The organism is Allobosea sp. R86505 (assembly GCF_042466375.1).
Lineage (GTDB): Bacteria > Pseudomonadota > Alphaproteobacteria > Rhizobiales > Beijerinckiaceae > Allobosea.
Genome location: NZ_JAXHPY010000001.1, coordinates 3,358,766 through 3,414,316, shown reverse-complemented (window position 1 = coordinate 3,414,316; position 55,551 = coordinate 3,358,766). Strand labels below are relative to the sequence as shown.

Annotated in this window: 56 protein-coding genes (2 of these 56 only partly in view); 38 read left to right on the top strand and 18 right to left on the bottom strand. The window is 67.9% G+C overall.

Features of this window, described 5'->3' with window-relative positions; translation table 11 throughout:
• The 3 genes from SJY11_RS16385 to SJY11_RS16375 form a co-directional block, all read right to left on the bottom strand.
• Window positions 1-782 carry the start of an ABC transporter substrate-binding protein gene (locus tag SJY11_RS16385; RefSeq protein WP_376987809.1) on the bottom strand. The gene continues 844 nt to the left of window position 1, outside the view, so 782 of the gene's 1,626 nt are visible here — the first part of the coding sequence; its start codon is at window positions 780-782; its stop codon lies beyond the left edge, outside the window.
• A 124-nt stretch (window positions 783-906) separates the two neighbouring features.
• Entirely contained in the window at window positions 907-1,128 is a 222-nt protein-coding gene (locus SJY11_RS16380) for a hypothetical protein (RefSeq protein ID WP_376987808.1), read from the bottom strand.
• 12 nt (window positions 1,129-1,140) lie between these two features.
• Window positions 1,141-2,559, bottom strand: coding sequence for an amidase (locus tag SJY11_RS16375; protein WP_376987807.1), 1,419 nt, complete (start codon window positions 2,557-2,559; stop codon window positions 1,141-1,143).
• A 481-nt stretch (window positions 2,560-3,040) separates the two neighbouring features.
• Here SJY11_RS16375 and SJY11_RS16370 point away from each other — a divergent pair, with 481 nt between their 5' ends.
• Complete coding sequence (locus SJY11_RS16370; protein ID WP_376987806.1) at window positions 3,041-3,751, top strand: GntR family transcriptional regulator; 711 nt, start codon at window positions 3,041-3,043, stop codon at window positions 3,749-3,751.
• Between the two features lie 157 nt (window positions 3,752-3,908).
• Window positions 3,909-5,111: an amidohydrolase family protein gene (locus SJY11_RS16365; RefSeq protein ID WP_376987805.1), complete on the top strand. Its 1,203-nt coding sequence runs from the start codon at window positions 3,909-3,911 to the stop codon at window positions 5,109-5,111.
• A gap of 9 nt (window positions 5,112-5,120) precedes the next feature.
• Here the strand turns inward: SJY11_RS16365 and SJY11_RS16360 are convergent, their stop codons facing one another.
• From SJY11_RS16360 to SJY11_RS16325, 8 genes are all read right to left on the bottom strand, one after another.
• The gene (locus SJY11_RS16360) at window positions 5,121-6,605 is read right to left on the bottom strand and encodes an amidohydrolase family protein (protein ID WP_376987804.1); all 1,485 of its coding nucleotides are present in this window, start codon (window positions 6,603-6,605) and stop codon (window positions 5,121-5,123) included.
• 46 nt (window positions 6,606-6,651) lie between these two features.
• Window positions 6,652-8,367: a dipeptide ABC transporter ATP-binding protein gene (locus SJY11_RS16355; protein ID WP_376987803.1), complete on the bottom strand. Its 1,716-nt coding sequence runs from the start codon at window positions 8,365-8,367 to the stop codon at window positions 6,652-6,654.
• Window positions 8,364-9,203 (bottom strand): ABC transporter permease, encoded by an 840-nt coding sequence (locus tag SJY11_RS16350; protein WP_376989349.1) that lies wholly within the window; start codon window positions 9,201-9,203, stop codon window positions 8,364-8,366. The genes SJY11_RS16355 and SJY11_RS16350 overlap by 4 nt, the downstream gene beginning before the upstream one ends.
• 65 nt (window positions 9,204-9,268) lie before the next feature.
• Window positions 9,269-10,237, bottom strand: a complete 969-nt coding sequence (locus SJY11_RS16345) for an ABC transporter permease (protein WP_291828311.1) — start codon at window positions 10,235-10,237, stop codon at window positions 9,269-9,271.
• Window positions 10,238-10,265: 28 nt separating this feature from the next.
• Window positions 10,266-11,834, bottom strand: a complete 1,569-nt coding sequence (locus SJY11_RS16340) for an ABC transporter substrate-binding protein (RefSeq protein WP_376987802.1) — start codon at window positions 11,832-11,834, stop codon at window positions 10,266-10,268.
• A gap of 102 nt (window positions 11,835-11,936) precedes the next feature.
• Window positions 11,937-13,334, bottom strand: a complete 1,398-nt coding sequence (locus tag SJY11_RS16335) for an amidohydrolase family protein (RefSeq protein ID WP_376987800.1) — start codon at window positions 13,332-13,334, stop codon at window positions 11,937-11,939.
• On the bottom strand, window positions 13,331-14,821 hold the full coding sequence (locus tag SJY11_RS16330) for an amidohydrolase family protein (protein ID WP_376987798.1): 1,491 nt from the start codon (window positions 14,819-14,821) through the stop codon (window positions 13,331-13,333). The genes SJY11_RS16335 and SJY11_RS16330 overlap by 4 nt, the downstream gene beginning before the upstream one ends.
• The gene (locus tag SJY11_RS16325; protein WP_376987796.1) at window positions 14,818-14,970 is read right to left on the bottom strand and encodes a hypothetical protein; all 153 of its coding nucleotides are present in this window, start codon (window positions 14,968-14,970) and stop codon (window positions 14,818-14,820) included. Before SJY11_RS16325 ends, SJY11_RS16330 begins: the two co-directional genes overlap by 4 nt.
• Before the next feature lie 184 nt (window positions 14,971-15,154).
• On the opposite strand from SJY11_RS16325, the gene SJY11_RS16320 reads away from it, so the two are divergent.
• The 7 genes from SJY11_RS16320 (at window position 15,155) to SJY11_RS16290 (ending at window position 22,082) form a co-directional block, all read left to right on the top strand.
• Window positions 15,155-15,829: a FadR/GntR family transcriptional regulator gene (locus SJY11_RS16320; protein WP_376987794.1), complete on the top strand. Its 675-nt coding sequence runs from the start codon at window positions 15,155-15,157 to the stop codon at window positions 15,827-15,829.
• Between the two features lie 126 nt (window positions 15,830-15,955).
• Window positions 15,956-16,843, top strand: a complete 888-nt coding sequence (locus tag SJY11_RS16315; protein WP_376987792.1) for a fumarylacetoacetate hydrolase family protein — start codon at window positions 15,956-15,958, stop codon at window positions 16,841-16,843.
• Window positions 16,844-16,945: 102 nt separating this feature from the next.
• Entirely contained in the window at window positions 16,946-17,881 is a 936-nt protein-coding gene (locus SJY11_RS16310) for a Bug family tripartite tricarboxylate transporter substrate binding protein (RefSeq protein ID WP_376989348.1), read from the top strand.
• A gap of 4 nt (window positions 17,882-17,885) precedes the next feature.
• Window positions 17,886-18,365 carry a (2Fe-2S)-binding protein gene (locus SJY11_RS16305; protein ID WP_376987790.1) on the top strand — a complete coding sequence of 160 codons (480 nt, stop codon included), beginning with the start codon at window positions 17,886-17,888 and terminating at the stop codon, window positions 18,363-18,365.
• Window positions 18,362-20,476 (top strand): molybdopterin cofactor-binding domain-containing protein, encoded by a 2,115-nt coding sequence (locus SJY11_RS16300; protein ID WP_376987789.1) that lies wholly within the window; start codon window positions 18,362-18,364, stop codon window positions 20,474-20,476. The genes SJY11_RS16305 and SJY11_RS16300 overlap by 4 nt, the downstream gene beginning before the upstream one ends.
• A gap of 3 nt (window positions 20,477-20,479) precedes the next feature.
• Window positions 20,480-21,175, top strand: coding sequence for a molybdate ABC transporter substrate-binding protein (locus tag SJY11_RS16295; RefSeq protein ID WP_376987787.1), 696 nt, complete (start codon window positions 20,480-20,482; stop codon window positions 21,173-21,175).
• Between the two features lie 130 nt (window positions 21,176-21,305).
• Window positions 21,306-22,082, top strand: a complete 777-nt coding sequence (locus SJY11_RS16290; protein ID WP_376987785.1) for an EAL domain-containing protein — start codon at window positions 21,306-21,308, stop codon at window positions 22,080-22,082.
• Between the two features lie 16 nt (window positions 22,083-22,098).
• On the opposite strand, the gene SJY11_RS16285 is transcribed toward SJY11_RS16290, so the two are convergent.
• The gene (locus SJY11_RS16285; protein WP_376987783.1) at window positions 22,099-23,355 is read right to left on the bottom strand and encodes a pilus assembly protein TadG-related protein; all 1,257 of its coding nucleotides are present in this window, start codon (window positions 23,353-23,355) and stop codon (window positions 22,099-22,101) included.
• A 1-nt stretch (window position 23,356) separates the two neighbouring features.
• The gene (locus SJY11_RS16280; RefSeq protein WP_376987781.1) at window positions 23,357-23,794 is read right to left on the bottom strand and encodes a response regulator; all 438 of its coding nucleotides are present in this window, start codon (window positions 23,792-23,794) and stop codon (window positions 23,357-23,359) included.
• 138 nt (window positions 23,795-23,932) lie between these two features.
• On the opposite strand from SJY11_RS16280, the gene SJY11_RS16275 reads away from it, so the two are divergent.
• Complete coding sequence (locus SJY11_RS16275) at window positions 23,933-26,605, top strand: ATP-binding protein (RefSeq protein ID WP_376987779.1); 2,673 nt, start codon at window positions 23,933-23,935, stop codon at window positions 26,603-26,605.
• A 27-nt stretch (window positions 26,606-26,632) separates the two neighbouring features.
• Here the strand turns inward: SJY11_RS16275 and SJY11_RS16270 are convergent, their stop codons facing one another.
• Both SJY11_RS16270 and SJY11_RS16265 read right to left on the bottom strand, forming a co-directional pair.
• Window positions 26,633-27,253 (bottom strand): YcbK family protein, encoded by a 621-nt coding sequence (locus tag SJY11_RS16270; protein WP_376987777.1) that lies wholly within the window; start codon window positions 27,251-27,253, stop codon window positions 26,633-26,635.
• Window positions 27,254-27,258: 5 nt separating this feature from the next.
• On the bottom strand, window positions 27,259-27,582 hold the full coding sequence (locus SJY11_RS16265; RefSeq protein ID WP_326911987.1) for an HdeA/HdeB family chaperone: 324 nt from the start codon (window positions 27,580-27,582) through the stop codon (window positions 27,259-27,261).
• A gap of 298 nt (window positions 27,583-27,880) precedes the next feature.
• On the opposite strand from SJY11_RS16265, the gene SJY11_RS16260 reads away from it, so the two are divergent.
• From SJY11_RS16260 to der, 28 genes are all read left to right on the top strand, one after another.
• Window positions 27,881-28,246 (top strand): NADH-quinone oxidoreductase subunit A, encoded by a 366-nt coding sequence (locus tag SJY11_RS16260; RefSeq protein ID WP_326912241.1) that lies wholly within the window; start codon window positions 27,881-27,883, stop codon window positions 28,244-28,246.
• Window positions 28,247-28,310: 64 nt separating this feature from the next.
• Window positions 28,311-28,895 (top strand): NuoB/complex I 20 kDa subunit family protein, encoded by a 585-nt coding sequence (locus SJY11_RS16255; protein WP_054141301.1) that lies wholly within the window; start codon window positions 28,311-28,313, stop codon window positions 28,893-28,895.
• Window positions 28,896-28,898: 3 nt separating this feature from the next.
• Complete coding sequence (locus SJY11_RS16250) at window positions 28,899-29,150, top strand: hypothetical protein (RefSeq protein WP_376987775.1); 252 nt, start codon at window positions 28,899-28,901, stop codon at window positions 29,148-29,150.
• Window positions 29,147-29,752 (top strand): NADH-quinone oxidoreductase subunit C, encoded by a 606-nt coding sequence (locus SJY11_RS16245; protein ID WP_376987773.1) that lies wholly within the window; start codon window positions 29,147-29,149, stop codon window positions 29,750-29,752. Before SJY11_RS16250 ends, SJY11_RS16245 begins: the two co-directional genes overlap by 4 nt.
• 12 nt (window positions 29,753-29,764) lie before the next feature.
• Window positions 29,765-30,955: an NADH-quinone oxidoreductase subunit D gene (locus tag SJY11_RS16240; RefSeq protein ID WP_376987771.1), complete on the top strand. Its 1,191-nt coding sequence runs from the start codon at window positions 29,765-29,767 to the stop codon at window positions 30,953-30,955.
• Window positions 30,955-31,899 carry an NADH-quinone oxidoreductase subunit NuoE gene (gene nuoE / locus SJY11_RS16235; RefSeq protein WP_376987769.1) on the top strand — a complete coding sequence of 315 codons (945 nt, stop codon included), beginning with the start codon at window positions 30,955-30,957 and terminating at the stop codon, window positions 31,897-31,899. Before SJY11_RS16240 ends, nuoE begins: the two co-directional genes overlap by 1 nt.
• A 10-nt stretch (window positions 31,900-31,909) precedes the next feature.
• Window positions 31,910-32,164, top strand: coding sequence for a hypothetical protein (locus SJY11_RS16230; protein ID WP_376987766.1), 255 nt, complete (start codon window positions 31,910-31,912; stop codon window positions 32,162-32,164).
• A 9-nt stretch (window positions 32,165-32,173) separates the two neighbouring features.
• Window positions 32,174-33,478, top strand: coding sequence for an NADH-quinone oxidoreductase subunit NuoF (nuoF, locus tag SJY11_RS16225; RefSeq protein WP_326911991.1), 1,305 nt, complete (start codon window positions 32,174-32,176; stop codon window positions 33,476-33,478).
• Between the two features lie 4 nt (window positions 33,479-33,482).
• Window positions 33,483-35,546: an NADH-quinone oxidoreductase subunit NuoG gene (gene nuoG / locus SJY11_RS16220; protein ID WP_376987764.1), complete on the top strand. Its 2,064-nt coding sequence runs from the start codon at window positions 33,483-33,485 to the stop codon at window positions 35,544-35,546.
• Between the two features lie 6 nt (window positions 35,547-35,552).
• Window positions 35,553-36,572, top strand: a complete 1,020-nt coding sequence (nuoH, locus tag SJY11_RS16215; protein ID WP_376987762.1) for an NADH-quinone oxidoreductase subunit NuoH — start codon at window positions 35,553-35,555, stop codon at window positions 36,570-36,572.
• Window positions 36,572-36,811: a hypothetical protein gene (locus SJY11_RS16210; RefSeq protein WP_376987760.1), complete on the top strand. Its 240-nt coding sequence runs from the start codon at window positions 36,572-36,574 to the stop codon at window positions 36,809-36,811. The genes nuoH and SJY11_RS16210 overlap by 1 nt, the downstream gene beginning before the upstream one ends.
• 18 nt (window positions 36,812-36,829) lie before the next feature.
• Entirely contained in the window at window positions 36,830-37,318 is a 489-nt protein-coding gene (gene nuoI, locus SJY11_RS16205) for an NADH-quinone oxidoreductase subunit NuoI (RefSeq protein ID WP_069054985.1), read from the top strand.
• Between the two features lie 132 nt (window positions 37,319-37,450).
• A complete protein-coding gene (locus SJY11_RS16200) occupies window positions 37,451-38,074 on the top strand; it encodes an NADH-quinone oxidoreductase subunit J (protein ID WP_069054986.1) in 624 nt (207 codons plus the stop codon).
• Window positions 38,071-38,379 (top strand): NADH-quinone oxidoreductase subunit NuoK, encoded by a 309-nt coding sequence (gene nuoK, locus SJY11_RS16195; protein WP_054141432.1) that lies wholly within the window; start codon window positions 38,071-38,073, stop codon window positions 38,377-38,379. Before SJY11_RS16200 ends, nuoK begins: the two co-directional genes overlap by 4 nt.
• Before the next feature lie 26 nt (window positions 38,380-38,405).
• Complete coding sequence (nuoL, locus tag SJY11_RS16190; RefSeq protein WP_376987758.1) at window positions 38,406-40,430, top strand: NADH-quinone oxidoreductase subunit L; 2,025 nt, start codon at window positions 38,406-38,408, stop codon at window positions 40,428-40,430.
• 4 nt (window positions 40,431-40,434) lie between these two features.
• Entirely contained in the window at window positions 40,435-41,946 is a 1,512-nt protein-coding gene (locus SJY11_RS16185; RefSeq protein WP_376989347.1) for an NADH-quinone oxidoreductase subunit M, read from the top strand.
• 11 nt (window positions 41,947-41,957) lie between these two features.
• A complete protein-coding gene (gene nuoN, locus SJY11_RS16180; protein ID WP_376987756.1) occupies window positions 41,958-43,385 on the top strand; it encodes an NADH-quinone oxidoreductase subunit NuoN in 1,428 nt (475 codons plus the stop codon).
• A 103-nt stretch (window positions 43,386-43,488) separates the two neighbouring features.
• Window positions 43,489-44,265: a biotin--[acetyl-CoA-carboxylase] ligase gene (locus SJY11_RS16175; RefSeq protein ID WP_376987754.1), complete on the top strand. Its 777-nt coding sequence runs from the start codon at window positions 43,489-43,491 to the stop codon at window positions 44,263-44,265.
• A gap of 118 nt (window positions 44,266-44,383) precedes the next feature.
• Window positions 44,384-46,054, top strand: a complete 1,671-nt coding sequence (locus tag SJY11_RS16170; protein WP_376987752.1) for a ribonuclease J — start codon at window positions 44,384-44,386, stop codon at window positions 46,052-46,054.
• A 28-nt stretch (window positions 46,055-46,082) separates the two neighbouring features.
• Window positions 46,083-46,487, top strand: coding sequence for a methylmalonyl-CoA epimerase (gene mce, locus SJY11_RS16165; RefSeq protein WP_376987750.1), 405 nt, complete (start codon window positions 46,083-46,085; stop codon window positions 46,485-46,487).
• A 4-nt stretch (window positions 46,488-46,491) separates the two neighbouring features.
• On the top strand, window positions 46,492-46,905 hold the full coding sequence (locus SJY11_RS16160) for a RidA family protein (RefSeq protein ID WP_376987748.1): 414 nt from the start codon (window positions 46,492-46,494) through the stop codon (window positions 46,903-46,905).
• Window positions 46,902-47,132, top strand: a complete 231-nt coding sequence (locus tag SJY11_RS16155) for a DUF1467 family protein (protein ID WP_305693634.1) — start codon at window positions 46,902-46,904, stop codon at window positions 47,130-47,132. The genes SJY11_RS16160 and SJY11_RS16155 overlap by 4 nt, the downstream gene beginning before the upstream one ends.
• A 444-nt stretch (window positions 47,133-47,576) precedes the next feature.
• Window positions 47,577-48,131 (top strand): peptidylprolyl isomerase, encoded by a 555-nt coding sequence (locus SJY11_RS16150; protein WP_376989346.1) that lies wholly within the window; start codon window positions 47,577-47,579, stop codon window positions 48,129-48,131.
• 4 nt (window positions 48,132-48,135) lie between these two features.
• The gene (locus SJY11_RS16145; RefSeq protein WP_376987746.1) at window positions 48,136-48,801 is read left to right on the top strand and encodes a hypothetical protein; all 666 of its coding nucleotides are present in this window, start codon (window positions 48,136-48,138) and stop codon (window positions 48,799-48,801) included.
• Complete coding sequence (locus SJY11_RS16140) at window positions 48,801-49,271, top strand: peptidylprolyl isomerase (protein WP_376987744.1); 471 nt, start codon at window positions 48,801-48,803, stop codon at window positions 49,269-49,271. Before SJY11_RS16145 ends, SJY11_RS16140 begins: the two co-directional genes overlap by 1 nt.
• A 6-nt stretch (window positions 49,272-49,277) precedes the next feature.
• The gene (gene queA / locus SJY11_RS16135; protein WP_376987742.1) at window positions 49,278-50,369 is read left to right on the top strand and encodes a tRNA preQ1(34) S-adenosylmethionine ribosyltransferase-isomerase QueA; all 1,092 of its coding nucleotides are present in this window, start codon (window positions 49,278-49,280) and stop codon (window positions 50,367-50,369) included.
• 189 nt (window positions 50,370-50,558) lie between these two features.
• Window positions 50,559-51,221 carry a tetratricopeptide repeat protein gene (locus tag SJY11_RS16130; RefSeq protein ID WP_326912008.1) on the top strand — a complete coding sequence of 221 codons (663 nt, stop codon included), beginning with the start codon at window positions 50,559-50,561 and terminating at the stop codon, window positions 51,219-51,221.
• Window positions 51,222-51,378: 157 nt separating this feature from the next.
• A complete protein-coding gene (der, locus tag SJY11_RS16125) occupies window positions 51,379-52,797 on the top strand; it encodes a ribosome biogenesis GTPase Der (protein ID WP_376987740.1) in 1,419 nt (472 codons plus the stop codon).
• Between the two features lie 94 nt (window positions 52,798-52,891).
• Here the strand turns inward: der and SJY11_RS16120 are convergent, their stop codons facing one another.
• From SJY11_RS16120 to SJY11_RS16110, 3 genes are all read right to left on the bottom strand, one after another.
• Window positions 52,892-53,632 (bottom strand): SDR family NAD(P)-dependent oxidoreductase, encoded by a 741-nt coding sequence (locus SJY11_RS16120; protein WP_376987738.1) that lies wholly within the window; start codon window positions 53,630-53,632, stop codon window positions 52,892-52,894.
• A 164-nt stretch (window positions 53,633-53,796) separates the two neighbouring features.
• On the bottom strand, window positions 53,797-55,284 hold the full coding sequence (gene purF / locus SJY11_RS16115; RefSeq protein WP_376987736.1) for an amidophosphoribosyltransferase: 1,488 nt from the start codon (window positions 55,282-55,284) through the stop codon (window positions 53,797-53,799).
• Window positions 55,285-55,316: 32 nt separating this feature from the next.
• Window positions 55,317-55,551: the 3' end of a CvpA family protein gene (locus SJY11_RS16110; protein ID WP_376987734.1), read on the bottom strand. Its footprint extends 461 nt past the window's final position; only the last 235 of its 696 coding nucleotides appear in the window; its start codon lies off the right edge, out of view — the gene reads right to left on this strand; it ends in the stop codon at window positions 55,317-55,319.

Here is a 55,551-nt window from a genome sequence, read left to right as displayed (position 1 = left end):
TGGCCCGAGAGCAGGGCGGCGACGCGGGTGTTGGCGTCGGGCATCGGCAGCAGGATCAGCCGCTCCGACTTGGTGATGCGGGTCTTGTCCCAATGGTTGGGGTTGCGGACGAGTTCGGCGCGCTCGCGCGGCTTGGAGGACTCCAGCATCCAGGGGCCGGTCCCGGACGGTTTCTCGGCGAACTTGCTCCAGTCCTTGCCGAGCTCCTCCCAGCGCTTGGGGCTCGACATGAACAGGCTGGCGAGGTTGTAGGGCAGCACGGCGTCGACCCGCTTGGTCGTGATCTCGACCGTCCAGTCGTCGATCTTTCGCCAGCTCGCGATCGGAGCGAAATAGGACGCCGACTGGTTCGCCTGGCTCTGGTCGAACTGCGCCAATTCCTTCTTCATCAGCTTGTCGAAGTTCCACACCACCGCATCGGCGTTGAACTCCGAGCCGTCATGGAACTTGACGCCCTTGCGCAGGGTGAAGGTCCAGATCTTCTGATCCGCCGGATTGACCACCCAGCTCTCGGCCAGCGCGGGGATGATCTGCGCGGCCTTGTCGGATTTGGAGAGGTCCCATCGCGTCAGCCCGTCATAGAGCGTGATGCCCATGAAGCGGATGCCTTCGCCGCCCTGGCTCGGCTGACCGGTGGTCAGGGGAATGTCGCCTGCGGTCATCGCGACGCGCAGAACACCCGGCTTGCCTTGCGCCCAGGCTCTGTCGTGCTGGGCGGCCATCATGGTCAACGCCGCAAGCGGGGCCGCCGACAGGAGGCGCAGAAACGAACGTCTGGTCATGGATGAAACCCTTCCCCAAAAAGTCCTCGAACTGTCCCCTCGCGTCGTCTCCCGGTGGTCGGCGGCCTTGGTGGCCGCTCTGTGCTCGTCGGTGCCCGACGGCAGATGGCAGATGGCAGCGGGCTCAGGCGCCTTCGGGCGGCATGAACTTCCGCGGGTCGAAGACATGGGCCGGCTCGTCGGCCCGGTCGCGGCCACGACGCAGCCGCATCAGCATCGGCTCGACATTGCCCCAGGCCACGACCAACTCCTCGAAGAGGTCGGGCGGGAGCTGAAGCCCGGCCTGGCGCGCCATCACCGCGATGTCGTCGCGGCTGGCAGGGGCGGGCGGCACGGTCGTGGTCATGGGGCTCTCCCGTCAGGCGAGGTCGGGTGTGGCGAGATGCCAGTCGGTGGCGCGCTGATAGGCGTCGCCGGCGCGCAGCACCGTCGCCTCGTCGAAGGGGCGCCCGCCGAACTGGAGCGACAGCGGCAACCCGCCGGCCGAGAAACCGCAGGGGACATTCAGCGCCGGCATGCCGGTCAGGCTGAAGGGCATCGTGACGAGCTGGCGCTTCTTGAAGAAGTCGACGCCCTCGGGATCGGCGGGGTCGGCGGGAGCGAGCCAGCCGGCGGTGACGAAGAGGTCGAAGCGGCCGAAATGCGCCATCATCCGGCTGGCGAGTTCGGCTCGCCAGCGCATCGCCTGGACATAGTCCTCGGCCCGCACCAGCCCGCCGGCCATGACGCGGCTGCGCAGCAGCTTGCCGAAATCCTGCGGTCGCGTACGCATGTCCTTCTCATGGACGCTGAACAGCTCGGCGATCGAGATCGTCGTCTTCGCGTCGACATAGTCGCGCAGCGGATCGAGCGTGACCGGCTCGACGATGGCCCCGAGGTCGCGCAGCACCGCCACCGCGGCGTCCACGGCGGCGACGACCTCCTCGGTCGCGTCCGCCTCGTACCAGTGGCGCACCAGCCCGATCCGGAGGCCCTTGATCGAGCCGGTCAGCGCGGCGAGATAATCCGGCACCGGCTCGTCGATCGAACCCGGGTCGCGCGGGTCGTAGCCGGCGCAGGCCCCGAGCATGATCGCGCAGTCCTCGGCCGTGCGGGTCATCGGCCCGCAATGGTCGAGCGAATAGGTGTTGGGGTGGACGCCGCGCCGGCTGATGAGGCCATAGGTCGGCTTCAGACCGGTGATCCCGCACATCGCGGCGGGCCAGCGCACCGAGCCGCCGGTGTCGGTGCCGATCGCGGCCGGAACGAAACGGGCGCCGACGGCCGCCCCCGAGCCCGACGAGGAGCCGCCCGGGAGGTAGTCGCGGTTCCACGGATTGCGCGCCGGCGGCCAGGGCAGGTCCCAGGACGGGCCGCCGATGGCGAATTCGAAGGTCGCGGTCTTGCCGATCAGGATGCCGCCCGCCGCCTCGAGCTTGCTGGCGACGGTCGCGCTCTCAGTCGGGAAGCGATCGACGAAGATTTTCGAATGCGAGGAGGACAGGACGCCGGCGGTGTCGACATTGTCCTTCAGCGCGAAGGGAATGCCGTGGAACGGTCCGCGATCGATGCCCTCCGCCAGCTCCCGCGCCGCGGTCTTCGCCTGCGCCAGCGCCGTCTCGGCGCAGACGGTGATGAAGCTGTTGAGACGCCCGTCATAGCGGGCGATCCGGTCGAGGCAGGTCTGGGTCAGCTCGACGGGCGAGAGGTCGCCGGAGCGCATCATCCGTCCCAGTTCGAGAACGCTGAGATCCACCAGATCCGTGGTCGCGACCGGCTCGGCTTCGATGACGGACATGCGCTTCTCCTTCGATCTGCCGGTATTGCATGCAATGTAGGCGTCGATCGGGAGGTCGATTGGCCCCCCGTTGTTTGGGTCTCAGCAAGCCATGTGCCAACCGGATTGCCGGTCGACGGGATCGGTGCAGGACGAGCCGTCTGCCCGAAAAATTCGATTAAGCCTCTGGTTTGATTGCGGTTCGCTTTGATGCGGCCTGGCCGGAGCGTCGGAAGTTCTCGGCTTGGCTCTATCTCGGTCGGGCGGGAGGCCGCTCCATCCGGCTTGGCGCGCAACTGTGCTCAAATCAAAGCCAGCGAAACGATCCGTAGATGGGCAGAGTGTTGTCAAAAAAGTCCAATTAGACAAATGATATAAGATACTTATATGGTATAGGATTCGATATCCGTCCATGCGTAAATTGTGTACAAAACATCGTTTGTGCGAAAATGGTGTTGGTTCGTCGAGGCCGAAAGGCATAAGGCGGGGGGCGGAGGGCGACATGGTCACACGAACGGAATCGGTCACCCGGCGCCTGCGCGAGGCGGTTCTCGGCGGCGCCTACATGCCGGGCGGGCGGTTGAACGAGATGGCGCTGGCGGAGGCCATGCAGGTGTCGCGAACGCCGGTGCGGGCGGCGCTGGGCGCGCTCTTCGCCGAGGGGCTGCTCGATTACGAGCCCAATTGCGGCTATGTCGTCCGCCGCCTCTCGATCGACGAGGCGGTCCACATCTACACGGTGCGGGCGACGCTCGAGGGGCTAGCGGCCCGTCTGGCGGCCGAGATCGGGCTGGCCGATGCCGCGCGCGAGCGCTTTCGCGAGACGCTCGACGAAATGGAGCGGCTGATCGCCGGCGACGACTGGGGCGATGTCGAGCAGCAGCGTTGGGGCGACCTCAACATCGCCTTCCACGGCCAGATCACCGCGGCCTCCGGCAATGGCTACCTGGCCAATTCGATCCAGCGGACGCGCACCCTGCCGCTGCTGACCGAATCCGGTGTCCGGACCTTCCTCGCCGAGCGCGCCGTCGTCTGGTGGGATCGCGCGGCCTATCGCCGTTCGCAGGACGATCACCTCGACCTGGGCGAGGCCATCCTTGCGCGGCAGGGCGGGCGAGCCGAGGCTTTGATGCGCGAGCATGTCGAACGCGCCGGCCGGCTGATCGGGCGCAAGCTCGCCAACCGCACCGAGGCGGCGCTGGCGCTGTCATGAGCCTCGCAGGAAGGCCCGACCGATCCCACCATCTTCGGCACGGGCCGTGCGGTTGCCTCGGCTGGATGCATGCCATAGCTAGGATGAACTGCATGCAATCGAGCGCTCGGCCGCTGGGCCAGGCGCCGGTTGGGACCTGATCCTACACGAGGTCACGATGGCGACGACGGCTTCCCTGCTCCTGCGCGATGTCCGCCCCTATGCCGGGGCGCCCACCGACATCCTGATCGAGAACGGCCGCATCGCGCGGATCGCGGCAGGGATCGAGGCGCCCGGCGTCGCGGTCGAGGAGGGGCGTGGCGAGATCGTCGTGCCCGGCCTCGTCGAGGCGCACACCCATCTCGACAAGAACCTGCTCGGCCTGCCCTGGTATGTGAACGAGGTCGGCCCCAACCTGCTCGACAAGATCGACAACGAGCGGATGAACAAGAAGCGGCTCGACATCGAGCCCGCCCGCCAGTCGGCCCGGCAGGCGGTGCGGGCCTCGGTCTGCGGCGCGACCCAGATCCGCAGCCATGTCGACGTCGACACCGAGCATGGGCTGTGGGGCATCGAGGGCGTGATGGCGACGCGCGATGCCTGGCGCGACATCGTCGACATCGAGTTGGTCGCCTTTCCGCAATCGGGCCTGCTGCGCCGCCCGGGCACGCTCGAGATCATGGACGCGGCGATGAAGGCCGGCTGCGAGGTCGTCGGCGGGCTCGACCCCTGCGGCATCGACCGCGACCCCAAGGGCCATCTCGATGCGATCTTCGGGCTCTGCCAGCGCTACGGGAAGCCGCTCGACATCCATCTGCACGAGCCCGGCGAGATGGGCGCGTTTTCGCTCGACCTGATCATCGAGCGCACGCGGGCGCTCGGCATGAAAGGAAAGGTCGCGATCAGCCACGCCTTCTGCCTGGGCACGCCGGATCCGGCGCTGGTGGATCCCCTCATCGAGGCGATCGCCGAACTCGATATCGCCATCGTCACCACGGCTCCGGCGAGCCGCCCGGTTCCCGCCGTCAAGCGCATGCTCGCCGCCGGCATCCGCATCGCCGCCGGCTCGGACGGCATCCGCGACACCTGGAACCCCTATGGCAATGGCGACATGCTGGAGCGCGCCGTGCTCGTCGGCCTGCGCAACAATCTGCGCCGTGACGACGAGGTCCGGCTCGCGCTCGACACCTGCACCGTGGAGGGCGCGAAGCTGATGGAGGTCGCCGATTACGGGCTGGCCGAGGGCTGCGCCGCCGATCTGCTGATCCTGCCCGGCGAGACGCTGGCCGAGGCGGTCGTCAACCGCTCGCCCAACCGCCGCGTCCTCAAGCGCGGCCGCATCGTCGCCCGCGACGGGGTGCCGCTGCGCCCGGCGCCCTGAGGCCGGAGCTCAGTTCTTCTTGAGTCCCGACAGGCTGCGCGCCTCGACCTGGTCCATGGCACGCACCTGGCCCCAGAAGCTCGCCGGCGTCTCCAGCAGAGGCCTGAAGCCACAGTAGTCGAGCATCCACTCCGTCTGGGCCTGCGCCGTGTCGAGGACCGCGTCCTCGTTGACGAACTGCGCGACGCGGCCGCGAAGCGCGATCTGCCCGTCGACGATGACGGTGTCGACGTCGTTGCCATTGGCGAAATAGACCAGCCGGAACAGCGGCATGTTGGCCGGGTAGAGATGCGGCCGGCGCCAGTCGAGGAGCACGACATCGGCCTTCTTGCCGACCTCCAGCGAGCCGATCTCGTGGGCCATGCCGAGCGCGCGCGCGGCATCGACGGTGCACATCTCCAGCACGCGCCCCGGCGGCAGCCAGCTCGGATCGTGGTGGAAGGTGCGGTGGTAATGCATGCATTGCTGCATGTGCCGGAACATGTCGCCCGAGCGGTCGGGCGCCGTCGCATCCGAGCCGAGGCAGACATTGGCGCCGGCCTCCAGCAATTCCGTCACCGGGCAGCGCGCCAGGATCGAGGCGACGGCGGACGGATTATGGACGATATGCGTGCCGGTATCGGCGACGATGGCGATCTCCTCGTCGGTCAGCGCCGTCGAATGCGAGAGCAGCGCATGAGGCCCGAGAATGCCGAGTTCCTTGGCATAGGCGACGCTGCCCCTGGTGTGCCCGTCCTGCGTGAAGACGAGCCCGGCCTCCCTGGCGAAGTCCGCCATGCGGCGGCCCTGCGCGCGCGCATCGGCCAGATCCGAAGCGCTGAGCCCGGCCTCGTGCTCGGCGCGCAGCGTCGGCGTGATCAGCGCGATGTTGAGCCGCTTCCCGAGCCGGCCATGCTGCGTCTCGACCAGTGACTGGCAGGTTGCGAACATGTCATCGAAGGTCGTGGCGTGTTCCCTGGCCTCGCCGTTCTCGAAGCGCGCATAGGTCCGCGGGAAGGGTGGGCGCGTCGCGCCGACCGCCAGCACCGAGCGCGTGCCGACCTCGGCGACGCCGTCGAGATGCGCCTCGCCATAAACAGGCTCGTCGCAGCGCATGATGGTGTCGCCGCCGCCCAGCAGCGCGACCGCCGTGGTCACGCCGAAGCGAAGTCGCTCCAGCGCCGCGAGTTGCGCCTCGGCGCGCCACCATTCCGGCGTCGAGGCGACGGTGTAAACCCTATGGCAGACCTCGTACCATTCGTCGCTGCGCCCGCCGCCCATGGTCTTGATCAGGCCATGGCCGGCATGGGTGTGCGCGTCGATCAGGCCCGGCATCACGATCTTGCCGGCGGCGTCGATGAGGGTCGCGGCGTTGCCATGGCTGATCGCGAGTTCGGCGCTGGTGCCGACGGCGACGATGCGGTCGCCTTTGATCGCGACGGAACCGTCCTCGATGACGCGGCGGGTGCCGTCCATCGTCACGACGACGCCGTGCTGGATCAGGATGTCGGTCATGGTCGTCTCCTCAGGCTCTATGTGTTCTGTTCGGTGAAGCCGGCTGTCAGACTTCGCCGCGAATGCGCTCGAGCGTCGGCACGAGCGAGAGCAACTGGCGGGTGTAGTCGGCCTGCGGCGTCGTGAAGAGCGTCTCGGCCGCCGCCATCTCGACGATCCGGCCCGCGCGCATCACCGCGACTCGGTCGCACATCTGGCGGATGACCGCGAGATCGTGGCTGATCAGCAGCAGCGTCAGCCCGGTCGCGTCGCGCAGATCCTTGAGCAGGTTGAGGATCTGCGCCTGGACGGAGACGTCGAGCGAGGAGGTCGGCTCGTCGCAGACGATGAGCCTGGGCCTCGCCCCCAGCGCCCGCGCGATCGAGAGCCGCTGGCGCTGCCCGCCGGAGAAGGCATGCGGGAAGCGCTGCGCGGCCTCCGTGGGCAGGCCGACGGCCTCGATCAGCAGGCCGACATCGGCCTCGGCTTCAGCCCGCGTCCGGGCCAACTCGTAGAACAGGATCGGCTCGGCCAGGATGCGGCCGACCCGCATCCGCGCGTTCAGCGAGGAATAGGGGTCCTGGAAGATCATCTGGATCGCGCGACGGGCCTTGCCCTTGCGCGGCGCCGCCTCCGCGCCGGCGATCATCTGGCCATCGAAGCGGATGGTGCCGCCGGTCGGCGCCCGCAGGCCCGCCACCACATTGGCGATGGTGGTCTTGCCGCAGCCGGACTCGCCGACGAGGCCGAAGACCTCGCCCTGGCGGATGTCGAAGCTCACCCCGTCGACGGCCCGGAAGGCACGGGCGCCACGGCCGGCGAGGAAGCCGGCGCCATAGTCGACGCTGAGATTGTCGACGCTGAGCAGGGGGACGTCGCCACCCGGCGACGGGTCCCCGACGGCCAGGGCCTTCTCCCGCAGCTTGTCCCGGGCGGCGCCGGCCTCGGTCTGGTTCGCGCCGTCGAGCATCGGAAAGCGGTCGAGCCGGATGTCGATGCGCGGCACGGCGCCGATCAGGGCCTTGGCATAGTCCGCCTGGGGATTGCGCAGGACCTGCGCCACCGGCCCGCTCTCGACGATGTGGCCGCGATGCATGATCGTTACCGTATCGGCGATCTGCGCGACGACGCCCATATTGTGGGTGACGAGCAGGATGCCGATGCCGCGCTCATCCGCCAGGCCGCGTAGCAGATCGAGGATCTGCGCCTGGATCGAGACGTCGAGCGCCGTCGTCGGCTCGTCGGCCACCAGCAGCCGCGGCTCGCAGGCCAGGGCGCAGGCGATGACGACGCGCTGTCGCTGCCCGCCGGAGAGCTGGTGCGGATAGGCCGACAGCCGCCGCTCGGGCTCGGGAATGCCCACCGCCTTGAGCAGCTCCAGCGCCCGCGCCCGCGCCGCGCTCCGGTCGAGCGGCAGATGCGCGCGCAGCGTCTCGACGATCTGGCTTTCGACCGTGAAGAGCGGATTGAGGCTCGTCATCGGGTCCTGGAAGACTGCGCCGATGTCACGGCCGAGCCGGATCGCGCCGGGCTTCTGCGGGTCGAAAGGCTGGCCGTCGAGCGCGATCGTGCCCGAGGCGATCCGGCCGGGCTTCTCGAGCAGGCCGAGCACCGCATTGCCGATCGTCGTCTTGCCCGCGCCGGATTCGCCGACCAGCGCATGAATCTCGCCCGGCGCGATCGAGAGCGTGGCGCCCTCGACGGCCGTCAGCACGCCGCCATCCGCCAGCGGGTATTCGATCCGCAGCCGGTCGATGGCGAGGATGGGGGCAACCGCGCTCATCCGCGCCCCCGCAGCTTCGGGTTGAACAGGTCGCGCAGCCAGTCGCCGACGATGTTGACGCCGAGCACCAGCAGCACCAGCAGCAGCGCCGGAAACAGCGCGATCCACCAGACGCCGGAGAAGACGAACTCGTTGCCGATGCGGATCAGCGTGCCCAGCGAGGGATAGGTCGGCGGCATGCCGACGCCGAGGAAGGAGAGGGTGGCTTCCGTCAGCACGGCGGCGGCGAGGTTGATGGTCGCGATCACCAGCACCGGCCCCATCACATTGGGCAGGATGTGCCGCAGCATGATCTGGCGGGCGGGCAGGCCGATCACCTTGACCGCGCGGACATAGTCGCGCGCGCTCTCGACCATGGTCGCGGCCCGCACGGTGCGCGCATACTGCACCCATTCATGGATCGCGATCGCCCCGATCAGGATGAAGGGGGCCCATTCCGCCGAACTCGCGGCTGGAAACAGCATCCGCGCGACGCCCGCGACGAGCAGGGCGAGCAGAATGGTCGGGAAGCTCAGGATGATGTCGCCGAAGCGCATGATCGCGGCGTCGACCCAGCCGCCGAAATAGCCCGCGATCAGGCCGAGCCCGACGCCGACCACCGCCGCCACCATCACCGCGCCGCCGCCGATCAGGATCGAGACCCGCGCGCCGTAGAGCATGGCTGAAAGCAAGTCGCGGCCCTGGTTGTCGGTGCCGAGCAGGAAGCGCGGATCGCCATCGGGCGAGAAGCGCGGCGGCAGCTCCGCGTCGATCAGGTTGAAGCTGGTCAGGTCGGTCGGATCGAACGGCGCGATCAGCGGTGCCAGGGCGGCCGCCGCCACGATGACGGCGGCCATCAGCCCGGCGAGCCAGACCGAGAGCGGGACGCGCCGCAGCCGCCGGGACAGGGAGGCCGCCACGGTCAGGCCCTCACGCGCAGGCGCGGGTCGACCAGCGCATAGAGCAGGTCGACGGCGGTGTTGATGAGGACGAAGAGCAGCCCGACGAAGAGCAGATAGGCCGCCATCACCGGCACATCCGAGAAGCTGACGGCCTGGATGAAGAGCAGCCCCATGCCCGGCCACTGGAAGACGGTCTCGGTGACGATGGCGAAGGCGATCAGCGAGCCGATCTGCAGGCCGGTGACGGTGATGACCGGCATCAGCGCATTGCGCAGCGCCAGGGTGAAATGGATGTGCCTGGCCGACAGGCCCCGGGCCCGGGCGAAGCGGATATAGTCGCTGGAGAGCACGTCGATCAGCTCCGAGCGCACCAGCCGCATGATCAGCGTCAGCTGGTAGAGCGCCAGCGTGATCGAGGGCAGAATCAGCGCCTTGAGCCCGCTCAGCGTCAGCAGCCCCGTCGACCAGGGGCCGATCTGCACGGTCTCGCCCCGGCCGAAGGAGGGCAGGAGGCCGAGCGTCACAGCGAAGGTCAGGATCAGGACGATGCCGGTCACGAAGGTCGGCGTCGAAATGCCGATCAGCGACACCGCCTGGACCAGCCGTGCCGCAACCCCGTCCGGCTTCAGCGCACAGAGCACGCCGAGCGGGATGCCGAGCGCCAGCGACAGCAGCGTCGCGACGAGGACCAGTTCGAGCGTTGCCGGCAGCCGCTCCGCGATCAGGGTCGCCACGGGGCGCTGGTTGCGGAAGCTGATGCCGAAGTCGCCGCGCACGATCCGGCTCAGGAAGCCCGCGAACTGCACGACGACCGGCCGGTCGAGCCCGAGTTGCTCGCGCAGCTCGGCCTTTTCGGCGATCGTCGCATTCTCCCGCGAGAGGGCCGCGACAGGGTCCCCGACGAAGCGGAACATCCCGAAGGACACCGCCGAGACCGCGAGCATGACGAGCGCGGCCTGGCCGAGGCGGGCGAGAAGCAGACGCAGCATCAGTCTGGGGACCGTCCGGTCGCTGGCGTCACTTCACCTGAGCGAACCAGAGGCGGACATACTCATCCGGGAACTGCGGCACATCGAGGCCCTGGCGCGAGGCCCAGGCGACCGGCTGCAGATGCAGCGGGATGTAGGCGATGGTGTCCTTGGCGACCTTGAGTGCCTGGACCATCATCGCGCGCCGCTTAGGCTCGTCGAGCTCGACCGCCGCCTCCCGCGTCAGCCGCTCGATCTCGGGGTTGGTGTAGCCCATCGAATTCGAGCCACCGAAGCCGTCCTTGGGCGCAGTCAGCAGGGCCGAGAGCACGCTGAATCCGTCCATCGGCGGCAGGGTCGCCCAGCCCAGCATGAAGGAATCGAACTCGCCGCGGTCCTGCTTCGGGAAATAGGTCGCGCGCGACTCCGTCTTCACATCGGTCTGCACGCCGATGCGGCTCCACATCGCGGCGACCGCGACGCAGATGGCCTCGTCGTTGATGTAGCGGTCATTGGGGCAGTTCAGCCCGAGCTTGAAGCCGTTGGGGTAGCCGGCTTCAGTAAGCAGCGCCTTGGCCTTGTCTGCGTTGTAACCGAGCAGCGTGTCGTTGGCCTTGTCGTAGCCAGGCACCGGTGGCGCTACCAGCGTGCCTGTGTTCTGCGACTTGCCGCGCATGACGCGCTTCTGGATCGCGTCGAGGTCGATGCCCTGCCAGAGCGCCTGCCGGACCTTGAGTTCCTTCAGCGGGTTCTTCTGGCCGGGCATCGACTTGAGTTCGTCGCGCTGGCTCAGGCCGAGGAAGATCAGCCGCAGAGACGGCTCCTCGATCACCTTGAAGGAGCTGTTGGCGCCGATGCGCGCGAGATCCTGCAGCGGAGCCGGGGCGATGAGGTCGAGTTCGCCCGACAGCAGCGCCGCTACCCGGGTCGCGTCGGACTTGATCGGCTTGAACTCGATGCGCGTGATGTTGTGCTGCGGCTTGTCCCACCAGTCCGGGTTTACGACCATGTTCGTGCCGGCGTCCGGCTTGAACGACTCCAGCTTGAACGGCCCTGTGCCGATGGCGGTGGTGGAGGCGGCCGTGCTGACGCCGGTGGCGATGTTGCCCGGCTTGAGCGAGCCCGTCTGCTCCATCCACTCCTTGTCCATGATGTAGATGCCGGCGAGATCGTTCAGCAGCAGCGGGTAGGGGCCCTTGGTGACGAGATCGACGGTGAAGTCGTCGACCTTTTCGGCCCGGATCACCTGCGAGAGGTTGCCGCGGGCCCGCGCGCCGGGGTTGAGCAGGCGGGTCACGGAGGCGACGACGTCGTCGGCGGTGAAGGCGTTGCCGTTGTGGAACTTCACGCCCTTGCGCAGCTCGAAGCGCCAGGTGTCGGGCTTGACCGCCTTCCAGCTCGTCGCCAGCGCCGGCTCGAGCTGCATCGTCCGCCCGCGCCGCACCAGCGGGTCGAAGACGTGGTGGAGCATCGCCGTGGTGAAGCTCTCGGTCTGGGCGAAGGGATCGAGCGTCGCGATGTCGGTCGGTGCCGACCAGCGCACGGTTTTTGCATCTGTTGCCGTCGAGATCAGGGCGGCGGCCGAGACGGCGGCCAAAAGCATGGCGATGCGGTTCATGACGACACCCCTCTGTGTTCGAGCCGCATCGCGACCCCCTTTGTATGCGCCATCATAGGTGAACTGCATGCAGTCTCGTCAACGGGTTTGTGAGCCTCCGTGTCAGAGCCCTGCCCGTTCTTTCATCAGGCGGTAGGCGCGCTCGGCCCGGTCCAGAACCGCGCCGGCCTCGAGGGCGGTCGGGCGTCCGTTCTCCGCCAGCACGCGCCCCGCGACCATGACCAGCGAGACGTCCGCGGCGTTGGCGAAGAAGACGAGCCGGTGCACGGGCAGGTCGCGCGGCTGCAGATGCGCGCCGCGCCGCGAGACCGCGACGAGATCGGCGAGCTTGCCGGGCTCGATCGAACCCAGTTCGTGGTCGAGGCCGAGCGCCTTCGCGCCGCCGAGCGTCGCCATTTCGAGGGTCGTCCAGGCGTCGATCGCCGACGGGTCCTTCCAGCGGATCGCCTGATGCCGATGACCCATGAACATCGTCCGGAACATGTCGAGCGAGCGGTCCGGCGCCGGTCCGTCGGTGCCCAGCCCGACGCGCACCCCCTCCGCGAGCAGGCGCGGAGCGGGGCAATAGCCGAACACCGCCATCAGCGAGCTCGGCGTGTAGGCCGCGCCCGCACCGCGCTCGACGAAGGTGGCGATGTCGGCCTCGGTCAGGTCGATGCAATGGGCCAGGACCGAGCGCCGGTCGAACAGCCCGAAGGTATTGGCCATGAAGGCCACCGACCCGTCGCGATGCCCGTCCTGGATGAAGCGGCTGCCGCTGCCCTGCGCGAGCGCCCAGGCGGCGGTCGTGGTCTCGCGCATTGCGGCCTGGAGCGGGCCATCGGCCGCCGCGAACTCGGCTTCGCCGATCACGGGGGCGGACACGGCGATGTCGATCAGCCCCTGGCCGGCGCCGCGCCAGCGGCTGGCCAGCGTTCCGATCGCCGCGATCTGGTCGGACAGGGACATCGAGCGCTCGACGGCCCGGCCGTCGGTCCAGGCGCGCCGGGGCTTGGGAAAGGGCGGGCGGTCGACGCCGAGGACGAGGAGCTCGCGCAGGCCGCTCGCCTCGATTTCGCGCAGATGGGCCTCCGCGCAGGTGGTGTCCTCCGTGCGCATCACATTGTCGCCGCCTCCGAAGAAGGGCACGGCCAGCGTCGTGCCGCCGAGTGTCCGCTCAAGGGCCTGCAGCGCCGCGTCCGCCGCCCAGAACTCGGCATCGGCGTGGCGGGCATAGACATCGCCCACCGTATCCATCCAGGCGTCGACGTCGCCGCCCAGATTCTTGGTCAGCCCGTGGCCGGCATGGAGATGCAGGTCGATCAGCCCGGGGATCAGGGCCGCGCCGTCGAGATCGATCCGGCGCGCCGCCGCAAGTTCGCCCTCGGGCCAGGCGCCGGCCGCGACGGTCGCGATCCGGCCCGCCTCGACCACGACATGCCCCGGCTCGAGGATCTGGCGCCGACCATCGAGCGGGATCACCACCGCATTGCCGAGGATCGTCCGCGTCGCCTCCGTCATGGCGCGCGCCGCAGCGGATAGGTCGGCGTGAAAATCTCCGAGACGGGCGGATGACCGAAGGTGCGGTCGGGATAGCGGGCGATCAGCCCGTCGAACTGCGCCTGCGCCTGCCGGTGGGCCGCAGCTGCATCGAAGCCGGGCAGGATGCGGCCCTCCATCACCAGCCGTCCGTCGACGACGACATCGGTGACGTCCCGCCCGCAGGAGGACTGCATCAGCGTCTGGATCGGGTCGATGACCTGGCCGATGCCGTCATGGCCGAAATCGATCGCGATGAGATCGGCCCGCGCGCCCGGCATCAGCCGTCCGAGATCCGGCCGGCCGAGCGCATCGGCCCCGATCCAGGTCGCGGCATCGAACATCTCGGCGCTGCTCGGCCGCGAGACCGAGCGCGCCATCACCCGCCCGAGCATCAGGCCGACCTGCATGTTGAGGATCATGTCCGGCGGCCAGGTGTCGGTGCCCAGCCCGATCCGCAGCCCCCGTTCGCGCAGCTCGGAGAGATGGTCGAGCGCAGCCCCGTTGCGGGCCATCACGACCGGGCAGTGGACGACCGTGGCGGCGGCCTCGAGCAGCATCGCCAGATCGCGCTCGCGCGTCGAAACGCCGTCGAAGGCCGGAAAATCGGTAAAATGCGGCAGCAGTACGCGCGGGCCGAGCAGTCCGAGCGAGGCCAGCCAGCCGGTCGGCGAGAGGCCATGGCGCTTCGTCACCTCGTCGACCTCGAAGCGCGACTGATGGCAGTGCAGGCGCAGCGGCACGTCGAGCGCGCGGGCGGCCTCGGCGGTGCGGCGCAGCAGCTCCGGCGTACAGCCCTCGATCCGGTCCGGCGCCAGCATGGTCCGCACGAGCCCGCCGGCCCGGCCCTCCATGTCGCGGCAGAAGCGGATCGCCTCGTCGAGCCCTGCCAGCCCGCGCGCCTCGTCGATCAGCAGGCTGACCGTCCCGGCCTCGTCGACGACGGTATGGCCGCTGCGATAGGCCGGTCCGAGATAGACGCGGAGGCCGAGGTCCTCGGCGGCCTGCGCGGTGGCGGCGAACTCGTCATAGGTCTCGCCCCATTGCCGATAGAACAGCGAGGCGATCGGCAGAGCCGTAGTGACGCCATTGCGCAGCAGCTGCGCGAAGGCATAACGCTTCTGGAAGGCCAGCTCGTCGGGCGAGTACATCTCATAGGGGCCGCGCGCGACGTAGCTCTGCGGCCAGACGCGGCCCTTGCGCCAGGACGGTGTGTTGTCGAGGCTGAGGACGGCGGTGTCGAGGTCGCTGACCGCATCGAGATCGACGAACCCCGGCGCGATCAGCGCATCGGGGCGCTCGATGCGGCGCGCCACCTCGCCGGGAAAGGCGTGTCCGACGAAGACGATCGCGCCGTGCTCGAACACCACCTCGCCGCGCTCGATCAGAAGATGTCGCCCGTCCTGGTGGCCGACGACCCAACGCCCGCTGACCAGTGTTCGTCCCGCGTCGCGAGGCCCGAGGCTCATGCCGATGCTCCCGCGACGCTGCCGCCGCTCTTGAACAGGATCCAATCCCGCGGCGGCTCGATCAGGCCCGGCCTGATGATGAAACCGTCCGCACTGCCGGCGTCGGTGGTGGTGAAGACCGGGCGCGTCGGGCCGTCGGATGGGGACACGTCGCGCTCTCGGCTGTGGGTCTGTGCCGGCATTGAACAGCTGGGCCGCCGTCGTGGCAATCGCGCCCGCGCATCCCGGCCCTGCAGATGGGCACCGCCCGCAACGCCTTGCCAGCCCCGCAGAAATTGGTAAACCAATCAGGGCGGCCCGACGGCCGATCGAGGCACGCGCGACAGGAGCACGATGAGCACGACCACACGACATGCCCAGCGGGTTCGCGATTTCATCACCGATGAGATCCGCGCCGGAGTCTATGGAGCGAGGAGCAAGCTGCCGACCGAACGCGCGCTGTCGGAGCAGCTCGCCGTGCCGCGCTCGGCCGTCCGGGACGCGCTCGCCGTGCTGGAAAGCGGCGGAACCGTCACGCGGATCATCGGCAGCGGCACCTATGTCCGCGCGGCTGCGAGCGAGCCGCCGCTCGCAGAGCCTTCGCCGCCTTCGGCGAGCCCGGCCGAGATCATGGAGGCGCGCCTGCTGGTCGAGCCTCGTCTCGCCGAGCTCGCCGCGATCAACGCCGATCAGGACGATTTTGCGCGCTTCGACCACTGCGTCCGTCAGGGCGATGCGGCCGATGATTTCGAGGCCTTCGAGCATTGGGACGCCGCTTTGCACCAGGCGATCGCCCGGTCGACCCATAACCGCCTCGTCATCGAGCTCTACGCGATGATCACCCGGGCGCGCGATCTCACCGCCTGGGGTGAACTCAAGCGCCGCAGCCTCAGCGCCGAGCGGCGCGACCATTACCGGCGCGAGCATCACGCCATAGTCGCGGCGCTGAAGGCGCGCGATGCCGCAGCAGCCGAGGCGGCGCTGCTCGGCCATCTCGAACGCGTGCGGAGCAATCTGCTCGGGCGCTGAGGCATTATTGGTCAACCAATAATGCCAAGAAGCACGCTTCAGTCCCTGATTGGTTGACAGCTTGCCGGGGCCTGCTCTAGCTCTGGAGCGTCGCGCCAACCTTGGCGCCAGCATCGGGCCGGCCTCATGAAACTCGCCATCTTCAGTCAGGGCACCAGCGGGGCCGCCAGTGGCCGCCTCGGCGTCATCCTCGGTGACCACATCGCCGACCTTTCGGGTGTCGACGGCGCCCCCGAGACGATGGCGGCGTGCTGTGCGCTGGGCGCCGGGGCGGTCGATCGGCTGACCCATCTGGCCGCGGCGGCGCCGAAGCTGCCTCTTGCCGGAGTGGCGCTGCATGCGCCGTTTCCGCGCCCGGCGCGCAACGTCTTCTGCGTCGGCAAGAACTATCACGAGCATGCCAAGGAGTTCGCCCAGAGCGGCTTCGATGCCAGCACCAAGGATGTCGTGCCGGAAGCGCCGGTGGTCTTCACCAAGCCACCGTCGGCGGTGATCGGCCCTGGCGAGACCATCCCCGGCCATCTCGATCCGACGAAGTCCGTCGATTACGAGGGCGAACTCGCCGTGGTGATCGGCAAGGGCGGGCGCGGCATTGCCACCGCCGACGCACTCGACCACGTCTTCGGCTACACCATCGTAAACGACGTCACCTCGCGCCAGCTCCAGCACAAGCACCGCCAATGGGTGCTCGGCAAGGGCATCGACGGCTTCTGCCCGATGGGCCCGGCCTTGCTGACCGCTGACGAGGTGCCCGATCCGCGCCAGCTGCGCCTGCGCACCTGGGTCAATGGCGAGCTGCGCCAGGACGCGACGGTGGCGGACCTGATCTTCGACATCCCGACGCTGATCAGCACGATCTCGGCCTACATCACGCTGGAGCCCGGCGACATCATCGCCACGGGCACTCCCGTCGGCGTCGGCATCGGCTTCAACCCGCCGAAATTCCTTGCCGCCGGCGATGTCGTCCGCATCGAGATCGACGGCATCGGCACGCTCGAAAACCCGGTCGGCTGACGAACCGTCCGGCCGACGACCAAACCATAAGGGAGCCGCGCCAAAGCGGCCCATCAGGAGGAGGAAACGGTGTCCAGGATCAAGCTTCTCTGTCTCGCCGCCATGGCGTCGGCCGCGCTCGCGACCTCCGCCATGGCGCAGTCCTATCCGAGCCGCGGCGTTAGGGTGATCGTGCCCTTCGGCGCCGGCGGCCCGGCCGACATCTATGCAAGGGCCGTCGGCCAGCAGTTGCAGGAGGCGCTGAAGCAGCCCTTCACCATCGAGAATAAGCCGGGTGCCGGCGCCGTCATCGGCACGACGGAGGCCGCCCGCGCTGCGCCCGACGGCTACACGCTGCTGATGATGTCGAACACGCACACCGCCAACGAGACGCTGATCCCGAGCAAGGCGTACAATCTGACCAAGGATCTGGTGCCGGTCGCGCCGGTCAACGAGGCCGATCTCGTGATCGTGGTCCACCCGTCGGTGGAAGCCAAGACGCTGCAGGAGTTCATCGCGCTCGCCAAGTCGAAGCCGAAGCAGCTCAACTACGCGTCCTCCGGGGTCGGCACGCCCTATCACCTGGCCGGCGAGAACTTCAAGGCGCTCAGCGGCACGGAGATCGTGCATGTGCCGCATCGTGGCAGCGGCGAGGCGCGCTCGAATCTCATCGGCGGCCATGTGCAGATGATGATCGACTCCGTCACCACCATGGCGCCGAGCATCGCGGCGGGGCAGGTGCGCGCCCTCGCCACCACCGGCGCCCGCCGCTCGGCGCTGCTCCCCGACGTCCCCACCGCGACGGAGGCGGGGTTGAAAGGGTACGAGGCGACGATCTGGCTGGGCTTCATGGCGCCGGCGGGCACCCCGCAGTCCGTCGTCGATCTGCTCAACGCCGAGATTCGCAAGGCGCAGGCGCGGCCCGAGGTCAAGGCGGCCTGGGCCAAGCAGGGCACAGCGGGCATGGATATGAGCCCGGCCCAGTTCGGCGAGTTCATCAAGGCCGACATCGCCAAATGGGCGAAGGTCATCGAGGCCGCGAACATCAAGGTGAACTGAGGCGATGGAGGCCGGCACGCGCCTGACCGTCAACGGCACGGGCCGGACGCTGGCCTCGGCGCCCGACACGATGCTGCTCGACGTGCTGCGCGGCGAACTCGGCCTCAAGGCGGCGCGCTTCGGTTGCGGCGAGGGGCTTTGCGGCTCCTGCCGCGTCCTCGTCGACGGGCATGCCGTCGCCTCCTGCAACACGCCGCTCTGGTCGGTCGCGGGGCGCGAGGTCACGACGCCGGAAGGGCTGGGGACGGCGGAGGCGCCTCATCCCGTGCAGGAGGCGCTGATCGCCGAGCAGGCGGCGCAATGCGGCTACTGCCTCTCCGGCATCGTCGTCAGCGCGGCAGCCCTGCTGGCGCAGACGCCCGATCCCGACGATGCCGCGATCAGGGCTGCGCTCGACCCCAATCTCTGCCGCTGCGGCGCGCATAACCGCATCCTGCGCGCCGTCCGCCGCGCCGCCGCCTCGATGCGGGATCGCGCGGCATGAGCGCCTCGGCCGTCCTTCCCCTGGGTCTGCGGGTCACGCCGCGGCTCGACCGCTGGCTGGCCGTCTCGCCCGAGGGGCATGTCACGCTGTCGCCCGGCAAGGTCGAGATCGGCCAGGGCATTCTCACCGCGCTCGCCCAGATCTGCGCCGACGAACTCGACATCGCCATCGAGCGCGTGCGCCTGCGGCCGGCCGATACCGCGGCGAGCCCCAATGAGGGCGTCACCTCGGGCAGCCTCTCGGTCTCCGATTGCGGCCTGTCGGTGCGGCTCGCGGCGGCGCAGACGCGCGGGCTCTTCCTCGCCGAGGCCGCGCGGCTTTTGTCGGTGCCGCAGGATGCGCTCGCGGTCGAGGACGGCGCGATCACCGGTCCGGGCAATCTCGCCACCAGCTATTGGGAACTGGCGGACAAAGTCTCGCTCGCCCGTCCCGCCGATCCCGCCATGCAGCCGAAAGCGCCTGGTGCCCGCACGCTGGCCGGCCGCCCGGTCCCGCGCATCGACCTCGCCGGCAAGGTCTTCGGCACGCGGCCCTTCATCCACGATCTCGACGAACCCGGCATGGTCCATGGCCGGGTGCTGCGCCCGCCGCGCCCCGGCGCGACGCTGGAAAGCCTCGACGAGGCGTCGCTGGCCGGGCTCGACGGGCTGATCGCGCTGGTGCGCGACGGCAGCTTTCTCGGCATGGTCTGCGAGAGCGAGGTTCAGGCCGAGGCCGGCCTCGTCCGCCTCGCTACGGCGGCGCGCTGGACGGATGGTTTCGAGTTGCCGGACCAGCATGACCTCTCCCCCTGGCTGCAAACCGAGCCGACTGAGGCGTCCGTCGTCGATCTCCGCGAGGACCCGGAGCCCTCGCCTGCGACCCGCCGTCTGGTGCGGCGCTATCTCAAGCCCTATCTCGCCCATGCCTCGATCGGCCCCTCCTGCGCGATCGCCACCTGGGCGGAGGACGGCCTGCGCGTCGTCACCCACAGCCAGGGCATCTTCAACCTCCGGGCGGATCTCGCGCTGGTCTTCGGCCTGCCGGAGGACGACATCGTCGTCGGCCATGCCGAGGGCGCCGGCTGCTACGGCCATAACGGCGCCGACGATGCCGCGCTCGACGCCGCGCTCCTGGCCCGCGCCGTGCCCGGCCGCCCTGTGCGCCTGCGCTGGTCGCGTGCCGATGAGCTGGCGCGGTCGCCCTTCGGGGCGGCGATGGCGATCGAGATCGCCGCCGAGATCGGGGATGATGGCCGCATCGCCGGCTGGAGCCATGAGATCTGGAGCAACGGCTATGTCGCCCGACCTGGCCGCGCCGGCAGCCCGGCCCTGCTCGCGAGCTTCGATCTCGAAAGGCCCTTTCCGCTGTACATATCGCAGGATCCGCCGCTTGCCGGTGGCGGCGGCGCCCAGCGCAACGCCGTGCCGCTCTATGACTTTCCCGCCTGGCGGGTCACCAAGAACCGCCTGCTGACCATGCCGCTGCGGACGTCCTCGATGCGCGCGCTCGGGGCCTTCGGCAATGTCTTCGCCATCGAATCGATGATGGACGAACTCTCCCATGAGCAGGGCGAGGACCCGCTCGCCTTTCGCCTGCGCCATCTCGGCGATGAGCGCGCGCGCATCGTGCTGGAGCGCGCCGCCGCGTTGGCGGATTGGGGCGGCGCCGTGCCCGAGGGCAGGGGGCGTGGCCTGGCCTTCGCGCGCTACAAGAACACCGGGGCCTATTGTGCCGTCGTCGCCGAGATCGACCTCGCGGCCGAACCCCGCGCGACGCAGCTCTGGATCGCGGTCGATGTCGGCGAGGCGATCAACCCCGACGGCGTCGCCAACCAGATCGAGGGTGGGGCCGTTCAGGCGACGAGCTGGACGCTGAAGGAGGAGGTCGCCTTCAGCCGCGAGGCGGTCACCAGCACCTCCTGGGAAACCTATCCGATCCTGCGCTTCAGCGAGGTCCCGGAGGTGACGGTCGAGATTCTGCCCCGGCCCGATCAGCCGCCGCTCGGCGCCGGCGAATGCGCCCAGGGGCCGACCGCGGCCGCCCTCGCCAATGCCGTCCATGCGGCGCTCGGCGTCAGGGTCCGCCAGATGCCGATCACGCGCGACCGCATCATCGCGGCGATGGAGTAGCCCATGCCCGACATCAGCATTCTCAGCGGCGGCGCCGCGCAGGCCCTTGTGCGGGCGCTCGAGCCGACCTTCCGACAGGATACCGGCCATGGCATCGAGGGCAGCTTCGGTGCCGTCGGCGCGATGCGGGCCAGGCTCGCCGAGGGCGCGCAGCCCGACGTCGTCATCCTCACGGCGGCCATCGTCACGGAATTGGTCGCGGGCGGCATCGTCGCGCCCGACAGCGTCGCCGATCTCGGCGATGTCGGGACCGCGATCGCGGTACGCGACGGCGACCCGGTTCCCGACGTCGGCGATGCGGCCGCGCTGCGCGAGGCGCTGCTCTCGGCGGACGCGATCTATTTCCCGGATCCGAAGCTGGCGACGGCCGGCATCCACTTCGCCGGCGTCATCGACAAGCTCGGGATCGGCGCGACGGTGGCGGAGCGTCTGCGCACCTATCCCAACGGCGCGTCGGCCATGGCGGCTCTCGCGAACGCGCCGGAAGCCCACCCGATCGGCTGCACCCAGGTGACGGAGATCAAGGCCGTCGCCGGGGTCGCCCTCGTCGCCGAACTTCCGCCGGGATTGAGCCTCGCCACCCGCTACACGGCCGGGGTCGTCGCGCGGGCGACCCATCCCGCGCAGGCCCGTGAGCTGGTGAAGCTGCTGACCGGCGATGCGACGGCCGATCAGCGCCGACGCGCCGGCTTCGTCTGATGGGCCGGGGTCCTCCGGACGCCGCCGATCGGAAACGAAGTGCGGCATCGGCGCCATCGGTTCCGTAGCGTAAGTCGCATTGTCGAGCGGCGGCCGATCGACTATGGCTGAGTCTGCCCGGGTGCGAAGGATGCCCGAGCCGGACCGTGCGAGCGGCCGACAGGATCATGCCGAGGACGCGATTATCACGAGCGCCCGCCTCTATTACCAGCCGCAGGTCAGCGCCGACGGCAAAGCCCTGGTCGGCCTCGAATGTCTGCTGCGCGCGGTTGCGCCCGACGGGTCGGTTTCGGGCCCCGGCGCCATCCTCGATCATCTCGCCGACGAGGCGCAGGCCGATGCCCTCGACTGGTGGGTGATTCGCCAGGCGCTGTTGGACGCGCTGCGGTGGCCGCAGCTTTCCGTCGCGATCAACATCAGCGCGCGGCAGTTCCAGGCGCCGGACTTCGCCGGCAGGCTGCTGGCCGTGATCGCGGAGATCGGCAACGCACCCGCGCAGGTCGAACTCGAACTGCTCGAGAGCGGGATCATCGAGAATTTCGAGAGCGCCATCGAGACGATGGACATTCTCCGGCGCAGCGGCATCCGCATCGCGCTGGATGATTTCGGCACCGGCTATTCCAGCCTCGCCTATCTGCAGAAGCTGCCGATCGACAAGCTCAAGCTCGACAAGTCGATGATCGACGGAACCGGCGAACTGAAGGCGGCGGCGATCGTCCAGGCCGTCACCGCCCTGTCGCGCGCGCTGGGCTTGAAGGTGGTGGCGGAGGGGGTCGAAACCGCGGCCCAGCAGCAGTTCCTGCGCGTCGCCGGCTGCCATCTCCTTCAGGGCTATCTCTTTTCGCCTGCTGTCGCCGCCGATCAGATCGACGCCTTCGTCCGAGGCGGCTGGCCGGCCGTCCGCTGAGGGCGGTGCCGGCGCCTCACCGCGCCAGATGGGCGGCGGTCGAGCCTGGTCCCACGCCTTCCGGCACCGGGATATTGGTTGAGGAGTATTTCGCGTTCAGCACCATGGTGGGGCCGGCCGAGAGGGTGAAGCGGCGCGCCACCACGATCGTATAGGCCGACTCCGCGGCGACCGGCTTGTTGGCGCCGATGTTGAGCTCGCCCTGGGGGAAATAGAGCGTGCCGAGCAGCACCTTGGCGTCGTTGCTCAGGATCCGGTGGATCTGGTTCGCCGGCGAGGTGCGGTCCTCGTAGAACAGGATGCCCGCCAGCACGCCGCTCTGCGGCGCCGTGAGGTCGATCTTCGTGTCGGCCTCGAAGCGCAGCACCGAACCCTTGCCGTTGAAATACAGCCCGACATTCGCACCCTTCAGGGAGGCGCCGGCGGAGACGTCGAGCGGCCCGTCCTTGAAGACGTAGATGCCGGGGTTGAGCGTCACCACGGCGCCCTTGCTGATCCGGATGCCGCCGCAATAGGTGCCGGGGCTCAGCATCGTGCTCGACGTGATGCTGAGGGCGTTGGCGCTGCAGCCGCCGATCGACGGCGGCGGGCGCGAGGCGAGCGGATCGGCGAGCGTCGGGCAGTCCACCGTCGGGCTGGGCTGGAAGCTGTCGAACTTGTCCTTGTAGACGCCGCCCGCCGAGCAGATGAAGCGCGCCCGCAGCTGCGAATTGTTCATCGCCGTCAGGCCGTGCGGCTGCGTGGAATTCGAGTAGACGGCGCAGTCCGGTGCCTCGAGCTTGGCCTCCTTCTCGAGATGGATCGTTTCCTTTTTCTTGGTCTCCAGGCCGATGACGCAGATCGAGGCGGTGCCGAGCACCCGGGCGGTGGCCCGTGCGCTGACGGTGACGTTGTCCGACCCGAACATGTGCATGATGTTCGTCTGCGCCACATTGGTCACCTCGACGGTGACGGTCATCTTCCGGAGGTCGACGGTCGCCGCGATCGTGCCGGTGTGGTCGAGGGCCTTGAGCTGCGTCGTCGCAAATTTTTCCGCGGCCGACTGGACGACCGTCGGCGTCGCATTGGCGAGCCGGAATTCGCGGGCGGCGGCGAGCGCGGAGCCGTCGGCCACCGTCTGGAAGGCCGTGCGCTGTTCGGACAGCATCCCGTAGTCGATCACGACGCCGGCAGCCATGATCAGGGCCGGCAGGGCGACGCCGAGAATCACCAGCGCGCCGCCGCGCTCGTCGCGGCGCAGGCGCCCGATCGCCGCTGTCAGGCGCCCGCCCATCTCAGGCCGCCACCAGGGCGCGATGCGCCCGCACCATGAAGCGGATCTGATGGCCCAGAAGCCGCCAGTTGACCGGCTTGCACATGAAGGAGGTCGCGCCGGCGGCATAGGCCTGGTCGATCGAGAGAATGTCTTCGCGGCCAGTGATCACCATCACCGGGAGATCGTCGAGCCGGCTGTCGGCCCGGATGCGGCGGACCATCTCGATGCCGTTGATCCCGGGCATGTCGACATCGACCAGCGCGACGTCGAAGCGCTGCCGTTCCAGCAGCGCCAGCCCTTCTTCCGCCGAAGCGGCAGTCATGATCTCGGCATGGGGAGAAGCGAGATAGACGGTGCAGAATTCGCGCTGAATCGGGTCGTCGTCCACGGCCAGGATCGCGATCTGGTCGCACAGGACGTAACTGAACGGCATCGCGGCGGCTTCGGCCATCGTCATCGCATCGCTCCGAGGGCACTGTTCTGGTGCCTGAGGCGATGACTTTGACAGGGAGTTGCAAACAAACAGTTCCGACTCGCTCGAAAAATCGGGAGCATTGTTTGGAATTGCGTAAGCATGGGCTGGCTATGCTCGGCCATGACCTTGCGTCCCCACCTCTCCATTCGCAGCCGGCTGATCCTGCTCGTCGTGAGCGCGACGCTGTTGGCGAGCGCCTTCCTCGTCGGCGTGACCGTCTGGCGCGAGACCGAGAGCTACGGTCAGTCGCGGCGCGACGCGCTCCTGAGCACGGCGCATGCGATGGCCGCCGCTGCCGCCATTCCCGTGGCGGATCAGGACTCCATTTCGACGTCGCAGGCGATCAACGCCATCGCCCGCCTGAAGGGGATCGTCTTCGCTGGCATCGAGACGGCTGACGGACGGCCGCTGGCCGAGATCGGGGCGGCCGAGCAACTCGCCGGCGATCTCGTCGTCGAGGGGGCCGACACGCGCTGGTCGCTGCCGGCGATCCTGCGCAGCCGCACCATGGAGGCGGCCGTCCCCGTCATCCATGGCGGCGTGCCGGTCGGCAGCCTGCGCATCATCGCCGACACGCGCGATCTGCCCGAACTGATCGGGCGCGCCGTCACCAGCACCCTGCTGACCGGAGCCGTCGCGACGCTGCTCGCGGTCGCGCTGGCGCTGCGGCTGCAGGGCCGCATCACCGGCCCGCTCGGCGCGCTGACGCAGACGATGATGCGCGTGCGTCGCGAGCACGATTATTCGGTCACCCTCGCCGCGACCTCCCGCGACGAGATCGGCATACTCGTCGACAGCTTCAACGGCATGATCGGCGACATCCGCGAGCGCGATCGCCGGCTCGCCGACCACCGCGACAAGCTGGAGCGCGAGGTCGCCGACCGCACCGCCGACTACCAGCGCGCCGCTCAATCCGCCGATCAGGCGAACCAGGCCAAATCCGATTTTCTGGCGACGATGAGCCATGAGATCCGCACGCCGATGAACGGCATCCTCGTGATGGCGGAGTTGCTGGCGGCGGGTGAACTGCCGGATCGCGCCCGGCGCCAAGCGGAGGTGATCGCGCGCTCGGGCACCAGCCTGCTGACCATCATCAACGACATTCTCGACATCTCGAAGATCGAGGCCGGCAAGCTCGAGGTGGAAGCCCTTGAGATCGATCCCGAGGAGACCATCGATTCCGTGCTTCAGCTCTTCGGCGATCGGGCACAGTCAAAGGCGCTCGATCTCAGCGGGTCGATCGCGACGCCGCCGGGGCTGACGGTGCGGGCCGACCCGGTCCGCCTCGGGCAGGTCCTCGCCAACCTCGTCAACAACGCGCTGAAATTCACCGAAGCCGGCGGCGTGACGGTCGCCCTGACCCGCGAGGGCGAGGGTTGGCTGCGCTTTTCGGTCTCCGATACCGGCATCGGCATTCCCGCCGACAAGCTCGAGACGATCTTCGAATCCTTCTCGCAGGCCGACCAGTCGACCACGCGCACCCATGGCGGCACCGGGCTCGGCCTCGCCATCGCCCGCCAGCTCGTCGACGCCATGGGCGGGACGCTGAAGGTGGAAAGCGCGGTCGGGCGCGGCAGCTGCTTTTCCTTTGCGCTTCCGATCGTGGCCGAGCCGGCGCTGGCCGCGGCCCCCACATCGAGCGGCCGGAAGGTCGCCATCCTTGTCTCCAGGGGCCAGACCGGCGCGATGCTCGCGCAGGAACTCGGGCGGGCCGGCTATGTGGTCTGCAGAGACGCCTCCGTGCTGGCGCAGGAGAACGCGCGCTTCGATCTGGTGCTCGCCTCGCCGGACAGGCTGCCGGCCTGCGCGAGACGCGCGGGCACCGTCGTCGTCGTGGCCGGAGCGTCGGAGGATGCCGATGCGCTGATCCGGGCCGGAGCCGCCGAAGTGCTGACCTGGCCGGTGCAGCGGCGCGACCTGGTGTCGATCCTCGCCGCGCTGCAGGACGGACAGCCGCTGCGGCGGGCTCAGGCCGCTCGGTCGGGCACGCCGGAGAGCTTGCAGTTTCCGGGCCTGCGCGTGCTGGTCGCCGATGACAGCGAGGTCAATCGCGAGGTCGCCGACGCGGCGCTGCGGCGCTTCGGCATCGCGGCGCGATTCGTCGAGGACGGCCTGCAGGCCGTCGCTGCCGCCGAGCGCGAGGTCTTCGATCTGATCCTGATGGATGGCAGCATGCCGGGTCTCGACGGCTTCGAGGCCGCGCGCGCCATCCGCGCCCGCGAGGCGCAGACGGGGCAGCCGCGCGTTCCGATCGTCGCGCTCACCGCCCATGTCGTCGGCACGGCGGCCGATGCCTGGCGCGAGGCCGGCATGGATGACGTCGTCCACAAGCCCTTCACCCTGGCGCGGCTCGGCAGCGTCATCGCGGCGCTGGCGCCGGGCGCCCGTGCGGAGGCGACGGGCTTGGCCATGGCCGCCGCTGCCGACGCCTCGCAGGAAGAGGTCGATCTCGACGAGACCGTGCTGCGCGACCTCATGGCGATGACGAACGGCTCGCTGGAGACGGTGCGGCGCATCACCGAGCTCTATCGCACCCGTTCGCTCGAGGAGGTCGAGCGTCTGGACGATGCGGCGCGCGCCGGAGACCGTGACCGCGTCGCGCAATATGCCCATGCCTTGAAGTCGATGAGCGCCAATCTCGGCGCGCGCCGGGTCGCGTCGCTTGCGGCAGAGATGGAGCGTGCGGCGCGCGAGGGCGAGGCCCCGCCCAAGCCGGACGCGGCGGCCGGACTGGCCGAGATGCTGCGTCGGACGCATCGCCTGCTCGACGAGGCGATGGCGCGCGCAGCCTGAACGAGGCCGGGCGCCGGCTCGCCCGCCTCACCAGGGCCGGCGCGGCCCGGTGTCGATGTGCAGGATGCCGTTCCAGTAGACCTTGTGCCCGCCGACCTCGGGCAGGGTGCGGACCCATTCGATGACGCTGCGCGGCCGCACGCCCGGCACGCGGAAGTCCATCGCCTCGCAGCGCTTGTGATAGGAGCCGCGCCGCGCCCGCCAGGGCGGGCGCCAGGTCGAGGTCACCTTCACCGCCCCGTATTTGTCCGCAATCCTGGTCAGGATCTGCTTCAACCGCGGTGGCAGGCAGGCGATCGATGTGCCCGGATCAGTCGAGATGCCCGGGCGGTCCGGCCTCTCGTTCGGGTCGAAGGCCGGCTCCGCGCCTGCCTTCTGGCCCGGCGTCAGCTGCGGCCATTCCGGCCCTTCGCCCTCGTCCGGCTCGCTCGTCATCGGTGAATTCGCGTCGGGCGGCGGGGCATCCTTTGCCTCGGCGGGCGCGGGAACGATGATCGGCGGCAGGGCAGGGGTGCCCGGCAGTTCGAGATCGAAGGGGCGCTGCGGCGGAAGGGGCGCGCGCATCATCGTGCCCTCCTGAGCGAGGGCCGCGATGTCCATGACACAGGCGAGCGCCAGCGACGACGCGACGAGGCGGGCGCGATGCATGCCGGTCAGGGAGCGGGCGCGGGGATGAACACGGCGCGGGTCTCGGCGCCGACCAGCGCGAACTGTGGCGACTTGGCGCAGAGTTCGGCGAGCGCGGCCGGCGCGGCGGTGATCTTCTCGAGGTCCAGAAGGGGCCGCATGGCGCTGCCGGCGAAGTAGCCTGCGAGCCAGAGCGACAGCTGGTTGCGGTCGTTCTCGTTCATGGCGGTGAAATCCGAACAGCTCGCGCGAGTCAGGTCGAGCGCCTCGGCGCGGAGGCCGGCCGCGGGTCCGAGAGCCGCCAGCAGCAGGATCGGCGAAGCGAGCAGGAGCCGGCGGTGCGCGCGCATCAGGAGCCTTTCTCGGTGGGGCGGCAGGGCCGCGGGAATGAGTCGATTCGGCGCGAGTGTGTCGGGTCACGCCGGCCTCGGCTAGCGACAAGTCCGCTCTATGCGGCGAAATTCCGGCGGACCTTGTCGAGCCGCCGGACGGCGAGAGCCGAAACGGCTATGCTTGCGCCAGAATCAACCCTGCCGCGCGATGCTGCGGCGCGGCGAAGTCTTGCTTCATTCTAATCGAGGGTCTAATCGACACCGGCGGCACGTTGCCGCCATCCGGTTGACGGGAACGCCCATGCAAGCCCTTCCAGTGCCGTCCCTGCTGAACGACTATCTGCCGCTGGTGATCTTCATCGGCGTTTCGGCGTTCATCGGTCTGGCACTGCTGATCGCGCCTTTCGCGATCGCCTATTCGAAGCCGGATCCGGAAAAGCTCTCGGCCTATGAGTGTGGGTTCAACGCCTTCGACGACGCGCGCATGAAGTTCGATGTGCGCTTTTACCTGGTGGCGATCCTGTTCATCATTTTCGATCTCGAAGTCGCCTTTCTGTTTCCCTGGGCGGTCGCCTTCGGTGGACTCGGCTGGTATGGGTTCTGGTCGATGATGGTGTTCCTCGGCGTGCTGACGGTCGGCTTCGTCTATGAGTGGCGCAAGGGTGCGCTGGAGTGGGACTAACTGTCGCCTCGCAGCCTCAAAGCGCGAGACATATCTGACGGTTACGGTTCACGAGGATACGACAATGGCAACAACAGCGATCGACCGCGGTGACCCGCTCGTCGCCCCTGCGCCGAAGGGCCTGCTCGGGCCCGACGGTCTGCCCGTCGGCCAGCGCGACCCGTTCTTCACGGCGATCAACAGCGAACTCGCCGACAAGGGCTTCCTCGTCACCGCCACCGACGACCTGATCAACTGGTCGCGCACCGGCTCGTTGATGTGGATGACTTTTGGGCTCGCCTGCTGCGCCGTCGAGATGATGCAGCTCTCGATGCCGCGCTACGACGTCGAGCGTTTCGGCTTCGCGCCGCGCGCCTCACCGCGCCAGTCAGACGTGATGATCGTCGCGGGCACGCTGACCAACAAGATGGCTCCGGCGCTGCGCAAGGTCTATGACCAGATGCCGGAGCCGCGCTACGTCATCTCGATGGGCTCCTGCGCCAATGGCGGCGGCTACTACCACTACAGCTATTCGGTGGTGCGCGGCTGCGACCGCATCGTGCCGATCGACATCTATGTGCCGGGCTGCCCGCCGACGGCGGAGGCGCTGCTCTACGGCGTGCTGCTGCTGCAGAAGAAAATCCGGCGGACGGGCACGATCGAGAGGTGAGCCATGGCTGAGCCCGTCGATATGATCGTGCCGCTGCTCCGCGAGATGCGGGCCGATATTCTGGCGCGCCTCGACCAGCACTCGACCCGCTTCGATCTCGTGGATCGACGGTTGACCAAGATCGAAGGGCATATCGAGTCCTTCCGGCACGCTCTGACGGCGGACACGTTGATGAGCAAACTCGTCACCGGTGAATTTGAAGAGCGCAACGAGGCGCTCGAGGCCAAGGTTCGCGAACTGGAGTCGCACAAGTGAGCGAAGCGCTCGTACAACTCGGCGAAGAGATCAAGGCGGCGCTGCCGGGCGCGGTCACCGAGGCCGTCGTCGCCTTCGGCGAACTGACGGTTCATGCCGAGGCGGCCTCAATCCTCGAGGTGATGAGGACGCTCTCGGGCGACCGCCGCTTCCGGTTCGTCAACTTCACCGACATCGCCGGCGCCGACTATCCCGGCCGCGAGAAGCGCTTCGACGTCGTCTACCATCTGCTGGCGCCCTATTCGAACCGCCGCATCCGCGTGAAGGTCCAGACCGACGAGGCCACGCCCGTGCCCTCGATCATCGAGGTCTTCCCGGCGGCGAACTGGTACGAGCGCGAGGCCTACGACTTCTACGGCATCCTGTTCTCGGGTCATCCGGACCTGCGCCGCATCCTCACCGATTACGGCTTCGAGGGCTATCCGCTGCGCAAGGACTTCCCGCTGACCGGCTATGTCGAGGTCCGTTACGACGACGAGCAGAAGCGGGTCGTCTACGAGCCGGTGAAGCTCAACCAGGAATTCAGGAATTTCGACTTTCTCTCGCCCTGGGAAGGGACGGACTATGTCCTCCCGGGCGACGAAAAAGCGAAGACGGCCTGATCGGAGCCGGACATGTCTGAGCATAACATCCGGAACTTCTCGATCAATTTCGGCCCGCAGCACCCGGCCGCCCATGGCGTTCTGCGTCTTGTGCTGGAACTCGACGGCGAGATCGTGGAGCGCGTCGATCCGCATATCGGCCTGCTGCACCGCGGCACCGAGAAGCTGATCGAGGCCAAGACCTATCTCCAGGCGATGCCCTATTTCGACCGGCTCGATTACGTCGCGCCGATGAACCAGGAGCATGCCTTCTGCCTGGCCGTCGAGAAGCTGATGGATGTGACGGTGCCGCGTCGCGGCCAGCTCATCCGCGTGCTCTATTCCGAGATCGGCCGCATCCTCTCGCACATCCTCAACGTCACCACGCAGGCGATGGACGTCGGCGCGCTGACGCCGCCGCTCTGGGGCTTCGAGGAGCGCGAGAAGCTGATGGTGTTCTATGAGCGTGCCTCGGGCGCGCGCATGCATGCCGCCTATTTCCGCCCCGGCGGCGTGCATCAGGACCTGCCGCCCTCGCTGATCCACGACATCGCCGAGTGGTGCGACCCGTTCCTGCAGGTCTGCGACGACCTTGAGGGCCTGCTCACCGACAACCGCATCTTTAAGCAGCGCAATGTCGACATCGGCGTGGTCGATCTCGACACCTGCTGGAAATGGGGCTTCTCGGGCGTGATGGTCCGCGGCTCCGGCGCGGCCTGGGACCTGCGCAAGTCGCAGCCCTATGAGTGCTATGGCGAGATGGATTTCGACATCCCCATCGGCAAGAACGGCGACTGCTACGACCGCTACTGCATCCGCATGGAGGAGATGCGGCAGTCAGTGCGCATCATGAAGCAGTGCTGCGAGAAGCTCCTCTCCGCCGATGGCGGCGGGCCGATCTCGGCGCTCGACGGCAAGATGGTGCCGCCCAAGCGCGGCGAGATGAAGCGCTCGATGGAAGCGCTGATCCACCATTTCAAGCTCTACACCGAGGGCTTCAAGGTGCCCGCGGGCGAGGTTTACGCCGCCGTCGAGGCGCCTAAGGGCGAGTTCGGCGTCTATCTCGTCGCCGACGGCACCAACAAGCCCTACCGGGTCAAGATCAAGGCGCCGGGCTTCGCCCATCTCCAAGCCATGGATTTCATGTGCCGCAAGCACATGCTGGCGGACGTCTCCGCGATCCTGGGCTCCCTCGATATCGTCTTTGGTGAAGTTGACCGCTGATGTCCGTCCGTCGTCTTGCCCCCGATGCCGTCCAGCCCGCCTCCTTCGCCTTCGATGCGGCGAACGAGAACTGGGCTGATCAGCAGATCGCCAAATATCCGGAGGGGCGCCAGGCCTCGGCCGTGATCCCGCTGCTGTGGAAGGCGCAGGAGCAGCATGACGGCTGGCTGCCGCGGGCCGCGATCGAGGCGGTCGCGCGCAAGCTCGGCATGGCGCCGATGCGGGTGATGGAGGTCGCGACCTTCTACACCATGTTCAACCTGCAGCCGGTCGGCGCGCATTTCGTGCAGCTCTGCGGCACCACGCCCTGCGCCCTGCGCGGCGCGGAGGCGCTGAAGAAGGTCTGTCAGGACGTCATCGGTCCGCAATCGACGGTGACCGCGGACGGCAAGCTCTCCTGGCTCGAGGTCGAGTGCCTCGGCGCCTGCTGCAACGCCCCGATGGCGCAGATCAATTTCGATTACTACGAGGATCTGACGCCCGAGAACTTCAAGGCGCTGCTGGAGGATCTCCGCCACGGCCGGCCGACGAAGCCAGGCCCGCAGAATGGCCGCTCGGGTTCGGAGCCGCTCGGCGGCGGCGAGACCCTGAAGGACCCGGCCCTCTATGACGGCACGGTGATCGGCGCCGGTGACTGGCAGAAGCGGGTCACCGAGCAGCGCAAGGCCGCCGCCGAAGCCGCTGCCGCCAAGGCCGCCGCCGAAGCGGAAGCCAAGAAGGCAGACGCGCCCAAGCCCGACGCGCCCAAGGCAGACGCTCCAAAGACCGATGCGACGCCTGCAGCGGCGGCGAAGCCGGCGACCGAGACCGCGGCTGCGGGCCGTCCAAAGCCGTCCGAGCCGGGCCAGCCCACCAGCGCCGCCAACGACACGCCCGCGACCCAGGGAAAGATCGACGGCAAGTCGGCGGGTGAAGCCGCCAAGACCAGCAAGCCGCGAGAGTGAGGAGGTGGCAATGGCCGAAGTCACCAACGAACTGATCTACGAGGTGCTCAAGGCCGTTCAGGCGCGGCTCGGTAACCTCGAAGAGGCCATTCGCGATCAGCATGGCCAACTCTCCGGGGTACGCGGGGATTTGCGTTCAATTCATACGGCAATCGGTGCGGTCAAGACAGATATCGGCAATATCTACGATACACATGGTGCGATGGACTCGAGGCTGGCGCGTATCGAGCGCCGCCTCGAAATCATCGACACGCCCGTGAACTGAGGCAGACTGATGCTCGCCGATCGCGATCGTATTTTCACCAATCTCTACGGCCTTCACGACCTGTCGCTGAAGGGCGCCATGGCGCGCGGCGCTTGGGACGGCACCAAGTTCCTGCTGGAGCAGGGCCGCGACTGGATCATCGACGAGATGAAGAAGTCCGGCCTGCGCGGCCGCGGCGGCGCCGGCTTCCCGACCGGGCTGAAATGGTCCTTCATGCCCAAGCAGAACGACGGGCGCCCGCACTACCTCGTCGTCAATGCCGACGAGTCGGAGCCCGGCACCTGCAAGGATCGCGAGATCATGCGCAACGACCCGCATACGCTGGTCGAGGGCTGTCTGATCGCCTCCTTCGCGATGGGCGCCCATGCGGCCTACATCTACATCCGCGGCGAATATGTCCGTGAGCGCGAGGCGCTGCAGCGCGCCGTCGACGAGGCCTATGAGGCCAAGCTCATCGGCAAGGACAACGTCCACGGCTATCCCTTTGATCTCTATGTGCATCACGGCGCCGGCGCTTATATCTGCGGCGAGGAGACGGCCCTGCTCGAAAGCCTCGAGGGCAAGAAGGGCATGCCGCGGATGAAGCCGCCATTCCCGGCCAATGTCGGCTTGTATGGCTGCCCGACCACGGTGAACAATGTCGAGTCGATCGCGGTGGCGCCAACCATCCTGCGCCGCGGCGCGAGCTGGTTTTCCTCGCTCGGCAACCCCAACAATGTCGGCACCAAGCTGTTCTGCATCTCGGGCCATGTGAACAAGCCCTGCAATGTCGAGGAGGTGATGGGCATCACCTTCCGCGAGCTGATCGACCGGCATTGCGGCGGCGTCCGCGGCGGCTGGGACAACCTCAAGGCGGTCATCCCCGGCGGCTCCTCGGTGCGGATGGTTCCCGCCGAGCAGATCATCGACACGCCGATGGATTTCGACTCGCTGTCGAAGCTGAAATCGGGCCTCGGCACCGCGGCCGTGATCGTCATGGACAAGTCCACCGACGTCATCCGCGCCATCGCCCGCCTCAGCCATTTCTACAAGCATGAGAGCTGCGGCCAGTGCACGCCCTGCCGCGAGGGCACCGGCTGGATGTGGCGCGTCATGGAGCGCATGGTCGAGGGCCGCGCCCAGAAGCGCGAGATCGACATGCTGCTCGACGTCACCAAGCAGATCGAGGGCCACACGATCTGTGCGCTCGGCGACGCCGCCGCCTGGCCGATCCAGGGCCTGATCGCGCATTTCCGTCACGAGATCGAGCAGCGCATCGACGACTATGCCGCCAACCCGCACAGCGAGCCCGTGCGCATGATGGCGGCGGAGTGAGAGCATGACCAAACTCATCATCGACGGCATCGAGGTCGACGTTCCCGCCGAATACACGGTCCTGCAGGCCTGCGAGGCGGCGGGAGCCGAGGTGCCGCGCTTCTGCTTCCACGAGCGGCTCTCCATCGCCGGCAATTGCCGCATGTGCCTCGTCGAGGTGAAGGGCGGCCCGCCGAAGCCCCAGGCGTCGTGTGCCATCGGCGTGCGCGATCTGCGCCCCGGCCCCAATGGCGAGCCGCCGGTCGTCTCGACCAAGTCGCCCATGGTCAAGAAGGCGCGCGAGGGGGTGATGGAGTTCCTCCTGATCAACCACCCGCTGGATTGCCCGATCTGCGACCAAGGCGGCGAGTGCGACCTGCAGGACCAGGCGATGGCCTATGGCGTCGACACCTCGCGCTATGCCGAGAACAAGCGCGCGGTCGAGGACAAGTATATCGGCCCGCTGGTCAAGACCTCGATGACGCGCTGCATCCAGTGCACGCGCTGCGTCCGCTTCACCACCGAAGTGGCGGGCGGCTCCGATCTCGGCGCCATCGGGCGCGGCGAGGACATGGAGATCACCACCTATCTCGAGCAGGCGATGACCTCGGAGCTCCAGGGCAACGTCGTCGATCTCTGCCCGGTCGGCGCGCTGACCTCGAAGCCCTACCAGAACAAGGCCCGCCCCTGGGAGCTGACCAAGACGCAGTCCATCGACGTGATGGACGCTATCGGCTCGGCGATCCGCGTCGATTCCCGCGGCAAGGAGGTCATGCGCATCCTGCCCCGCCTCAACGAGGCGGTGAACGAGGAGTGGATCTCCGACAAGACCCGCCACATCGTCGACGGCCTGCGCACGCAGCGTCTCGACCGGCCCTATATCCGCCAGAACGGCGCGCTGCGCCCGGCCTCCTGGGCCGAGGCTTTCGCGCTGATCGCGGAAAAGGTGAAGGCGGCCGAGCCGGAGAAGATCGGCGCCATCGCCGGCGATCTCGCCGCGGTCGAGGAGATGTTCGCGCTGCAGGGCCTTATCGCCTCACTCGGCAGTGCCAATCTCGATTGTCGTCAGGACGGCACCAGGCTGCATCCGAAATTCGGCCGCGCCAGCTACATCCTGAACGCCGGCATCGCGGGCATCGAGCGGGCGACGTCGCTGCTGATCATCGGCGCCAACCCGCGCCGCGAAGCGCCGATCCTGAACGCACGCATCCGCAAGCGCTGGCTGCGCGGCGATTTCAAGATCCAGGTCATCGGTGAGAAAGCCGACCTGACCTATGACTACGACTATCTCGGCGCCGGTGCCGACACGCTGGCGGATCTCGCCGGCAAGGCGGAGCAGGCCGGCGAGCGGCCGATGGTGCTGGTCGGGCAGGGCGCTCTCGCCCGCGGCGACGGCGAGGCTGTCCTCGCGCTGGCCGCCAAGGCCGCCCGGGCGCTGGGCGCTGTCTCGGAAGGCTGGAACGGCTTCGGCGTGCTGCACACGGCGGCCTCGCGCGTCGGCGGGCTCGATCTCGGCTTCGTGCCGGGTGAGGGCGGGCTCGACGTCGCCGGCATGCTCGCGCCGGGTGCGCTCGACGTCCTGTTCCTGCTCGGCGCCGACGAGATCGAGGTGCCGGCAGGCGCCTTCGTGATCTATCAGGGCACGCATGGCGACAAGGGCGCGCACCGCGCCGACGTCATCCTGCCGGGCTCGGCCTACACCGAGAAGTCCGGCACCTACGTCAACACCGAAGGCCGCGTGCAGATGACCGACCGCGCCACCTTCCCGCCGGGCGACGCCCGCGAGGACTGGGCGGTCCTGCGGGCGCTGTCGGCGGCTCTGGCCAAGACACTGCCCTTCGACTCGCTGGCCGGCCTGCGCAAGGCGCTCTATGCGGCCCACCCGCATTTCGCCGCGCTCGACCGGCTCGATCCGGCTGACGCTTCCGGGCTCGGCGCGCTCGCTGATCTCGGCGGCAAGGCCGAGAAGACCGGCTTCGTCTCGCCGGTCGCCGATTTCTACCAGACCAACCCGATCGCGCGCGCTTCCGCCGTGATGGCCGAGTGTTCCGCGCTGGCCTCCGGCCGGTTGCAGCAGGCGGCGGAGTAACCGGCCATGAACTGGGACCTCGTTCTCGATCTCGCGATCATGCTGGGCAAGAGCTTCCTGCTCATCGCCTGCCTGCTGGTCTTCATCGCCTATATCCTGCTGGCCGACCGCAAGATCTGGGCGGCGGTGCAGTTGCGGCGCGGCCCCAACGTGGTCGGGCCCTTCGGCCTGTTCCAGAGCTTCGCCGACCTGCTGAAATTCGCCTTCAAGGAGCCGATCATCCCGTCGGGTGCCAACAAGGGCGTCTTCCTGCTGGCGCCGCTGGTGACCTGCCTGTTGGCGCTGTCGGCCTGGGCGGTGATCCCGGTGGCCGAGGGCTGGGCGATCGCCGACATCAATGTCGGCATCCTCTATGTGCTCGCGATCTCCTCGCTGGGCATCTACGGCATCATCATGGCCGGCTGGGCCTCGAACTCGAAATATCCCTTCATGGGCGCGCTGCGCTCGGCGGCGCAGATGGTCTCCTACGAGGTCTCGATCGGCTTCGTCATCATCACCGTGCTGCTCTGCGTCGGCTCGCTGAACCTCTCGGCCATCGTCGAGGCGCAGAACACGAAGGTCGGCCTGTTCGGCTGGTACTGGCTGCCGCTGTTCCCGATGTTCGTGATCTTCTTCATCTCGGCGCTGGCCGAGACGAACCGGCCGCCCTTCGACCTGCCGGAGGCGGAATCGGAGCTCGTCGCCGGCTACATGGTCGAATACTCCTCGACCCCGTATCTGCTGTTCATGCTCGGCGAATACGTGGCGATCATGACCATGTGCGCCATGATGGTGATCCTGTTCCTCGGGGGCTGGCTGCCGCCGTTCCCGGTCGCGCCCTTCACCTGGGTGCCGGGCGTCGTCTGGTTCATGATCAAGGTCTGTGGCGTCTTCTTCATGTTCGCGATGGTGAAGGCCTTCGTGCCGCGCTACCGCTACGACCAGCTGATGCGGTTGGGCTGGAAGGTCTTCCTGCCGCTCTCGCTGGTCTCTGTCGTGGTCGTCGCCTTCGTGCTGCAACTCACCGGCTGGGGGCCGGTGCGCTGATGGCGGTCTCCGCCGGCCTGATCGGCGCGCTGATCGGGCTTGTGCTGGGGATCGTCGAATACAGGATCGTGTCGGCGGTGGTCATCGGGGCCCTGCGCCGGACCGATCGGTCGCAGACGCAGGCCGAGCGTGACGATTACGAGCGTCGCATCGGCTTCGTCAGGGCAGCGCTGGTCGTTTTGATGATCGGCGTCACGCCCGTGCTGGGTTACGTGATCGGCCAGACGGTGTTTGGCTGAGTGGGAAGGACGAAGAGCATGTCGCTCGCACAAGCCGCCAAAGGCCTGCTGCTGAAGGAGTTCGTCGGCGCGTTCGCGCTGTCGATGCGCTATTTCTTCAAGCCGAAGGCGACCATCAACTATCCCTTTGAGAAGAACCCGCAGAGCCCGCGCTTCCGCGGCGAGCATGCGCTGCGCCGTTATCCCAATGGCGAGGAGCGCTGCATCGCCTGCAAGCTCTGCGAGGCGATCTGCCCGGCGCAGGCCATCACCATCGAGGCCGGCCCGCGCCGCAACGACGGCACGCGCCGCACCACGCGCTACGACATCGACATGACCAAGTGCATCTATTGCGGCTTCTGCCAGGAGGCCTGCCCGGTCGATGCCATCGTCGAGGGGCCGAACTTCGAATTCGCGACCGAGACGCGCGAGGAGCTGTTTTACGACAAGGACCGGCTGCTCGAGAACGGCGCCCGCTGGGAACGCGAGATCGCCCGCAACATCGCGATGGACGCCCCCTATCGCTGAGGCTTCGGCCAGACCCGTCGCGCGGTTGTCGCAGCCGGTGGGCCTGACTATAGACGCTCCAAACGGCGTCCGGCGAGAGTCGGGCGCAGGTGAACACGAGAGCCGCCCGCCTGGGCGGAAAGGCTGACCGAGATGAATGCCGCAGCGGCTTTCTTCTATCTGTTCGCAGGCATCACCGTCGCTTCGGCGTTCATGGTGGTGACCTCGCGCAACCCCGTTCACTCGGTGCTCTTCCTGATCCTGGCCTTCGTCAACGCGGCCGGGTTGTTCCTGCTGCTCGGGGCCGAATTCCTCGCGATGCTGCTGATCGTCGTCTATGTCGGCGCGGTCGCGGTGCTCTTCCTCTTCGTGGTGATGATGCTCGACGTCGATTTCGCCGAGTTCCGCCAGGGCTTCCTGAATTATCTCCCGATCGGCGCCCTGATCGGCCTGATCTTCGCGGTCGAGCTGCTGCTCGTCGTCGGCGCCTGGGTCATCGACCCGCAGATCGTGCGCGCGCCGGTCGCCGCCATCCCCGCCGGCATCACCAACACCGAGGCGATCGGGCGGGTGCTCTACACCCAGTATGTCTACTACTTCCAGGCCGCCGGCCTCGTCCTTCTCGTCGCCATGATCGGCGCGATCGTGCTGACCCTGCGCGATCGCCCCGGCATCAAGCGCCAGGACATCGCGCAGCAGAACGCGCGCACCAAGGCGACCGCCATGGACGTCAAGAAGGTGCAGCCGGGCGCCGCGCTGCCGGAGGAGACGGTCTGATGATCGGGCTTGGCCACTACCTCGCCGTCGGGGCGATCCTCTTCACGCTGGGCGTGCTCGGCATCTTCCTGAACCGCAAGAACGTCATCGTCATCCTGATGTCGGTCGAACTGATCCTGCTGGCGGTGAACCTGAACTTCGTCGCCTTCTCGAGCTTCCTGAACGACATCGTCGGGCAGATCTTCGCGCTGCTGGTGCTGACCGTGGCGGCCGCGGAAGCCGCCATCGGGCTCGCCATTCTCGTCGTCTACTTCCGCAACCGCGGCACGATCGCGGTGGAAGACATCAACATGATGAAAGGCTGAGGCGTAGCAACGCCCGGATCCGCCCCATGTATCACGCGATCGTCTTCCTCCCCCTGATCGGCTTCCTGATCGCCGGCCTCTTCGGCCGTCTGATCGGCGCGCGCGGCTCGGAGATCGTCACCACCTCGCTGCTGATCGTCTCGGCCGTCCTGTCCTGGATCGCCCTATTCAGCGTCGGTTTCGGCTCCGGCACGACGCGAATCCAGGTCGCGACCTGGATGTCCTCGGGCGGGCTGCAGGTCGACTGGGCCTTCCGCGTCGACACGCTGACCGTGGTCATGCTGGTCGTGGTCAACACCGTCTCCTCGCTCGTGCACCTCTACTCGATCGGGTACATGCACGAGGATCCGCACCGGCCGCGCTTCTTCGCCTATCTGTCGCTCTTCACCTTCGCCATGCTGATGCTAGTGACGGCCGACAACCTCGTGCAGATGTTCTTCGGCTGGGAGGGCGTCGGCCTCGCCTCCTATCTGCTGATCGGCTTCTGGTACCAGAAGCCCTCGGCCTGCGCCGCGGCGATGAAGGCCTTCATCGTCAACCGCGTCGGCGATTTCGGCTTCCTGCTCGGCATCTTCCTGGTCTTCGTCCTGACCGGCTCGGTTGCCTTCGACACCATCTTCCCGCAGATCGCCGGCCTGACCGAGAAGACCTTCCGTTTCCTCGGCTATGACTGGAACGCGCTGACGCTGACCGCGCTGCTGCTGTTCATGGGCGCCATGGGCAAGTCGGCCCAGTTCCTGCTGCACACCTGGCTGCCCGACGCGATGGAGGGCCCGACCCCGGTCTCGGCCCTCATCCACGCCGCGACCATGGTCACCGCCGGCGTCTTCATGGTCGCGCGCCTGTCGCCGATCTTCGAATACGCCCCGGTGGCGCTCACCGTCGTCATCGTCATCGGCGCGACGACCGCGTTCTTCGCCGCCACTGTCGGCCTCGTCCAGAACGACATCAAGCGTGTCATCGCCTACTCGACCTGCTCGCAGCTGGGCTACATGTTCGTCGCGCTGGGCGTCGGTGCCTATTCGGCCGGCGTCTTCCACCTCTTCACCCACGCCTTCTTCAAGGCGCTGCTGTTCCTCGGCGCCGGCTCGGTCATCCATGCCATGCATCACGAGCAGGACATGCGGAACATGGGTGGCTTGCGGAAGCACATCCCGCTGACGGCGGCCGCCATGACCATCGGCACGCTGGCGCTGACGGGCTTCCCGCTCTTCGCCGGCTACTTCTCCAAGGACGCGATCATCGAGAGCGCCTATGCCGCGGTCGCGCATAAGGGCTTCGCCGCCTCCTATGCCTTCGTGCTGCTGGTGGTCGCCGCCTGCTTCACCTCGTTCTACTCCTGGCGGCTCTACTTCATGACCTTCGAGGGCAAGCCGCGCTGGGGTGCGGATGCCCACGCGTCTCATGGTCACGCTGCGCATGGTCACGACGATCATGCCCATGCCGGTCATGCGCATGACGACCATCACGGCCATGGTCATGACCACAAGCCGCATGAGAGCCCGCTGGTGATGTTGATCCCGCTCGCGGTGCTCTCGCTCGGCGCGGGGGCCGCGGGCTTTGCCTTCAAGGGCGCCTTCATCGGTGATGGCTACGACGCCTTCTGGAAGGCCTCGCTCTTCACGGCTAAGGACAACCACATCCTGCACGAGATGCACGACGTGCCGAAATGGGTGATCTGGTCGCCCTTCGTCGCCATGCTGATCGGCTTCGTGCTGGCGCTCTACATGTATGTCCTGCGCCCCGACGTGCCTGGCAAGCTCGCGGCCGCCAACCCGGTCCTGTACCGCTTCCTGCTCAACAAGTGGTATTTCGACGAGATCTACGACTTCCTGTTCGTGAAGCCGTCGATGTGGATCGGCAAGTTCCTCTGGAAGAAGGGCGACGGCTTCGTCATCGACGGCATGGGCCCGGACGGGATTTCCGCCCGCGTCGTCGACGTCACCAACCGGGTCGTGCGGCTGCAGACCGGCTATCTCTACCACTATGCCTTCGCCATGCTCATGGGCGTCGCGGGCCTGGTGACCTGGTATCTCGTGGCGCGCGGGTGAGATGATGTTCGGCTTCGGTATCCTCACCGGTCTTCTGATCCTGCCGCTGGTGGGCGCGGCTTTCATCCTGGCGCAGCGCGGCGACGAGGCCTCGGTCGAGTCCAATGCGCGCTATGCGGCACTCGCCGCCACGGTCGCGACCTTCGTTCTGGCCTGCTTCGCCTGGGCGAAGTTCGACCCCGCCAATCCCGGCTTCCAGATGGTCGAGACCCATGCCTGGGTCTCCGACGCCATCCAGTTCAAGCTCGGCGTCGACGGCTTTTCCTTCCCCTTCGTGGTGCTGACTGCCTTCCTGATGCCGTTCTGCATCCTGGCCTCCTGGCATGCGATCACGAAGCGGGTGCGCGAATACATGGTCGCGTTCCTCATCCTCGAGACGCTGATGATCGGCGTCTTCGTGGCGCTCGACCTCGTGCTGTTCTACCTCTTCTTCGAGGGCGGCCTGATCCCGATGTTCCTGATCATCGGCATCTGGGGCGGCAAGCGGCGCGTCTACGCCTCCTACAAGTTCTTCCTCTACACGCTGCTGGGCTCGGTGCTGCTGCTGCTGGCGCTGATGGCGATGTACTGGCACGCCGGCACCACGGACATCCCGACGCTGCTGGCGCACAAGTTCCCGGCGGGCATGCAGACCTGGCTGTGGCTTGCCTTCTTCGCCTCGTTTGCGGTGAAGATGCCGATGTGGCCGGTCCACACCTGGCTGCCCGACGCCCATGTCGAGGCGCCGACCGCCGGCTCGGTCGTGCTCGCGGCGATCATGCTGAAAATGGGTGGCTACGGCTTCATCCGCTTCTCGATCCCGATGTTCCCGGAGGCCTCGGCCTATTTCGCCTCCTTCGTCTTCGCGCTGTCGGTCATCGCCATCGTCTACACCTCGCTGGTGGCGCTGATGCAGGAGGACATCAAGAAGCTGATCGCCTACTCCTCCGTCGCCCATATGGGCTTCGTCACCATGGGCCTGTTCACCCTGACGCCGCAGGGCATCCAGGGTGCGATGTTCCAGATGGTCAGCCACGGGCTGGTCTCGGGCGCGCTCTTCCTCTGCGTCGGCGTGATCTATGACCGCATGCACACCCGCGAGATTTCCGCCTATGGCGGGCTGGTGAACCGCATGCCGGTCTACGCGGTCATCTTCATGGTCTTCACCATGGCCAATGTCGGCCTGCCCGGCACGGCCGGCTTCGTCGGCGAGTTCCTGACGCTGATGGGTGCCTTCCGCGCCAATCCCTGGGTCGCCTTCATCGCCTGCTCGGGCGTCATCCTGTCGGCCGCCTATGCGCTCTGGCTCTATCGCCGCGTCGTCTTCGGCGAGTTGGTCAAGCCCGAGCTCAAGGACATCGCCGATCTCGATCGCCGCGAGATGGCGATCCTGATCCCACTGGTCGTGCTCACGGTCTGGTACGGCATCCGTCCGGGGACGATCCTCGACGCTTTTGCGGCGCCGACCGAAGCCCTCATCAAGAATTATCAGGCCGCACTCACCGCCGCGAAAACGGCGATGCTGGTCGTTCAGTAAGGTCTCGCAGGATGGCTCTGCCCGCTCTCGGCCCGGCGCTTCCGGAAATCATCCTCGCGATCGGCGCCATCGCCATGGTGCTCGTCGGCGCGATCCGTGGCGAGCGGTCGACACGCCTGCTCGAGGGCGCGGCCCTGGCGCTGTTTGCGCTGGCGCTGGTGCTGGTTCTCGCCGGCGAGGGCCGGGCGCTCACCTTCAACGGCGGTTTCGTCGTCGACAGCTTCGCCCGTTTCTTCAAGGTGCTGACGCTGCTGGGGGCCGCCGCGGCGATCCTGCTCTCCTCGGACGCCCTGCGCCGCGACGGCTCGATGCGCTTCGAGTTCCCGATCCTGATCGTCCTGTCGACGGTCGGCATGATGATGATGATCTCGGCCAACGATCTCATCAGCCTCTATGTCGGCCTCGAGCTGCAGTCGCTGGCGCTCTATGTCGTCGCCGCCTTCGACCGCGACAATCCGAAATCGACCGAGGCCGGCCTCAAGTATTTCGTCCTCGGCGCGCTCTCCTCGGGTATGCTGCTCTACGGCGCCTCGCTGGTCTATGGCTTCACCGGCACGGTCAACTATGCCGGCATCGCCGCGGCGGTCCAGGGCGGCAATCCCGGTATCGGGCTGATCTTCGGCATCGTCTTCATCGCCGCCGGCGTCGCCTTCAAGATCTCGGCCGTGCCCTTCCACATGTGGACGCCCGACGTCTATGAGGGCGCACCGACCCCGGTCGCCGCGTTCTTCGCCTCCGCCCCCAAGATGGCGGCGATGGCGATGGTCGTGCGCATCTTCGTCGGCGCTTTCCCCGGCGCGCTGCATGAGTGGCAGCAGATCGTCATCTTCATCGCCATCGCCTCGATGGCGCTCGGCGCCTTCGCCGCGATCGGCCAGACCAACATCAAGCGCCTGCTCGCCTACTCCTCGATCGCCAATATGGGCTATGCGCTGGTCGGCCTCGCCGCCGGCACCGCCAACGGCGTCCAGGGCGTGCTGGTCTATATGGCGATCTATCTGGCGACGACGCTCGGCGCCTTCGCCTGCGTGCTGCTGATGCGCCGCGACGGCAAGGCGGTCGAGGAGATCGGCGAACTCGCCGGTCTCTCGCGGACCAATCCGTGGATGGCCTTCGCGCTCTCGATGATGATGTTTTCGCTCGCCGGCATCCCGCCGCTGGCCGGGTTCTGGGCGAAGTTCTACGTCTTCCTCGCCGCCATCGACGCCAAGCTTTATGTGCTCGCCGTGGTCGGCGTCGTCACCAGCGTCATCGGCGCCTATTACTACCTGCGCCTCGTCAAGGTGATCTATTTTGACGACGCCAAGCCCGCCTTCGAGAAGGGCGATCTCGGTGTCCGCGCGGTCCTGCTGGTTTCGGCGCTCTTCGTGCTGGCGCTCTCACTGCTGCCGGCCCCGTTGCTGAACTCGGCCGGCGCGGCGGCGAAGTCGCTGTTTTGAGTGAGCCACGCTCTTTACCGTCATTGCGAGCGCAGCGAAGCAATCCAGCGTCTCGCGCCGACCTCTGCATTGCTTCGCTGCGCTCGCAATGACGGGGTGAGCCATGCTCGGTGAGGCCGCCCGTGCCGCGGGCTACCGGCTGATCGTCCGCGACGAGGTCGGCTCGACCATGGAGGAGGCGCGTCGCGCGCTCCACCAGGGTGATCCTGGCCAGCTCTGGATCATCGCGCGCAGCCAGAAGGCCGGGCGCGGGCGCCATGGCCGGCAATGGACCTCTCCGCCGGGCAATCTCTACGCGAGCCTCCTCCTGGTGAACCCTTGCGAGCCGGCCCTGGCGCCGCAGCTCGGCTTCGTCGCGGGGCTTGCCCTGCACGATGCCGCCGCGCGCGGGACCGGGCTGGCGGCGCCGCGGCTGGCGCTGAAATGGCCGAACGACCTGCTCGTCGACGGGGCCAAATGCTCCGGCCTGCTGCTCGAGGGCGAGAGCGGGGCAGGGCGCTTCGCCGTCATCGCCGGCCTCGGCATCAACATCGCCTCCTGCGCGGAAGGCACGCCTTATCCGGCGAGCTTCCTGCGCGCCCATGCGCCCGACGTCACCATCGAGTCGACGCTGGCGGCGCTCGCCGAGGCCTTCGCACAGCGCTTCGCCATCTGGCGCCAGGCCGGCGGCTTCGGCCCCACCCGGCAGGCCTGGCTGGAGCGGGCGGCCTTCCTCGGCGAAACGATCACCATCCGCCCGCCCTCGGGTGCCGTCACCGGCGTCTTCGTAGGCCTCGACCCCGGCGGCCGGCTGCTGATGGAGACGGCGGGCGGGCCGCGGGCCTTCGATGCGGGCGATCTGTTCTTCGGCGCCGCCATCCCCGGGGATGCGCCGCGCTGACGGCGGCGTCCGCTCCGGCGGACGGTGAAGCCGCGCCGCTATGGAGCCCTGCGGCGCCGCGTGTTAGGGCTCCCGCACCATCCCGGCGCCGCCGGCGTTCGATCAGTCAGGATTCTTCGTGACCCGCTCCAAAGACCAGCTCGTTTTCGTTCCCCTCGGTGGCCTCGGCGAGATTGGCATGAACGCCGCCCTCTACGGCTATGGGCCGGAGGGGAGGCGGAAATGGATCCTCGTCGATTGCGGCCTGTCCTTCGCAGGCCCTGAGGTCCCAGGCGTCGACATCATGCTGCCGGACCTGCGCTACATCGTCGAGGAGCGGGCGAACCTGCTGGGCATCGTGATCACCCACGCCCATGAGGACCATATCGGCGCGCTCGCCGCGCTGTGGCCCTCCCTGCGCGCCCCGGTCTACTGCACGAAGTTCGCCGCCGGCCTGTTGGCGACCCGTCGCCTGTCGGAGCCGGGCGCGCCCAAGGTGCCGATGCACACCGTCGCCCAGGGCGGCCGCATCACGCTCGGCCCCTTCGACATCGAATTCGTGCCCGTCGCGCATTCGATCCCCGAATCGAACGCGCTGGCGATCCGCACGCCGGTGGGCCTCGTCGTCCACACCGGCGACTGGAAGATCGACGTGACGCCGCAGGTCGGCCTGCCGACCGACGAGAAGCGCCTGCGCGAACTCGGCGAGGAGGGCGTGCTGGCGCTGGTCTGCGACTCGACCAATGTGATGCGCGACGGCACCTCGCCGAGCGAGGCCGATGTCGCCGCCAAGATCAAGGAACTGGTGCACTCGGCTCCCGGTCGCGTCGCGGTCACCACCTTCGCCTCGAACGTCGCCCGGCTGCGCGCGGTGGCGGAAGCGGCGATGGCCGATCAGCGCGAGGTCGTCGTCGTCGGCCGCGCCATGGACCGCGTCATCGATGTCGCCCGCGAATGCGGCTATCTCGACGGCATCCCGGCCTTCCGTTCGGCCGACAACTACGGCTACCTGCCGCGAGACAAGGTCGTGGCGCTCTTGACCGGCAGCCAGGGCGAGCCGCGCGCCGCGCTTTCCCGCATCGCCTCCGACGACCACCCCGAGATCGCGCTCTCGCCCGGCGACCGGGTGATCTTCTCCTCGCGCACCATTCCCGGCAACGAGAAGGCGGTCGGCGCCATCCAGAACGCGCTCGCCCGCGACAACATCGAGATCATCACCGACCGCACCCATCTGGTCCATGTCTCCGGCCATCCGCGCCGCGAGGAAATGGCCAGGCTCTATGGCTGGCTGAAGCCGAAGATCGTGATTCCCGCCCATGGCGAGGACCTCCACCTCTCGGAGCACGCGACCTTCGCGCGCGGGCTCGGCGTCAAGATCGTCGTGCGCGCCGGCAATGGCGACGTCGTCGCGATCACGCCCGAGGGCGCCAGCAAGATCGACGAGGTCACTCATGGCCGGCTCTACCAGGACGGCAACCTCCTCGTGAACGCCCTCGAGAAAACGATCCCCGAGCGTCGCCGCCTGTCCTTCGTCGGCATGATCTCGGTTGCGGTTGCCATCGACGAGAAGGGCGGACTCGCCGGCGATCCGGAAATCGCGGTGCTGGGCCTGCCGCCCTATACGCGTGACGGCACCGGCTTCGACGAATACGTCGCCGATGCGGTGTCGGAGCTGATCGACGGCATTCCCAAGGCCCGTCGCCGCGACCCGGAAGCGCTCCGCAATGCGCTGGAGCGCGGCCTGCGCAGCGCGGTCAATGAGGAGTGGGGCAAGAAGCCGCTGGTGCATGCGCTGGTGATCGAGGTTTAGGATCGGTCTGAGCCAGCAGGGGAGCAACATGATCGGACGCCTCAACCACGTCGCCATCGCCGTGAAGGATCTCGCTGCCGCGACCGCGCTCTATCGCGACACGCTCGGCGCCCGCGTCTCGCAGCCGCTGCCGCAGCCGGAGCATGGCGTCACGGTCGTCTTCGTCGAACTGCCGAACACCAAGGTCGAACTGCTCGAGCCGCTCGGCGCCGACTCCCCGATCATGAAGTTCCTCGAGCGCAATGCCGATGGCGGCATCCACCACATCTGCTACGAGGTCGACGACATCCTCGCCGCGCGCGACCGGCTGAAGGCGGCGGGCGCGCGGGTGCTGGGCACGGGCGAGCCGCGCATCGGTGCCCATGGCAAGCCGGTGCTCTTCCTGCATCCGAAGGACTTCACCGGCACGCTCGTCGAGATCGAGCAGGCCTGAGGCGATGGACGCATCCGCGATCATGTTCTTCGGCCAGCCGGAGCCAGGCTCTGCCCGCCCCTTCAGTGCGGCGACGCGCGCCGGCGGCCTCGTTTTCGTCTCCGGCCATTCGGCGCCGCACGATCCCGCCCGCGGCATCCATCGCGGCGAGACGCCGGCCGACGAGGTCCGCAACGCGCTCGCCCATATCGCCGGGATCTTGACCGAGGCCGGCAGTTCCCTCGCACGCGTCGTGCAGGTGACCATGCTGATCACTGATCCGGCCGACTATGCCGCGTGCAATGCCGAATATGTGAAGCATTTCCCGGGCGGGCTGCCGGCGCGCCACACCGCCCGCTTCGGCGTGCCGACGCAGGCCCGCGTCGCCTTCTCCTGCATCGCGCTGGCCGACACCGCCGGAAAGGACCTGCAGCCATGACGATCGCGAGTGCGCTCGCCGTCTATTTCGTGATCTGGTGGACGGTGCTCTTCGCCGTTCTGCCCTTCGGCGTGCGCAGCCAGGTGGAAACCGGGGACGTGGTCGAGGGCACCGAGCCCGGCGCTCCGGCCCTGCCGGGTCTTCGCCGCAAGGTGGTGATCACCTCGCTGATCGCGGCGGTGGTCTTCGTCTTCGTCTGGTATGGCTGGGCGGCGCTCGACATCTGAGCCGCCGGAAGCTGCGGCAGGCTCGTTGCGGCAGGCCCCTGGGCAACCGGACACTGGGGCGGCCATCGACGCGCCGGACACCAGACAAAGAAAAAGGCAAGGCCGGTGCCTTGCCTTCTTAGTCTGTTTTTACCGCAGTAACGGCACACATCTGTTTGCGTGCGACTCGTATACTGAACGGGCGTTTGTCCTCCCGAGACCTGGTCCGCGGCGCTTCGTTCAACAAAGCGTGTCCAGCAAGGGTTTGATAACCGATCGCCACACGTCTGTCATCACTTTGAGCAGGTCGCGCCTCAACTTTTTGCAAATTTATTCTCCGCTGCACTTGTGCGGTGCAACATCATGCGATTCGGCGTCCTGCGGCGCCTTGTTCCGGCCAAAGGATGCCGCTACGACGCCCGCGACGACATGCACGCCGACATCTCGGCGGCCAAGGAGACGATCATGCTGCGCCACTCGCTCGCCACCCTCGCTCTTTTCGCCTCCCTCGGCCTTGCGACCGCGCCGGCCCGCGCTCAGGCGCCCGATCCCGCCAACACGCTCATCCTCGAGACCAAGAACGGGCCGGTGACGATCCGCCTGCGGCCGGACCTCGCGCCCAAGCATGTCGAGCAGATCAAGACGCTGACCAAGCGCGGCTTCTATGACGGCATCGTCTTCCACCGCGTCATCGACGGCTTCATGGCGCAGACCGGCGACCCGACCGGCACCGGCACGGGCAGTTCCGACCTGCCCAACATCAAGGCCGAATTCACGCCCACCCCCTACAAGGTCGGCTCCGTCGGCATGGCGCGCTCGCAGTCGCCCGATTCGGCCAATTCGCAGTTCTTCATCTGCTATGAGGGCTGTGGCTCGCTGACCGGCCAGTACACGCTCTTCGGCGAGGTCGTCTCGGGCATGGAGGCCGTCCGCAAGATCAAGAAGGGGGCCGCCGGCAGCGGCATGGTCACCGCGCCTGACAAGATCATCCGCATGCGGCTCCAGTCCGACGTAAAGTAAGCCGATGGCGGGTAGGGCGCCGCGCGCACTGAAGGGCCTGCTCCTCTGCGCCCTGTCCGCCGTCACGGCGGGCGCGGCTGCGGCGCAGGGAACGACCGATCTCGGACTGCCGCCGGCATCCGGATCGCAGAACCCGGTCCTGCCGCCTCCCTCTGGTTCCCAGAACCCCGTGCTGCCGCCCCCGTCCGGCCAGCGCTATGCTCCCGGCGTCGGCGGTCGCTTCGGCGGCGACGCCGACCTGCCGGGCGCCGCGACACGGCCGATCCCGCCGGCGCCACGCCCGGGCAGCGGCGAGATCGGCGTGGTCGGCACGGTCGAGCCGGCGACGAAGACGCCCGACGGCGGCGCGCTCGACCGCCTCGCCGACATCGCCCCGGCGCTGCGCCGCTGCTGGACACCACCGGCGATGGACGGTCCGGCGAGCGGGGCGATGGCGACCGTGCGCTTCAGCCTGCGTCGCGACGGTTCGCTCTTCGGCGAGCCGCGCGTGACCTGGCAGACCCGGCAGACGCAAGCCGATCTGCGCCGCCGCTTCACCGAATCCGTCGTCGCGGCCGTTCGCAGCTGCACACCTATGAGGTTGTCGCCGCAGCTCGGAGCCGCTATCGCGGGGCGACCCTTGTCCATCCGCTTCCACGGCCGCGCGCCGTCCAATGAAAGGCCGATCTGATGTCGCTCGATCCCGAGAACACCCTCGTCATGGAAACCACCAAGGGCAAGGTGGTGATCAAGCTGCGCCCCGACCTCGCGCCAAAGCATGTCGAGCGCATTAAGCTGCTCGCGCGCGAGGGTTTCTATGACGGGATCGTCTTCCACCGCGTCATCGACGGCTTCATGGCCCAGGTCGGCTGCCCGCACGGCACAGGGACCGGCGGCTCGAAGCATCCCGACCTGGCGCAGGAGTTCAATGCCGAGCCGCATGTCCGCGGCATCTGCTCGATGGCCCGCTCGCAGAACCCGAACTCGGCCAACAGCCAGTTCTTCATTGTCTTCGAGGACGCGCGCTTCCTCGACAAGCAGTACACGGTCTGGGGCCAGGTCGTGGAAGGCATGGAGACCGTCGATACCATCAAGCGCGGCGAGCCCGTGCGCGATCCCGACTCGATCGTCTCGATGAAGGTGATGGCCGACGCGGCCTGACGCACCGTGGATGTCGGGCTCTTCGACTTCGACCTGCCCGAAGACCGCATCGCGCTGAGGCCCGTCAGCCCGCGCGATGCGGCCCGTCTGCTCGTCGTCAGGCCCGATGCCCCGCAGCCCTTCGAGGATCGCGGCATCCGCGATCTCGTCGATCTGCTGCAACCGGGTGACGCGCTCGTCCTCAACGACACGCGCGTCATTCCGTCCCGGCTCTATGGCCGGCGCCGGCGGGGCGAAGCCTCCGCCCGCATCGAGATCATGCTGCACAAGCGCGAGGCGGCCGACCGCTGGCTGGCCTTCGCGCGGCCGGCCAAGAAGCTGGCGCTCGGCGAAACCGTCACCTTCGGTGACGAGGCCGAGAGCGGCGCCTGCGAGCTCGGCCGCCTCCAGGCCGAGATCGTCGCCAAGGCCGACGGCGGCGAGGTCGCGCTGCGCTTCGCGCTGACCGGTCCCCTTCTCGACGAGGCCATCGCCCGCCTCGGCGAATTGCCCTTGCCGCCCTACATTGCCGGCAAGCGTGCGACCGATGCCGCCGATGCGCAGGACTACCAGACCATGCACGCGCGCAAGGACGGTGCCGTGGCGGCGCCGACGGCCGGTCTGCATTTCACGCCCCACCTCGTCGCGGCGCTGGAGGCGCGGGGTGTCACCCGCCATCTCGTGACGCTCCATGTCGGGGCCGGCACCTTCCTGCCGGTCAAGGCCGACGATACCGACCAGCACCGGATGCATGCCGAATGGGGGACGATCTCGCCGGAGACGGCAGCCGCCCTCAACACTGTGCGGGCGAAAGGCGGGCGCATCATCGCGGTCGGCACCACCTCGCTGCGCTTGCTCGAAAGCGCCACGGGCGAGGATGGCATCATCCAGCCCTTCTCGGGCGATACCGCGATCTTCATCACGCCGGGCTATCGTTTCCGCGCTGTCGATCTGCTGCTGACCAATTTCCACCTGCCGCGCTCGACACTGTTCATGCTCGTCTCGGCCTTCTGCGGCCTGGACGTGATGAAGCGGGCCTATGCCCATGCGATCGCCGAGAACTACCGCTTCTACTCCTATGGCGACGGCAGCCTGCTGCATCGGGGGAAGCAGCCGTAGCCGTCATTGCGAGCGTAAGCGAAGCAATCCAGGGGGACGTCGAGCACGGCCGCTCTGGATTGCTTCGCTTTCGCTCGCAATGACGCTGAGTGGAACTCTGCGCTGCGCGGTCAAGAAAATCCTGTTCCGGCTCGCCATTGCCGGTCGAAAATGCTACCGGGCACCACCACACAGGATGTCTGACGGACCATGGCCGATATTTTCCGCGAGATCGACGAGGAAGTGCGCCGCGACAAGGCGGCGGAGCTCTGGAAGAAATATGGCTGGCTGGTCACGGGACTGGCCGTGCTAGCGGTCGCGGCCGTGGCCGGCTGGCAGTTCTGGCTCTACCGGGAGCAGCAGGCCTCGCAGGTCGTCGGCGCCCGGCTCGAGGCGGCCCTGAAGGCCTCACGCGACGGCAACGGTTCCGAGGCCGAGACCATCCTCGGCGAACTCGCGGCGAGCGCGCCGGCGGGATACCGCCAGATCGCCCGCTTCCGCCTCGCGGCCGAGACGGCCAAGCGCGATGCCGCCGCTGGCGCGACCGCCTTCGACCAGATCGCGGCCGATGCCTCGCTGGGCCAGCTCTATCGCGATCTCGCCCGGCTGCGGGCCGGCATGCTGCGCGTCGATCTCGTGCCCTATCCGGAGCTTCGGACGGCGCTGGAGCCGCTGGCGACCGCGCAGGGCGCCTGGCGCCATTCGGCCCGCGAGTTCCTCGGCATCGCCGCGCTCAAGGCCAATCTCTTCGAGGATGCCGGCCGCTGGTTCGATGCCATCGTCACCGACCCGCAATCGCCCGCCGTCCTGCGCCAGCGCACCGAGCTCTATCTCGCTCTGGTGCGCGGTGGGCCGGTCGAGACGAAGAACTGAAATTTGTCATTTCCGGGACATCGCGGAGCGATGGACCCGGAAACCACGACGAGCTGCTGTCGTCCGACACCGCCGGTCACCCGGTCGTGGGTTCCGGGTTCGGCCTGTCGGCCGCCCCGGAATGACGAAGCGGCACTGCTGCTGTAATGGAACTGCAATGACCACCGTCGCCATCATCGGCCGTCCCAATGTCGGCAAGTCGACGCTGTTCAACCGGCTCGTCGGCAAGAAACTCGCCTTGGTCGACGACCGGCCCGGCGTGACGCGCGACCGGCGCGAGGGCGAGGCTGCGCTCGGCCATCTGCGTTTCAACATCGTCGATACGGCGGGGCTGGAGGAAGCCGATCCCGGCTCGCTCGCCGGGCGCATGCGTGCGCAGACCGAGGTCGCGATCGCCCAGGCGGACGTCATCCTGTTCATGATCGACGCCAGGCTCGGCCTGACGCCGATGGACCAGCCCTTTGCCGATCTCGTCCGGAAATCGGGCAAGCCCGTCATCCTGCTGGCCAACAAGGCCGAGGGGAGGAAGGGGCTCGACGGCATCTTCGAATCCTACGCTCTGGGCCTAGGAGATCCCGTGCCGTTCTCGGCCGAGCACGGTGAGGGCACCTCCGACCTGCTCGAGGCGCTGGCGCCTTACGTCGATGTCGAGCCGGAAGAAGAAGAGCCCTTCGACGAGAGCTATGGCGACAAGAAATGGGTCGAGGCACCGGCCGCCTTCGTCGACGAGGAGGCGGAGTACAACGACCCCAACAAGCCGCTGCGCGTGACCATCATCGGCCGCCCGAATGCCGGCAAGTCGACGCTGGTCAACCGGATGATCGGGGAGGAGCGCCTGCTCGTCGGCCCCGAGGCCGGCATCACGCGCGACACCATCTCGGTCGACTACGAATGGCGCGGCCGGCCGGTGAAGCTGTTCGACACGGCCGGCATGCGCAAACGCGCCCGCATCGAGGAAAAGCTCGAGAAGATGTCGGTGCAGGATTCGCTGCGCGCGATCCGCTTCGCCGAGGTCGTCGTCGTGCTGCTGGACGCCACCATCCCCTTCGAGAAGCAGGACCTGACGCTCGTCGACTTCACCGAGCGCGAGGGCCGCACTGTCGTCATCGGCTTGAACAAATGGGATCTCGTCGCCGACAAGAACGGCCTCCTGGCCGAGCTCAAGGAGAAGGCGACCCATCTTTTGGCGCAAGTGCGCGGCGTGCCGATCATCCCGCTCTCGGGTCTCGCCGGCGAGGGTATCGACCGGCTGATGCAGGCCGTGTTCCAGGCCTATGATGTCTGGAACCGCCGTGTCTCGACGGCGAAGATCAACCGCTGGCTCGAAGGCGTGCTCTCGGCCCATCCGCCGCCAGCCGTGGCCGGCCGGCGCATCAAGATCCGCTACATGACTCAGGCCAAGGCGCGCCCGCCGACCTTCGCGCTGTTCGGCAACCAGCTCGACCATCTGCCGGTGTCCTACACCCGCTATCTGGTCAACAACCTGCGCGAAGCCTTCGATCTGCCGGGAACGCCGATCCGTCTGCACACCCGCGGCGGCGAGAACCCCTACGACAAGAACAAGCGCGCGGGGTGACAACCCGGCGCGTCATTCTCGGGCGGAGCGCAGCGGAGACCCGAGAATCTTCGGCAAGAGATGCTCGGGTCGAGCCCGAGCATGACGCCTGAGCCTAACCCGGCATCTGCGGGCTGAGCACCTTGCCCTGCGGGAAGTCGAAGATCTTGCCGCTCTCGGCCCAGTCCGGCGAGGCGATGGCGACCAGATGCGGCGCCAGTTCCTCCGGCGTCTTCAGCGTCAGCGGGTCTTCGCCGGGCATGGCCTCCGCCCGCATGCGCGTGCGCAGCGGCCCCGGATTGACCATCATGACCTTGAGCGGCGTCGTCGCCGTCTCGGCCGCATAGGTGCGCCCCATCGCTTCGACGGCGGCCTTGGAGATCGAATAGGGGCCCCAATAGGCCAGGCATTTATGCGCCGCGCCCGAGGACATCAGGATGACGCGTGCGGCATCAGACGCCTGGAGCGCGGGCTCGACCGACTTCAGCAGCCTCCAATTGGCCGTGACGTTCGTGTCGAAGACCCTGGCCCATTCCTTGGGCGAGGCATGCGTCAGTGGCGAGAGCGGGCCGAGGATGCCTGCATTGGCCAGGAGGATGTCGAGCTTGCCCCAGCGCTGCAGCAGGGCCGGGCCGAGCTTCTCGACAGCCGGGGCGTCGCCGAGATCGAGCGGGACCAGCGTGGCGCTGCCGCCCTCGGCCCGGATCTCGTCGTCGAGTTCCTCCAGCGCGCCGCTGGTGCGGGCCAGCGCGACGACATGGGCGCCAGCCCTGGCGAAGGCGAGCGCAGCCGCCCGCCCGATCCCGCGCGAGGCGCCGGTGACGAGCGCGACGCGCCCGGAGAGAGGTTGGGTCATTCCTGGTCCCCCGTGCCCACATCCGCAGCCCTCATCCTGAGGAGCGCCGAAGGCGCGTCTCGAAGGATGCTCAAATGGGGCTCCGGAGAAATCTGGATCATCCTTCGAGACGCCGCGTGCCGCAGCTCCTCAGGATGAGGGCTGCGGAGGTCGCGGCGCCGTCGTCAGCCCGCCTCGGCCAGCAGCGAGATCTGCTGCTTGGCGCTCTCGCCGATCACGTCGGTCAGCGAGGTCGGATAATCGCCGGTGAAGCAGTGATCGGTAAATTGCGGCCGGATCGGATCGCGCCGCTCGTGCCCCATGGCGCGGTAGAGCCCGTCGACCGAGATGAAGGCCAGCGAATCGGCGCCGACGAACTCGCGCATCTCCTCGAGCGAATGGGTCGCCGCCAGCAGCTTCTCACGGTCTGGTGTGTCGATGCCGTAGTAATCCGGGTGGGTGATCGGCGGCGAAGAGATTCGGAAATGTACCTCGCGTGCCCCGGCCTCGCGCATCATCTTCACGATCTTGAACGAGGTCGTCCCCCGCACGATCGAATCGTCGACGAGCACGATGCTCTTGCCCTCGACGACCGAGCGGTTGGCCGAGTGCTTCAGCTTCACGCCGAGCTCCCGCACCTTCTGCGTCGGCTCGATGAAGGTGCGGCCGACATAGTGGTTGCGGATGATGCCGAGCTCGAAGGGGATGCCGCTCGCCTGCGCATAGCCCAGCGCCGCCGGCACGCCGGAATCCGGCACCGGCACGATCACGTCGGCATGGGCCGGCAATTCGAGGGCGAGCTGCGCGCCCATCGCCTTGCGGTGCTCATAGATGCTGCGGCCCTTCACGATCGAATCGGGGCGGGCGAAATAGATGTATTCGAAGATGCAGGGGCGCTCCTGCACGGCCGGGAACGGCTTGTGGCTCTCGATGCCGGTCTCCGAGATGACGACGACCTCGCCATTCTCGATCTCGCGGATGAAGCGCGCGCCGATGATGTCGAGCGCACAGGTTTCCGACGTCAGGATCGGAGCGCCATCGAGCTCGCCCAGCACCAGCGGACGAATGCCGAGCTGGTCGCGCGCGCCGATCAGCTTCTTGTTGGTGATGCCGACGAAGGCATAGGCGCCCTCGATCTGGCGGATCGCCTCGACGAAGCGCTCGATGAAGCGCGGCTTGCGGCTGCGCGCCACGAGATGCAGCAGCACCTCGGTGTCGGAGGTCGACTGGTAGATCGCCCCGTCCCGGACGAGATTGCGCCGCAGCGTCAGGCCGTTGGTCAGGTTGCCGTTATGGGCGACCGCGAAGCCGCCGCCATGAAGCTCCGCAAACAGCGGCTGGACGTTACGCAGGATCGTCTCACCGGTGGTCGAATAGCGGACATGCCCGACCGCCTGCGAGCCTTTGAGCTTGTCGATCACCGAAGCTTCGGAGAAGGCGTCGCCGACGAGGCCGAGGCGGCGCTCGGAGTGGAAGCGTCCGCCATCGAAGGTGACGATGCCCGCCGCCTCCTGGCCGCGATGCTGGAGCGCATGCAGGCCGAGCGCCGTCAGCGCCGCCGCATCGGCATGGCCGAAGATGCCGAAGACGCCGCATTCCTCGCGCAGCCGGTCGGCATAGGGATCGAAGGGGGCGTCGCTGGCGCTGGCCTTCGTCGAGGATTCTGCGACCATCACGGGGCTCCTGGAAGCGGGACGACAGGCTTCTACGTGCGAATTACGTGCGAATTACGGGCGAGTTGGGGCGGGCGCGTGCCGTCGATGGCGCGCTGCAGCGCCTGGCGGTCCGTCGCGTTCGGCACTTCGGTGCGGCGCTGCGGGTCGCTCCCCGGGGCGGTGGGCGTGCGCGGCTCCTCCGCAGGGGCTTCCGTCGGTTCGCCTTCGCCCTTGGGCTTCAGCAGGTTCTTGATGAAGTCGGCGTTCACGTCCTGCGGCAGCATC

Bases quoted from the DNA above. Each gene is read 5' to 3' on its own strand.
- SJY11_RS16270 (WP_376987777.1), bottom strand. From the start codon at position 27,253: ATGCATCGCGCCCGCCTCGTCGCGTCGTCGCTGGCGCTCGCCTGTGTC.
- SJY11_RS16315 (WP_376987792.1), top strand. From the start codon at position 15,956: ATGAAACTCGCCATCTTCAGTCAGGGCACCAGCGGGGCCGCCAGTGGC.
- SJY11_RS16370 (WP_376987806.1), top strand. From the start codon at position 3,041: ATGGTCACACGAACGGAATCGGTCACCCGGCGCCTGCGCGAGGCGGTT.
- SJY11_RS16160 (WP_376987748.1), top strand. From the start codon at position 46,492: ATGGACGCATCCGCGATCATGTTCTTCGGCCAGCCGGAGCCAGGCTCT.
- SJY11_RS16295 (WP_376987787.1), top strand. From the start codon at position 20,480: ATGCCCGACATCAGCATTCTCAGCGGCGGCGCCGCGCAGGCCCTTGTG.
- SJY11_RS16285 (WP_376987783.1), bottom strand. From the start codon at position 23,355: ATGGGCGGGCGCCTGACAGCGGCGATCGGGCGCCTGCGCCGCGACGAG.
- SJY11_RS16350 (WP_376989349.1), bottom strand. From the start codon at position 9,203: ATGGCCGCCGTCATCGTGGCGGCGGCCGCCCTGGCACCGCTGATCGCG.
- SJY11_RS16345 (WP_291828311.1), bottom strand. From the start codon at position 10,237: ATGCTGCGTCTGCTTCTCGCCCGCCTCGGCCAGGCCGCGCTCGTCATG.
- SJY11_RS16380 (WP_376987808.1), bottom strand. From the start codon at position 1,128: ATGACCACGACCGTGCCGCCCGCCCCTGCCAGCCGCGACGACATCGCG.
- mce (WP_376987750.1), top strand. From the start codon at position 46,083: ATGATCGGACGCCTCAACCACGTCGCCATCGCCGTGAAGGATCTCGCT.
- SJY11_RS16320 (WP_376987794.1), top strand. From the start codon at position 15,155: ATGAGCACGACCACACGACATGCCCAGCGGGTTCGCGATTTCATCACC.
- SJY11_RS16130 (WP_326912008.1), top strand. From the start codon at position 50,559: ATGGCCGATATTTTCCGCGAGATCGACGAGGAAGTGCGCCGCGACAAG.
- SJY11_RS16360 (WP_376987804.1), bottom strand. From the start codon at position 6,605: ATGACCGACATCCTGATCCAGCACGGCGTCGTCGTGACGATGGACGGC.
- nuoE (WP_376987769.1), top strand. From the start codon at position 30,955: ATGTCCGTCCGTCGTCTTGCCCCCGATGCCGTCCAGCCCGCCTCCTTC.
- SJY11_RS16310 (WP_376989348.1), top strand. From the start codon at position 16,946: ATGGCGTCGGCCGCGCTCGCGACCTCCGCCATGGCGCAGTCCTATCCG.
- SJY11_RS16330 (WP_376987798.1), bottom strand. From the start codon at position 14,821: ATGAGCCTCGGGCCTCGCGACGCGGGACGAACACTGGTCAGCGGGCGT.
- SJY11_RS16185 (WP_376989347.1), top strand. From the start codon at position 40,435: ATGTTCGGCTTCGGTATCCTCACCGGTCTTCTGATCCTGCCGCTGGTG.
- SJY11_RS16140 (WP_376987744.1), top strand. From the start codon at position 48,801: ATGTCGCTCGATCCCGAGAACACCCTCGTCATGGAAACCACCAAGGGC.
- SJY11_RS16305 (WP_376987790.1), top strand. From the start codon at position 17,886: ATGGAGGCCGGCACGCGCCTGACCGTCAACGGCACGGGCCGGACGCTG.
- SJY11_RS16250 (WP_376987775.1), top strand. From the start codon at position 28,899: ATGGCTGAGCCCGTCGATATGATCGTGCCGCTGCTCCGCGAGATGCGG.
- nuoG (WP_376987764.1), top strand. From the start codon at position 33,483: ATGACCAAACTCATCATCGACGGCATCGAGGTCGACGTTCCCGCCGAA.
- SJY11_RS16120 (WP_376987738.1), bottom strand. From the start codon at position 53,632: ATGACCCAACCTCTCTCCGGGCGCGTCGCGCTCGTCACCGGCGCCTCG.
- nuoH (WP_376987762.1), top strand. From the start codon at position 35,553: ATGAACTGGGACCTCGTTCTCGATCTCGCGATCATGCTGGGCAAGAGC.
- SJY11_RS16335 (WP_376987800.1), bottom strand. From the start codon at position 13,334: ATGACGGAGGCGACGCGGACGATCCTCGGCAATGCGGTGGTGATCCCG.
- SJY11_RS16230 (WP_376987766.1), top strand. From the start codon at position 31,910: ATGGCCGAAGTCACCAACGAACTGATCTACGAGGTGCTCAAGGCCGTT.
- nuoI (WP_069054985.1), top strand. From the start codon at position 36,830: ATGTCGCTCGCACAAGCCGCCAAAGGCCTGCTGCTGAAGGAGTTCGTC.
- SJY11_RS16265 (WP_326911987.1), bottom strand. From the start codon at position 27,582: ATGCGCGCGCACCGCCGGCTCCTGCTCGCTTCGCCGATCCTGCTGCTG.
- SJY11_RS16280 (WP_376987781.1), bottom strand. From the start codon at position 23,794: ATGACGATGGCCGAAGCCGCCGCGATGCCGTTCAGTTACGTCCTGTGC.
- SJY11_RS16175 (WP_376987754.1), top strand. From the start codon at position 43,489: ATGCTCGGTGAGGCCGCCCGTGCCGCGGGCTACCGGCTGATCGTCCGC.
- SJY11_RS16365 (WP_376987805.1), top strand. From the start codon at position 3,909: ATGGCGACGACGGCTTCCCTGCTCCTGCGCGATGTCCGCCCCTATGCC.
- SJY11_RS16155 (WP_305693634.1), top strand. From the start codon at position 46,902: ATGACGATCGCGAGTGCGCTCGCCGTCTATTTCGTGATCTGGTGGACG.
- der (WP_376987740.1), top strand. From the start codon at position 51,379: ATGACCACCGTCGCCATCATCGGCCGTCCCAATGTCGGCAAGTCGACG.
- SJY11_RS16355 (WP_376987803.1), bottom strand. From the start codon at position 8,367: ATGAGCGCGGTTGCCCCCATCCTCGCCATCGACCGGCTGCGGATCGAA.
- SJY11_RS16375 (WP_376987807.1), bottom strand. From the start codon at position 2,559: ATGTCCGTCATCGAAGCCGAGCCGGTCGCGACCACGGATCTGGTGGAT.
- SJY11_RS16275 (WP_376987779.1), top strand. From the start codon at position 23,933: ATGACCTTGCGTCCCCACCTCTCCATTCGCAGCCGGCTGATCCTGCTC.
- SJY11_RS16240 (WP_376987771.1), top strand. From the start codon at position 29,765: ATGTCTGAGCATAACATCCGGAACTTCTCGATCAATTTCGGCCCGCAG.
- SJY11_RS16340 (WP_376987802.1), bottom strand. From the start codon at position 11,834: ATGAACCGCATCGCCATGCTTTTGGCCGCCGTCTCGGCCGCCGCCCTG.
- SJY11_RS16145 (WP_376987746.1), top strand. From the start codon at position 48,136: ATGGCGGGTAGGGCGCCGCGCGCACTGAAGGGCCTGCTCCTCTGCGCC.
- nuoF (WP_326911991.1), top strand. From the start codon at position 32,174: ATGCTCGCCGATCGCGATCGTATTTTCACCAATCTCTACGGCCTTCAC.
- SJY11_RS16255 (WP_054141301.1), top strand. From the start codon at position 28,311: ATGGCAACAACAGCGATCGACCGCGGTGACCCGCTCGTCGCCCCTGCG.
- SJY11_RS16150 (WP_376989346.1), top strand. From the start codon at position 47,577: ATGCTGCGCCACTCGCTCGCCACCCTCGCTCTTTTCGCCTCCCTCGGC.
- SJY11_RS16290 (WP_376987785.1), top strand. From the start codon at position 21,306: ATGCCCGAGCCGGACCGTGCGAGCGGCCGACAGGATCATGCCGAGGAC.
- nuoL (WP_376987758.1), top strand. From the start codon at position 38,406: ATGTATCACGCGATCGTCTTCCTCCCCCTGATCGGCTTCCTGATCGCC.
- SJY11_RS16200 (WP_069054986.1), top strand. From the start codon at position 37,451: ATGAATGCCGCAGCGGCTTTCTTCTATCTGTTCGCAGGCATCACCGTC.
- SJY11_RS16210 (WP_376987760.1), top strand. From the start codon at position 36,572: ATGGCGGTCTCCGCCGGCCTGATCGGCGCGCTGATCGGGCTTGTGCTG.
- SJY11_RS16300 (WP_376987789.1), top strand. From the start codon at position 18,362: ATGAGCGCCTCGGCCGTCCTTCCCCTGGGTCTGCGGGTCACGCCGCGG.
- nuoN (WP_376987756.1), top strand. From the start codon at position 41,958: ATGGCTCTGCCCGCTCTCGGCCCGGCGCTTCCGGAAATCATCCTCGCG.
- purF (WP_376987736.1), bottom strand. From the start codon at position 55,284: ATGGTCGCAGAATCCTCGACGAAGGCCAGCGCCAGCGACGCCCCCTTC.